Source organism: Corynebacterium sp. HMSC071F07 (assembly GCF_001810285.1).
Lineage (GTDB): Bacteria > Actinomycetota > Actinomycetes > Mycobacteriales > Mycobacteriaceae > Corynebacterium > Corynebacterium simulans.
Window position 1 is genome coordinate 138,686 of record NZ_KV800675.1, and the last position, 43,962, is coordinate 182,647.

At 58.0% G+C, this 43,962-nt stretch carries 42 protein-coding genes and 1 pseudogene; 18 read left to right on the top strand and 25 right to left on the bottom strand.

The window, feature by feature from the left end:
- The first annotated feature begins 122 nt into the window (after nucleotides 1-122).
- From HMPREF2724_RS00845 to HMPREF2724_RS00855, 3 genes are read left to right on the top strand one after another with little or no spacing between them, the layout of a single operon-like run.
- Nucleotides 123-1,334: an NAD-dependent epimerase/dehydratase family protein gene (locus HMPREF2724_RS00845; protein WP_061921377.1), complete on the top strand. Its 1,212-nt coding sequence runs from the start codon at nucleotides 123-125 to the stop codon at nucleotides 1,332-1,334.
- 15 nt (nucleotides 1,335-1,349) lie between these two features.
- The gene (locus HMPREF2724_RS00850) at nucleotides 1,350-2,489 is read left to right on the top strand and encodes a glycosyltransferase family 4 protein (RefSeq protein ID WP_070455988.1); all 1,140 of its coding nucleotides are present in this window, start codon (nucleotides 1,350-1,352) and stop codon (nucleotides 2,487-2,489) included.
- 16 nt (nucleotides 2,490-2,505) lie between these two features.
- A complete protein-coding gene (locus tag HMPREF2724_RS00855; RefSeq protein WP_070455987.1) occupies nucleotides 2,506-3,732 on the top strand; it encodes a DUF6882 domain-containing protein in 1,227 nt (408 codons plus the stop codon).
- Between the two features lie 17 nt (nucleotides 3,733-3,749).
- Here HMPREF2724_RS00855 and HMPREF2724_RS00860 read toward each other — a convergent pair whose 3' ends face one another.
- Nucleotides 3,750-4,802: a 3-hydroxyisobutyryl-CoA hydrolase gene (locus tag HMPREF2724_RS00860; protein ID WP_061921370.1), complete on the bottom strand. Its 1,053-nt coding sequence runs from the start codon at nucleotides 4,800-4,802 to the stop codon at nucleotides 3,750-3,752.
- 56 nt (nucleotides 4,803-4,858) lie between these two features.
- Between HMPREF2724_RS00860 and HMPREF2724_RS00865 the strand changes: the two genes are divergently transcribed.
- The 3 genes from HMPREF2724_RS00865 to HMPREF2724_RS00875 all read left to right on the top strand — a co-directional run bounded on the left by HMPREF2724_RS00865 (nucleotide 4,859) and on the right by HMPREF2724_RS00875 (nucleotide 10,316).
- The gene (locus HMPREF2724_RS00865; protein ID WP_239240829.1) at nucleotides 4,859-5,683 is read left to right on the top strand and encodes an HAD family hydrolase; all 825 of its coding nucleotides are present in this window, start codon (nucleotides 4,859-4,861) and stop codon (nucleotides 5,681-5,683) included.
- Between the two features lie 185 nt (nucleotides 5,684-5,868).
- Entirely contained in the window at nucleotides 5,869-9,462 is a 3,594-nt protein-coding gene (locus tag HMPREF2724_RS13030) for an acyltransferase family protein (protein ID WP_246818176.1), read from the top strand.
- A 152-nt stretch (nucleotides 9,463-9,614) separates the two neighbouring features.
- On the top strand, nucleotides 9,615-10,316 hold the full coding sequence (locus HMPREF2724_RS00875) for a DUF1648 domain-containing protein (protein ID WP_168164862.1): 702 nt from the start codon (nucleotides 9,615-9,617) through the stop codon (nucleotides 10,314-10,316).
- A gap of 84 nt (nucleotides 10,317-10,400) precedes the next feature.
- Here the strand turns inward: HMPREF2724_RS00875 and HMPREF2724_RS00880 are convergent, their stop codons facing one another.
- Nucleotides 10,401-10,727, bottom strand: coding sequence for a putative quinol monooxygenase (locus tag HMPREF2724_RS00880; protein ID WP_062041496.1), 327 nt, complete (start codon nucleotides 10,725-10,727; stop codon nucleotides 10,401-10,403).
- Nucleotides 10,728-10,894: 167 nt separating this feature from the next.
- On the opposite strand from HMPREF2724_RS00880, the gene HMPREF2724_RS00885 reads away from it, so the two are divergent.
- Entirely contained in the window at nucleotides 10,895-11,329 is a 435-nt protein-coding gene (locus tag HMPREF2724_RS00885) for a hypothetical protein (protein WP_070496900.1), read from the top strand.
- A 158-nt stretch (nucleotides 11,330-11,487) separates the two neighbouring features.
- On the opposite strand, the gene HMPREF2724_RS00890 is transcribed toward HMPREF2724_RS00885, so the two are convergent.
- Together HMPREF2724_RS00890 and HMPREF2724_RS00895 are read right to left on the bottom strand one after the other, a co-directional pair.
- The gene (locus HMPREF2724_RS00890; protein WP_201054694.1) at nucleotides 11,488-12,069 is read right to left on the bottom strand and encodes a hypothetical protein; all 582 of its coding nucleotides are present in this window, start codon (nucleotides 12,067-12,069) and stop codon (nucleotides 11,488-11,490) included.
- A gap of 90 nt (nucleotides 12,070-12,159) precedes the next feature.
- Nucleotides 12,160-14,010 (bottom strand): ABC-F family ATP-binding cassette domain-containing protein, encoded by a 1,851-nt coding sequence (locus HMPREF2724_RS00895; protein ID WP_062041508.1) that lies wholly within the window; start codon nucleotides 14,008-14,010, stop codon nucleotides 12,160-12,162.
- A gap of 94 nt (nucleotides 14,011-14,104) precedes the next feature.
- Between HMPREF2724_RS00895 and HMPREF2724_RS00900 the strand changes: the two genes are divergently transcribed.
- Nucleotides 14,105-15,433, top strand: a complete 1,329-nt coding sequence (locus HMPREF2724_RS00900; RefSeq protein WP_061921349.1) for an NHL repeat-containing protein — start codon at nucleotides 14,105-14,107, stop codon at nucleotides 15,431-15,433.
- 62 nt (nucleotides 15,434-15,495) lie between these two features.
- Here the strand turns inward: HMPREF2724_RS00900 and HMPREF2724_RS00905 are convergent, their stop codons facing one another.
- The 4 genes from HMPREF2724_RS00905 to HMPREF2724_RS00920 all read right to left on the bottom strand — a co-directional run bounded on the left by HMPREF2724_RS00905 (nucleotide 15,496) and on the right by HMPREF2724_RS00920 (nucleotide 19,570).
- The gene (locus tag HMPREF2724_RS00905; protein WP_082778571.1) at nucleotides 15,496-16,449 is read right to left on the bottom strand and encodes a 4-(cytidine 5'-diphospho)-2-C-methyl-D-erythritol kinase; all 954 of its coding nucleotides are present in this window, start codon (nucleotides 16,447-16,449) and stop codon (nucleotides 15,496-15,498) included.
- Nucleotides 16,443-17,300 (bottom strand): 16S rRNA (adenine(1518)-N(6)/adenine(1519)-N(6))-dimethyltransferase RsmA, encoded by an 858-nt coding sequence (rsmA, locus tag HMPREF2724_RS00910; protein ID WP_061921344.1) that lies wholly within the window; start codon nucleotides 17,298-17,300, stop codon nucleotides 16,443-16,445. Before rsmA ends, HMPREF2724_RS00905 begins: the two co-directional genes overlap by 7 nt.
- A 95-nt stretch (nucleotides 17,301-17,395) precedes the next feature.
- Nucleotides 17,396-18,547, bottom strand: a complete 1,152-nt coding sequence (locus tag HMPREF2724_RS00915; RefSeq protein ID WP_061921341.1) for a resuscitation-promoting factor — start codon at nucleotides 18,545-18,547, stop codon at nucleotides 17,396-17,398.
- Nucleotides 18,548-18,751: 204 nt separating this feature from the next.
- A complete protein-coding gene (locus tag HMPREF2724_RS00920; protein WP_070455980.1) occupies nucleotides 18,752-19,570 on the bottom strand; it encodes a TatD family hydrolase in 819 nt (272 codons plus the stop codon).
- A 235-nt stretch (nucleotides 19,571-19,805) separates the two neighbouring features.
- Here HMPREF2724_RS00920 and HMPREF2724_RS00925 point away from each other — a divergent pair, with 235 nt between their 5' ends.
- Entirely contained in the window at nucleotides 19,806-20,321 is a 516-nt protein-coding gene (locus HMPREF2724_RS00925) for a GNAT family N-acetyltransferase (protein ID WP_070586737.1), read from the top strand.
- On the opposite strand, the gene HMPREF2724_RS00930 is transcribed toward HMPREF2724_RS00925, so the two are convergent.
- The 4 genes from HMPREF2724_RS00930 to rsmI all read right to left on the bottom strand — a co-directional run bounded on the left by HMPREF2724_RS00930 (nucleotide 20,291) and on the right by rsmI (nucleotide 26,366).
- Nucleotides 20,291-21,469, bottom strand: coding sequence for an MFS transporter (locus HMPREF2724_RS00930; protein ID WP_061921332.1), 1,179 nt, complete (start codon nucleotides 21,467-21,469; stop codon nucleotides 20,291-20,293). The genes HMPREF2724_RS00925 and HMPREF2724_RS00930 overlap by 31 nt on opposite strands.
- Before the next feature lies 1 nt (nucleotide 21,470).
- Complete coding sequence (metG, locus tag HMPREF2724_RS00935) at nucleotides 21,471-23,303, bottom strand: methionine--tRNA ligase (RefSeq protein WP_061921501.1); 1,833 nt, start codon at nucleotides 23,301-23,303, stop codon at nucleotides 21,471-21,473.
- Nucleotides 23,304-23,491: 188 nt separating this feature from the next.
- Nucleotides 23,492-25,306 (bottom strand): BCCT family transporter, encoded by a 1,815-nt coding sequence (locus HMPREF2724_RS00940; RefSeq protein WP_061921329.1) that lies wholly within the window; start codon nucleotides 25,304-25,306, stop codon nucleotides 23,492-23,494.
- A gap of 196 nt (nucleotides 25,307-25,502) precedes the next feature.
- Nucleotides 25,503-26,366 (bottom strand): 16S rRNA (cytidine(1402)-2'-O)-methyltransferase, encoded by an 864-nt coding sequence (gene rsmI, locus HMPREF2724_RS00945; protein WP_061921326.1) that lies wholly within the window; start codon nucleotides 26,364-26,366, stop codon nucleotides 25,503-25,505.
- Nucleotides 26,367-26,444: 78 nt separating this feature from the next.
- On the opposite strand from rsmI, the pseudogene HMPREF2724_RS00950 reads away from it, so the two are divergent.
- A pseudogene (locus tag HMPREF2724_RS00950) lies at nucleotides 26,445-28,056 on the top strand (dolichyl-phosphate-mannose--protein mannosyltransferase).
- A 32-nt stretch (nucleotides 28,057-28,088) separates the two neighbouring features.
- On the opposite strand, the gene HMPREF2724_RS00955 reads toward HMPREF2724_RS00950, so the two are convergent.
- Together HMPREF2724_RS00955 and HMPREF2724_RS00960 are read right to left on the bottom strand one after the other, a co-directional pair.
- Nucleotides 28,089-28,784, bottom strand: a complete 696-nt coding sequence (locus HMPREF2724_RS00955) for a zf-HC2 domain-containing protein (RefSeq protein ID WP_061921319.1) — start codon at nucleotides 28,782-28,784, stop codon at nucleotides 28,089-28,091.
- Nucleotides 28,771-29,184: a DoxX family protein gene (locus HMPREF2724_RS00960; RefSeq protein ID WP_061921314.1), complete on the bottom strand. Its 414-nt coding sequence runs from the start codon at nucleotides 29,182-29,184 to the stop codon at nucleotides 28,771-28,773. The genes HMPREF2724_RS00955 and HMPREF2724_RS00960 overlap by 14 nt, the downstream gene beginning before the upstream one ends.
- Nucleotides 29,185-29,343: 159 nt before the next feature.
- Between HMPREF2724_RS00960 and HMPREF2724_RS00965 the strand changes: the two genes are divergently transcribed.
- Nucleotides 29,344-30,096 carry a DNA-3-methyladenine glycosylase I gene (locus HMPREF2724_RS00965; protein WP_371440774.1) on the top strand — a complete coding sequence of 251 codons (753 nt, stop codon included), beginning with the start codon at nucleotides 29,344-29,346 and terminating at the stop codon, nucleotides 30,094-30,096.
- 13 nt (nucleotides 30,097-30,109) lie between these two features.
- Here HMPREF2724_RS00965 and glpR read toward each other — a convergent pair whose 3' ends face one another.
- The 4 genes from glpR to HMPREF2724_RS00985 form a co-directional block, all read right to left on the bottom strand.
- On the bottom strand, nucleotides 30,110-31,420 hold the full coding sequence (gene glpR / locus HMPREF2724_RS00970; RefSeq protein WP_061921311.1) for a divisome protein SepX/GlpR: 1,311 nt from the start codon (nucleotides 31,418-31,420) through the stop codon (nucleotides 30,110-30,112).
- A gap of 147 nt (nucleotides 31,421-31,567) precedes the next feature.
- The gene (locus HMPREF2724_RS00975; RefSeq protein WP_070432756.1) at nucleotides 31,568-32,278 is read right to left on the bottom strand and encodes a GNAT family N-acetyltransferase; all 711 of its coding nucleotides are present in this window, start codon (nucleotides 32,276-32,278) and stop codon (nucleotides 31,568-31,570) included.
- 2 nt (nucleotides 32,279-32,280) lie between these two features.
- A complete protein-coding gene (gene glp, locus HMPREF2724_RS00980) occupies nucleotides 32,281-33,570 on the bottom strand; it encodes a molybdotransferase-like divisome protein Glp (RefSeq protein WP_070586739.1) in 1,290 nt (429 codons plus the stop codon).
- A gap of 36 nt (nucleotides 33,571-33,606) precedes the next feature.
- Nucleotides 33,607-34,533, bottom strand: coding sequence for a UTP--glucose-1-phosphate uridylyltransferase (locus HMPREF2724_RS00985; protein ID WP_061921302.1), 927 nt, complete (start codon nucleotides 34,531-34,533; stop codon nucleotides 33,607-33,609).
- Between the two features lie 67 nt (nucleotides 34,534-34,600).
- On the opposite strand from HMPREF2724_RS00985, the gene HMPREF2724_RS00990 reads away from it, so the two are divergent.
- The 3 genes from HMPREF2724_RS00990 (at nucleotide 34,601) to mscL (ending at nucleotide 36,586) form a co-directional block, all read left to right on the top strand.
- Nucleotides 34,601-35,185, top strand: coding sequence for a 5-formyltetrahydrofolate cyclo-ligase (locus HMPREF2724_RS00990; protein ID WP_070586742.1), 585 nt, complete (start codon nucleotides 34,601-34,603; stop codon nucleotides 35,183-35,185).
- A gap of 68 nt (nucleotides 35,186-35,253) precedes the next feature.
- On the top strand, nucleotides 35,254-35,940 hold the full coding sequence (locus tag HMPREF2724_RS00995) for an SAF domain-containing protein (protein ID WP_070432757.1): 687 nt from the start codon (nucleotides 35,254-35,256) through the stop codon (nucleotides 35,938-35,940).
- A 184-nt stretch (nucleotides 35,941-36,124) separates the two neighbouring features.
- Entirely contained in the window at nucleotides 36,125-36,586 is a 462-nt protein-coding gene (gene mscL / locus HMPREF2724_RS01000; protein ID WP_062035580.1) for a large-conductance mechanosensitive channel protein MscL, read from the top strand.
- Nucleotides 36,587-36,694: 108 nt separating this feature from the next.
- Here the strand turns inward: mscL and HMPREF2724_RS12200 are convergent, their stop codons facing one another.
- From HMPREF2724_RS12200 to HMPREF2724_RS01030, 7 genes are all read right to left on the bottom strand, one after another.
- Complete coding sequence (locus HMPREF2724_RS12200; protein ID WP_082787616.1) at nucleotides 36,695-36,916, bottom strand: hypothetical protein; 222 nt, start codon at nucleotides 36,914-36,916, stop codon at nucleotides 36,695-36,697.
- Nucleotides 36,917-36,946: 30 nt separating this feature from the next.
- Nucleotides 36,947-37,519 carry a MogA/MoaB family molybdenum cofactor biosynthesis protein gene (locus tag HMPREF2724_RS01005; RefSeq protein WP_061921496.1) on the bottom strand — a complete coding sequence of 191 codons (573 nt, stop codon included), beginning with the start codon at nucleotides 37,517-37,519 and terminating at the stop codon, nucleotides 36,947-36,949.
- Between the two features lie 102 nt (nucleotides 37,520-37,621).
- The gene (locus HMPREF2724_RS01010; protein ID WP_246818177.1) at nucleotides 37,622-39,022 is read right to left on the bottom strand and encodes a S1C family serine protease; all 1,401 of its coding nucleotides are present in this window, start codon (nucleotides 39,020-39,022) and stop codon (nucleotides 37,622-37,624) included.
- A 156-nt stretch (nucleotides 39,023-39,178) separates the two neighbouring features.
- On the bottom strand, nucleotides 39,179-40,732 hold the full coding sequence (locus HMPREF2724_RS01015; protein WP_070586746.1) for a HAMP domain-containing sensor histidine kinase: 1,554 nt from the start codon (nucleotides 40,730-40,732) through the stop codon (nucleotides 39,179-39,181).
- The gene (locus HMPREF2724_RS01020) at nucleotides 40,729-41,427 is read right to left on the bottom strand and encodes a response regulator transcription factor (RefSeq protein WP_070432767.1); all 699 of its coding nucleotides are present in this window, start codon (nucleotides 41,425-41,427) and stop codon (nucleotides 40,729-40,731) included. Before HMPREF2724_RS01020 ends, HMPREF2724_RS01015 begins: the two co-directional genes overlap by 4 nt.
- A gap of 212 nt (nucleotides 41,428-41,639) precedes the next feature.
- Nucleotides 41,640-41,813, bottom strand: coding sequence for a 50S ribosomal protein L32 (gene rpmF, locus HMPREF2724_RS01025; RefSeq protein WP_005530148.1), 174 nt, complete (start codon nucleotides 41,811-41,813; stop codon nucleotides 41,640-41,642).
- A 15-nt stretch (nucleotides 41,814-41,828) separates the two neighbouring features.
- The gene (locus HMPREF2724_RS01030) at nucleotides 41,829-42,098 is read right to left on the bottom strand and encodes a type B 50S ribosomal protein L31 (RefSeq protein WP_061921281.1); all 270 of its coding nucleotides are present in this window, start codon (nucleotides 42,096-42,098) and stop codon (nucleotides 41,829-41,831) included.
- Nucleotides 42,099-42,676: 578 nt separating this feature from the next.
- Between HMPREF2724_RS01030 and rpmB the strand changes: the two genes are divergently transcribed.
- From rpmB to rpsR, 4 genes are read left to right on the top strand one after another with little or no spacing between them, the layout of a single operon-like run.
- Nucleotides 42,677-42,913 (top strand): 50S ribosomal protein L28, encoded by a 237-nt coding sequence (gene rpmB, locus HMPREF2724_RS01035; RefSeq protein ID WP_005279911.1) that lies wholly within the window; start codon nucleotides 42,677-42,679, stop codon nucleotides 42,911-42,913.
- Nucleotides 42,914-42,915: 2 nt separating this feature from the next.
- Nucleotides 42,916-43,080 (top strand): 50S ribosomal protein L33, encoded by a 165-nt coding sequence (gene rpmG / locus HMPREF2724_RS01040; RefSeq protein WP_010187624.1) that lies wholly within the window; start codon nucleotides 42,916-42,918, stop codon nucleotides 43,078-43,080.
- A 3-nt stretch (nucleotides 43,081-43,083) separates the two neighbouring features.
- On the top strand, nucleotides 43,084-43,389 hold the full coding sequence (rpsN, locus tag HMPREF2724_RS01045; RefSeq protein WP_061921278.1) for a 30S ribosomal protein S14: 306 nt from the start codon (nucleotides 43,084-43,086) through the stop codon (nucleotides 43,387-43,389).
- Between the two features lie 21 nt (nucleotides 43,390-43,410).
- A complete protein-coding gene (gene rpsR / locus HMPREF2724_RS01050) occupies nucleotides 43,411-43,659 on the top strand; it encodes a 30S ribosomal protein S18 (protein ID WP_034657238.1) in 249 nt (82 codons plus the stop codon).
- Nucleotides 43,660-43,962 lie beyond the last annotated feature (303 nt).

Genomic DNA, 43,962 nt, shown 5'->3' on the forward strand with positions numbered 1-43,962 from the left:
ACCGGGGTACTGTCGTATAAGTCGTATTTTCCGCCCACAGGCCTCGCTCCTCCGGGCAAAGATAGACCTTCCTGTCAGCGCATGTTCGCATGCATCCCTCGAGTAAGTTTGGAGTGTCCACAGTGAAGATTGCGATTCTGGGCGGCGACGGTTTCTGTGGATGGCCAGCATCCCTTTATTTGTCCGACCAGAGCCATGACGTCATTATCGTGGATAATCTTTCCCGCCGCGCTATCGACGAGGAACTCGGCGCAAGTTCGTTAACCCCCATCGTCTCGATTGAGGAACGCATCGCGGCATGGCATGAGGTCTCCGGCAAGACCATCGCTTTCCACAACTTGGACGTTGCTCAGGACTACGACGCTTTGCTCGACTTCCTGGTAACTGAACAACCGGATGCAGTAGTGCACTTTGCTGAGCAGCGCGCTGCTCCTTATTCCATGAAGAATTCGCGTACCAAGCGTTACACGGTGGATAACAACATCAACGCCACCCATAACCTGCTGGCCGCCATCGTGGAATCCGGCCTCGACATCCACGTGGCTCACCTCGGCACCATGGGCGTCTACGGCTACGGCACCGCGGGCATGGAAATCCCGGAAGGCTACCTCGACGTACAGGTCAAGGTGGAGGGCCAGGAGCCAATCGAGCAGTCCATCCTCTACCCTTCCAACCCAGGCTCGGTCTACCACATGACCAAGGTGCTGGATCAGCACCTTTTTGCCTACTACGTCAAGAACGATGAGCTGCGCGTCACCGACCTACACCAGGGCATCATCTGGGGTACTCACACCGAGCAAACACTTAAAGACGAGCGCCTCATCAACCGCTTCGACTACGACGGCGACTATGGCACGGTGCTCAACCGCTTCCTCATCCAGGCAGGTATCGGTTACCCGCTGACTGTCCACGGCACCGGTGGCCAGACCCGCGCTTTCATCCACATCCGCGACATGGTCCGCTGCATCGAATTGGCTCTGGAGAATCCGCCGGCCAAGGGCGAACGCGTAAAGATCATCAACCAGATGACAGAAACCCATCGCGTGCGCGACCTTGCAGAACTCGTCGCCGAGCTTTCCGGTGCGAAGCTTGCCATGGTGCCGAACCCGCGCAAGGAATCGGCAGAAAACGAGCTGCACGTTTCCAACAACACCTTCTTGGAACTTGGCCTTGAGCCAACTACCTTGAGCGAGGGGCTCCTCCACGAGATCGAGGAGGTAGCAAGGCGCTACGCGGACCGCGTGGATCGCTCCAAGATTCCAGCGCAGTCGCTGTGGACGAAGCAGCAACAGGTTGGAATTCCGGAGGAATTCCTCGACAAGGCCGCTCACTAACCCCACTTTTAAACCGTGCGCATCGCAATCGTTACCGAGGTCTTTCTCCCGAAGATCGACGGAGTAGTCACCCGCCTGACCAAGACCCTAGAGCAGCTTGCTGTTCTAGGGCACGAAGTCAAAATTTTCGCCCCGGGCAATCCTCCGAAAAGTTTTGCAGGCTTTGAGGTTTCCCCGCTCCCCAGCCTTTCCTTACCGGTCTACCCGGAGATCAAATTCGGTCTTCCAACTTGGGGATTCTTCAGGGAAATCCGCGAATGGGACCCAGACGTAATTCATGCCGTCAACCCCATTTGGACTGCCGCACTAGGCGTCTTCGCTGCCCGGCGCGATGCGGTCCCGCTGGTGGCAAGCTTTCACACCAACGTCCCGGAATATGTTGACGCTCTCGGCATCGGGTGGACACGCCCGCTGACAGAGCATGCGATCACCTACCTACACAACCAGGCCGCGGTGAACCTGTGCACGTCTGCCCCCATGGTGGATAAGGCCCGCACGATTGGGATGCACAACGTGAAGTTGTGGCCCAAGGCCGTAGACACTCAGACCTATCACCCGAAAAAATCCACACCAGTCATGCGTGAGCGCCTCAGCGCAGGCAACCCCGACGCCCCGCTTCTTACCTATATCGGCCGCATTTCCAAAGAAAAGGACCTGGAGCGGCTCGCCAACGTAACAAAACTCGTGCGCCAGGAAGTACCCGCGGCACGCTTGGCCATCGTGGGCGCTGGCCCCTATCTGGAGCAGCTCAAGAAGTCCTTCGACCCTGAAGTCACTGTCTTTACCGGTTATTTGTCCGGCGAAAAGCTGGCGCAGGCATTCGCTTCCGGTGACGTTTTCCTCTTCCCCTCAGCGACGGAAACTTTAGGCTTGGTTGCCCTTGAATCCTTTGCTGCCGGAGTGCCTGTCATCGGTACAAACGCCGGCGGCATCCCTTTCGTCATCGACGAGGGCGAAACCGGTCACCTCATCGATCGCGATGCTTCTGACGATGAATGGGCCGCAGCTGCGATTGGTCTATTGACAGATCCCGCGCGACGCGCCCGCATGGGTCAGGCCGCGCGTACCGAAGCAGAGCGCTATTCATGGTTAGAATCCACAAAGGCACTCGTTGCCGCTTATGAAGAAGCGATAGATAATCCCTACCGACGCTGAGGAAGTTTCACGCCCCATGCCATTGCCGCCGTTGCCACTGCCTAAAAATCTGGAAGAAATTTACTCCGCCGGTGCCTTCGTGCAAGCAGGTATCGATGCGGAATTTACAAAGCAGCTGGGCGAGGTTGAAGCGATGGAGTTCAACTTCCAGCCTTCCCCGAGCGCTGATGGGACTACCGAATTGGACCAAAAGGTCCAGGTTCGCTTCAACACTGCGCAGGGAATACGCGATTTTCCAGGCATGCGCCTTGCCACCATCAAGGATGGCATTCTCACCTGGTGCGCGGAAGGTGCGCGTCAAGCGCCCATCGCGGAGTTCCACGAACCGCAACCTTTCGAGTACTCACTGCTTAATATCGCGCGCTTCCTCGTGGGCAACGCCCCGGTCGCCCGGGTACCGCAGGGCGATCACGAGGCAGTGGTGGCCATTGCGTTCAACAGTCTTCCGCACGATACGGCCAGCACTATCTCCTTAGGACTTGAGCGTTTCAGCGGCGGCATCGACGAGCGCTTGGCCTTGCTGAACCTCGCGCAAGCGCGCCGGCTCGAAGCTGATTCCGCGCCGGGTAACGCCAAGGGCGGCGCCACAGCGGAGACAATCACGCTCAGCGATGGCACCAGCGTGCATTTGAGCGCCAAGGATGCACCGGGTGGCCAGCGCATCGTTGGCATCCGCAAGGCCCATTCGGGTGTACTGCCAGAGCACGTGCTTGCCGACGCCCATTTCACCGCCGTTGAGCACCAGTTCTACCTGGAGTCGCGCTTTCCTGATGCCGCCGTGCAGTTTGATGCCGCAACGGCCACCGCGATGCTTTCTACCTCGACCGGTTCGACGCCCGTCGATGCTCATCTCATCGCAACGGTCGACTCCGATGAGTTCACGTGGGCGTGGGCTGATCCGGACTATGCGGGCACGCATTCTGCACGCGCTTCCTTCAACTTGCAACGCTTCGGGCGCGATAACTGCGTCCCAGATCTTGTCCGGCCTTGCCTACCAATGGAGTGGGCGAAGGACGCCTTTCTTCCGCAGATTGCGATGCCCATCCTCGGCGCATGGACTTTGCTGACCGTACCGCTGGGTGAAAAGACCGGTATCCTCCTAGCGAGCTCGCCTACGCTGACGTTACCTGCCCCTACTCTGGAGGTTGCCGAGGCAGTGCTGGCTGTCGACCTTCCTGCAGGCTGCGACGCCGAACGCGCCCGTGCCGCTTACGCCGCTAACCGCGGCGTCGCCAGTTGGTAAAGCATTCGTGCCAGCATTTAGGCGTTGGCGATAACCTCGCGGAATTCGGCGGCCTCTCCCGCTGCGGGGAACGCAGCATCATGAGTTTTATCTACTAGGACCGCACGCACACCTTCGACAAAATCTGGCCGGCGCAACATGTGCTTGCCCAAAGCCAGCTCCATGCGCAGGGCCTCACGGACATCTTTCGCTTTGGCTTCCGCAGCGAAAAGTTCAGTAGCCGCAACCAAAGATGAAGGGCTAGCCTTTTCAGTAAGTTTTGCAAAGTCCTCTGCCAGCTGCGTATGGGCCGGAAGCGCTTGCTTGATTTCGGCCCATGTATCCAAGGCAAAGACTTCATCGATGTCATCAATGAGCTCTGCTAGCTCAGGTTTACCTTCCGGTTTAATCGCGTGCTTTTCTGCAGCGGCATCGACGCCTTCGGCAATAACATCATCGATGAATGCTTGGGGGCTTTCGATGACGTGCGTCGCCAAGCCAGCCCAGAGCATATCTGCGGCATACATGCGGTAGCCGCTAAGCCCCCAAAACTTTGCCAGTGCGGGATCGGATTTTCCACGCGTGCCAATCATGCGTTGGGCCATGTAGGCGACACCGACGTCAGTGATATAGCCAATTGCCATCTCTGGCATCGAAGCAAATGCTTTGTCGGTGACGATTCGGTGCGAACCGTGGGCGGAAATTCCTAGTCCGCCTCCCATGACGACGCCGTCGATAACGGAGATATAGGGCTTGGGATACTCGGCGATATCACCGTTCAGTTTGTACTCTTTTTCAAAGAATTCATCCACTTGTCCCCAACGTTCCTCCAAGACTCCGTCGCGGGCGGCACGTACGTCACCACCAGCACAAAAGGCCTTGGGGTTTCGCGAGTGAACCAGCACTTGTTGGACATTTTCGTCTTCGCGCCACTGGGAAAGAGCTTGGCGAATAATGTCAAGCATCTCAGGATTTAAACTATTGAGCGCGCGCGGCCGATCCAGCTCGATAACTCCGGTATGGTTGCGAACTGATACTTTCACTGGCTCGGCGTGAGAACTTGTTTCTACAGCATTGTTATTCTCAGACATGCCCTCCAGTGTGGCATATCACATTAGATACGGCTACCCCGATAAATCACAGATTGGTGGACGATTTGGCCCCGCAGCTCATTGCACTAGACATGGACGGCACTCTCTTAAACCCGGAGGGTCAACTTCCACATGACTTTGCGGAACTTAAGGCACTCGCTGCCGAAAATGAGTCCGTTCTAATCCCGGCGTCGGGCCGCCAGCTTGCCACCTTGCAGAAGATGTTCCCCGACTTTGACGCCTTCATTGCCGAAAACGGTGCGGTGGTCATGCGCGACAATGAGATCATTGCGTCCTTTCCCCTACCCCCTGAAGCTGTACGTCGCGTTCTAGCGGCATCGTCTGAGTTCCCTGCTGAGCACACGTTGGTTCTGTGCACCCCGGAGTGCGCTTTTATCAAGCGCGATATCCCAGAGCATGCGATTCAGGAAATCGCCAAGTATTACAGTGCGGTTAAGTGGGTGGAGTCCCTCGATGAGGTGCCGCTCGATAACGTCATTAAAATTGCGGCCTACTGTAAGGACGGCTCAGAGGCCAACCTCGCCCCTACGGTCCGCAAGGTCGTGCCGGAACACACCGTGGCCATCTCCGGCAAGGTCTGGCTCGATGTCATGGCAGACGGCGTCGACAAGGGCAAGGCTTTGACTGCTATGGCCAAGCTTAGCGACGTCGCGCTTTCCGAGACCGCCGCCTTCGGTGACTTCTTAAACGACTACGAGCTTTTGCGTGCCGCGGGCCTAGCGGTAGCAATGGAAAACGCGCATCCACAGTTGAAGGAGATCGCAGATATAATCGCCCCGTCCAATGCAGACAACGGTGTGTCCACGGTTCTGCGTAAACTGTTCGCGGAGTCTGCTACCAGCAATTTAGGCACAAGTTAGGTTGCCCAAATAAGGGTGAGTACTCCTCCCCATTTTTTAGGATTCATTTACCGACGCGGGCTAGAATAACCCAGTTGCTAGCCACTATTTCCCTGGAGAATGTTTTGAAACAGTTTTTGAGGTCCCTCCTCGGCCGACCAACGCAACAGCCTCAGGAGGCCCCGCAGAAACCGGTATATCAACCAGTGGCGGATAACAAGGATCACAACAACGATCCAAAGAAGGCAGATCCACAAATCAAGGGTTCGCAGGACAAGTCTGTGAACATGCCTTCCCAGGCTAAGTCTGCCAAGGCAAACTCCTCTAAGCCAGCACAGCAGAAGCAGTCCGAACAGAAGCAGCCTGAGCAAAAGAAGTCGACTTCTGCCCCTAAGAAGCCGGAGAACTCTAAGCCTGCCGCTGCCCCTAACAAGCCGGCCGCACAAAACAAGCCTTCCGCAGCATCGGGCAAGCCTGACACTTCCAACGCCAAGCCAGGCAATACGGTACCGAAGCCAAGTGCGCCAGCCCCTACACAAGGTTCTGCTGAATCTAAGCCGCAGCCAGATCCTCAGAAGAAGCAGACTGATTCCAAGGCTCCAGCAAAGCCAGCTCCGAAGAACACCAAGAATGCTCGTCTGGTCTACCCACCTCAGGAAAAGGGCGCTGCAAACAAGCCAGCATCAGCTTCCCAACAGAAGACCGAGGCAAAGCAATCTCCTGCCGCTCCCAAGGGCGTAGCGCCGAAGAACTCTACACCTAAGAATTCTGCAGATTCCGCAGCCTCCTCATCCAAGGATGCGAAGGCCAACAAGCCTGCTGCAGAAAAACCAAAGCAGTCTGCACAAAAGGCACAGCCGACGCAGCCCCCAAAGCAAGCTCCTCAGAAGTCTCAGCCTGCCCAGCAACTTAAGCCAAAGACTTCTCAAGCTCCTCAGCAGAAAACTGCCGCTGCGAAGCCTCAGCCCGCTCAACAGCAGAAGCCACAAACTGCGCAGCAACAGAAGCTGGCGCAAAAGCAGGCCAGCCAACCCCAAAAGACTCCTGCTCAAAAGCCGATAAGCCCGAAGTCTCTGCCTGCCAAGAATGTGCAGCCAGGCGCCAAGGCCCAGCCAAGCAATAAGCCTCAGCAGCCTGCACAGAAGTCTGCACAGCAAAAGCCCCAGCCACAGCCGCAGAACCAGAACCAGTCTGGTTCTGCTCAAAAGCAACAGCTAAAGTCAGCTCCGCTACCAAAGAATGCTGCACAAAAGCCACAGCAGCAGGCTCAGCCAGCTCCGAAGGCTTCTGTTCAGAAGCCAGTTCAGTCGAAGCCGTCAGCACCGCAGGCTAAGTCTGCTGAGAAGCCAGCCGAAAAGCCTAAGCCTGCTGCTAAGTCTGCACCACAGACCGAGCAGAAGTCGGGCAAGAAGCCGCAGCCGTCTCAGCCGAAGAAGAACGCTGACCGCGCTGGCGGTGCTGGTCGCGCTGCTGGCGCTGCTGCAGCGGCAGGCGCAGCTGGTGCTGCAGGCACGGCAGGTGCTTCCGCAGCAAAGTCTCCGTCGGCGAAGACACCAGCGGCCGATCAGGAAATCAAGCGTGCACTCGCACGCCGTTCCCAGCCGGTTGGTACGCCTACCCCAAAGCAGATGAAGCCACCGAAGCCTTCCCGCGAGGCACGTAAGAATCCTGAGCAGCACGATGGTACCGGCAAGGCAGCCTCTGCTGGTGCTGTGGCTGGTGCGGCAGCAGGCGCGGCTAGTGCTTCCACGGCGTCGGCAAGCGAGGCTCCAAAGAAGACCTCCTACGTGCAGCCGCCGCAGAAAGCATCGCAGCCAAAGCAAGACTCCAAACCGGCAAAGCCGGTGATGGTGGACCGCTTCCCGCACGAACCGGAAGCGTTGAAGACCCCGCACGATAGCAAGGAAGTAAAGCGCACTAAGCGCGCACGCCTGCGCCAGGTTAAGGGCCTTGACGGCCTGCGCGGCTTAGCCGTTCTTGCTGTGGTTATCTACCACTTCTTCGGCGACGTGCTGCCTGGTGGTTACCTTGGCGTGGACATGTTCTTCGTGCTCTCCGGCTTCCTCATCACCTCCCTGCTGGTGCGTGAGTTCCGTGTGAGCGGTCGAATCAGCCTGAAGGACTTCTGGGTACGTCGATTCCGCCGCATCCTGCCCGCAGCGCTGACCGTTTTGATTATCTGTACTGCCATCGTGGCCCTCATCGGCGGCGATATCGCAGTCGGTATCCGTGAGCAGTTCCTGGGCACGTTCTTCTTCGTCAACAACTGGACGCAGATTGCCACCTCCCAGTCCTACTTCGCGGACAATGAGATCCAGGTCTTTGCCCACTACTGGTCCTTGGCCGTAGAAGAGCAGTTCTACGTCATCTGGCCGCTGCTTATCTTTGGTGTCTTTGCCATCTCCCGCCGTCAGCCGCGCCGTCTGCCAATCGCAGTCTCGCTGCTGCTGGCTATCGCCTCCGGCGTAGCAATGTGGCTGATTTACACCCCGGGCCAAGACCCAACCCGCGTGTACTACGGCACCGATACCCACGCCTTCGGCCTGCTCATCGGTGCTATTCTGTCCCTGATTGTTACCAGCACCAAGTCCCACCCGAAGGCAGATTCTTGGCCAAGCCCTGGTAAGTCTGAACAGGTAATGGCCGGCGTCATCGGCACCTTCGCCTTGGCCGGCTACATCGCGCAGCTGTTCCTCATGCCGGACGATGCTGAGTTCACCTACCGCGGCGGCCTCATCCTCACCAGCGTTCTCGGCGCACTGATGATCTGGGGCGTTATCCGTGAGTTCGGTCCGCTCAAGTGGATCTTCAGCACCGCCGTCATGCGTTGGCTCGGCCAACGCTCCTTCTCGCTGTACCTGTGGCACTGGCCGGTCGTGATGATTTTGCGCGCGATTTTCGACGGAAACCACTCCTCCGACAAGCCGTGGATTCTGGGCCTTGTCGCGGTACCGATCTCTTTCTTGCTGGCAGAGCTTTCCTACCAGTTCGTGGAGAATCCTTTCCGCCGCGGCGGTTACAAGAAGACGTGGACTGGCTACTGGGCGGCCCGCCCATCCATGTCCGAGATGAAGGACGGATTTGCCAAGGCCTTTTGGCCGCTCGTGCCGTTGATCGTCGTCGCTTCCCTAGTGGGCGTGGGCTATGCGCTGGCGACCTCCAGCGATAAGTCTGAGCTGGAGCAGCAGCTCGAGCAACTGCAGAAGCAGAATAAGTCCACGCAAAACGGCGGCCCAGCGCCTGCTGCCGCACCAAGCACGCAGACGGAAAAGACGCGTCGCCCGATGCCAACCGGCAATGAAATTACCGCCATCGGTGACTCGGTGATGTTGGCTGCCTCCGAGGCACTGCAGCAGCGCTACCCAGGCATCTACATCGACGCTGAGGTCTCCCGCCACTACAGCGCTGCCCCACCAATCATCGAGCAGCTGAAGGCAGCCGGCGACCTGCGCTCCACGGTCTTCCTTGGCTTCGGCACCAATGGCCCGGCATTCCCCGACCAGATTCAGGAAGTCGTTGACCTCATCGGCCCAGACCACACCATCGTGATGGCCGTTCCTTACGGCGACCGCGAATGGATGGCACAGTCTCAAAGCGACGTCATCGACGCTGCGAAAAAGTACGACAACGTCTACCTCGCTGACTGGTGCACCCACGCACAGAACAACCCGAACTTGCTCTATTCCGACGGCATTCACCCGCTTCCGGAAGGCGCCTCGGAATACGCCCTGGCGTTCCACTACGCCTTGTTGCAGTACTCCAACTACGACAAGAACTTGGATTCCAAGTGCCAGATCTAGTAGTTCTTTAGCCAAAGCTCCTAGAACGCAAAAGGCGGACGGTCCCTTACAACGGACTGTCCGCCTTTTCGTTTGTCTAACGCTTGAGCCGATATCTTCGTTATCATGTTTTTGGATTTATGTAGGAAACTGAACACACGAGGAACTTCCTGTTGACAGCTCTACGCAAGGAATGGATTTGGTTGGCCGCCACGGCAGCGCTTGCGCTAGTCGCCGCAATAGTTGTAATTCTCGGCTGGGACAGCCTCCCAGACTTTCTACTCAAGCATTTCAATGGTCGAGGCGAACCTGATGCATGGATGCCAAAGACCTATCGCAATGCAATTGGTTTTGCTGTGCTTGTTCCTATTATTCTGACGATTGTTTCAGCCATGACTATCGGCACAACGCAGCAAGGCACTAAGACGGCTGCAACGAGCTACTCACAATCCACAGAAGTTGATGTCGAGCGTAGCCGTGCTCACTCCGCTGCTATCCTTCCCACGTTAAGCTTTTGGTTCTTCGCCCTAACGGCGATCTGCACGGCGTTCGCGCTCACTGGAATCTTTCTCAGCGGCCCTAGACCACTAATTTTCCCCTGCTTAGTCGTTGCCATCCTTGTGGCTTGCGTCTGGCTCGTGTTCAGGTTGAATAGCATAAATAAAAAGCTGGATGAACAATTTCCTGACTCCTCTACAGCGGGCAAGCTTCGTTACGGATTGTTCTACTACGACCCCACAGATACCCGCGCGATGGTGCCCCTTCCCAGCGGTTCTTCCCAATTCAACTTTGGGCAGAAAAATGCCTGGTTTATCCTCGCTGGGCTCTTAGTACCTCCGGCCCTATTGATTATCCTTCTTAACGTCGCGGCCTAAATTGCCCAAATAAAAAAATCCGCCTTCCTGCGCTGCGTGGTTGTATACACGGTGCAGGGAGGCGGAATGCTTTAAGCAAGTGCCTTAGGACTCGACCTTGTACTCGGCCATGCGGTCCCACTCTGTCTTACCGTCGATGTGGACGTTGATGATTTCTGGGGTCTCAAGCAGGTACTTCGGGAACTCCTCGCAGGAGCGCTTGAAGTGCTCGCCCTCGACGTGCTCGACGTCCTTGCCATCAGCATAAGCCTCAACGAGGAGGAAGCGCTGACGGTCCTCCGGATCACGGTACCAATCAAAGTTCAGGCAACCCGGCTCCGCATTACAAGCCTGGGTGTACCAGTCGATCTCGTCGAGGAAGGTTTCTGCGTATTCAGGCTTTACGTGGAATTTTACGTTAATCAAAATCATGAGCCCCATCGTACGTATGTGTATTTTCGTCCGCCACGATGCAGCACAAAAGCATGGTTCGGGCAGATTTTGACAGCGAAAGCCGGCACCACCCGGAACGCTTTCAGCCAGATGAGCCGATTAATATATTGTGTAGGAAGCCTCTTTAGAAAGGCTCCTATCCTCCTGTGACTACGCAAATCTCTTTGGACGAAGGCCGCGCGCTGTGGCGTCGGAGGCTTCGCCGATGGATTGCACTCGCGGTTTTTATCGTTGTCTGTGGGGTCGTTTTGGGTATCAGTACGATTCTGCTCAAAGAAGCAGCCCGCAACTGGGCCGATTACCACGCCGCCCGCCCATTGTGCGAGCGCGAGGTGCTAAAGCAGGCAAAGATTCCGGAGCGCGCCACGTTCCTTACTGAGACCATCCCTGAGACCGATTCAAAGATCAGCGCACCCATGCGCGTTTACACCGCCCACGGTGATGTCATCTTCATCAACGATGAGGGCGTTGAGGATGAAGGCACCTATGATTGCTTGGTGAGTTTCCGTACCCATAGCTTTGTCACGAGCCGCGCCGAAGTCTCTGGCATTGCCCCTGCTGCCCTAGTGGAGGCTCCATGAGTTCGCTGGCGAATGAACTAAGCGCTAGGCGACGCCGTCAAAAACTCGGCGTCGCTCTTCTTGTGGTGGGAGCGATCGTAGTGACTGCATTGTCGCTAACCCGCTCAATTTCGTTGATTCGAGCGCCACGCTAGCAGGCGTAGAGCCGGCCGCATTAGCTAGTTGAAAAAGTACTCGGCGAGGTAAACAAAGTTGCCATCGAAGCTGGTGGCTACGCCGAAGTGCTTGCCTGGTGCCGGGGTAACTGGAACGTCACGGTTGAGCCAGTTGAGGCGGTCGTGAGCTTCCTGAATGGTCAGGCGGTAGACGTTGCCGCTGCCTTCGTTCAAGTGAGTACGGCCGTCACCGACGTTACTGCGGTAGCTAAGAGCACCAGCCGCGCCCTGGTCAGCCCATTCCTGAGCGATGTTGCGAGCGTTCGGATCCTCAACGTGGCCCTGCTTGCGCAGGTGCTCAGTGGTGGCGCCAACGAGGTGGTGAGCTACCTCCGGAGCTGGCTGCTTGACAAACGGCGGAAGCTGAATGTTGTACTGCTTTGCAAGGTCATAAGCCTGCGGTGGCAGTTCGACCTGTGGTACGCCAGCTGGAATGAACTGGGAGCTGCCAGCGGTGACATCTGCCGGGATGCCCGCAGGTAGCTGGGAGGAGAAATCCGGAAGCTGAGCTTGAGCAGGAGCCAAGCTGCCGGCTGCGAGAGTAAGGGCGATGGAAACGGGGAGAATACGGCGCGTCAGTTTCATATCCTCCACCGTGCCACACACTGGGGCGAGCTAAATAGCATTAGGCAGTGCTGAAAGCGAGATCGCAATAGCATTGTTATCTACGCTTTCTTAGCCTTCGAGCTTCTCGCCAAGCTCTAGCCACTCCATCTCGAGCTCCTCGCGCTGAGAGGTTACTTCCTTCAGCTTGCTGTCTAACTCGGTTAGCTTCGCGGTGTCGATGTCGCCCGCGCCTGCCACCTCGGCCATCTCGGCGTTGAGCTTGGTGGCTTGCTCGTCGAGCTTGCCCATTTTGCGCTCCAAGGCATTCATCTTCTTGGTCAGCTCGCGTTCCTCTTGGGAGGACAGGCGCTTGGTAGATTCCTTCTTGGCGTTTCCTGCGCCATTGCCGCTGCCGTCGGGAGCAGAATCCTGTTTCGCGCTTTCGCCGAGGTTGACCACGCCTGCGGGCTGAGCCGCGTCGAGGGCGGCGCGGCGGCGCAGGTATTCGTCAATGCCGCCTGGCAAGTTGGTGAGTTTTCCGTCGCCAAAAAGCGCATACGTATTATCCGCAATGCGCTCAATGAGGTAGCGGTCGTGTGAGATGACCACCATCGTGCCCGGCCAAGAATCGAGCAAGGACTCCAGTTCCTGGAGAGTGTCGATGTCGAGGTCGTTAGTTGGCTCGTCGAGCAGCAGCACGTTTGGTTCTGCCATCAACACGCGCGTTAGCTGGAGGCGGCGACGCTCACCACCGGACAAGTCCCCCACCGGGGTGCGCTGGCGCTTAGCGGAAAAGCCCAGGCGTTCTGCAAGCTGCGAGGCAGACAATTCTTTCTTGCCCAGTTGGACGTAGGTGGCCACGTCCTCCACGGCGTCGATTAGCCGGCGCTGCGGATCAAGATCATCGAGTTCCTGGCGCAGCCAGCCCAGACGTACCGTCTGCCCCTCAATGCGCTTGCCCGCGGCGAGTGGATGTTCGCCAGCCAGGGCGCGCAGCAGCGTGGTCTTGCCTGAACCGTTCACGCCGACCAGACCGATGCGCTCACCCGGGGCCAAGCGCCACGTGAGGTGGTCAACGAGTTCGCGGCCATCCGGCGTCGCAATCGTGGCATCCTCAAGTTCAATGACCACGCGACCTTGGCGCTGCTTGGAAAAGGCCATGAGCTCAACCTTGTTGCGCGGTGCTGGGACATCAGCGATAAGTGCCTCTGCCGCTTCCACGCGGTAGCGCGGCTTCGAGGTACGCGCCGGCGCACCGCGGCGCAGCCATGCTAGCTCCTTACGTGCCAGGTTCTGGCGGCGCTGCTCTATCGCATCGGCCTGACGGGCACGCTCGGCGCGGGCATAAATCCAGTCGTTGTATCCGCCCTCATAAGGATCGACCACGCCGTCGTGCACCTCCCACGTGGTGGTTGCCACGGTATCGAGGAACCAGCGGTCGTGGGTGACTACGACCGCTGCGAGCTTGCGCGCCAGGAGATGCTGTGCCAGCCACTGCACTCCTTCCACGTCCAGGTGGTTGGTCGGTTCGTCGAGCACGATCAAGTCAAGCTCCTGGACCAATGCAGCGGCCAGGTTAACGCGGCGGCGCTCGCCACCAGACAGAGAACCCACTGGCGTATCTAGGCCCAGTTCCACGATTCCGAGGCCGCCCAAAACGTCGCGCACCTTGGCATTCGAGGCCCATTCGAAGGTCTCGAGGCCGAGCGGTTCGATGATGACCTGGGCGATAGTCAGGGCGTAATCAAGCTCAAAGCGCTGGGTCACCACGGCCATGCGCAGGTCAGAATTGTGGGACACACGCCCCTCGTCCGGCGGCTCGATACCGGTGAGCACCTCCAGCAGCGTGGTCTTGCCGCCGCCATTCACGCCAACGATTCCGATGCGGTCCCTGCTTTGAACACCCAACGACACCCCGTTGAGCAGCGTCTGCAGACCGAAAGATTTGGAAACTTTTTCCAGGTTAATAAGGTTCGCCATAACGTTTAACCATCTTAGTGCCTAGCGCGCAGTTACCCCCCTCACCACCTCAGACTATTGCAAATGAAAATTACTCTAAATAGTCTAAACGGGTATGAAGAAATCTGCGCTATCTATCCTTGCCGCTGTCTCCGCAACAACACTCCTTGTCACTTCCTGCTCCAAGCCCGCTGATGAGCAGGCCCCGGCCAACGATGCCGCGACTGAGTCGCACGAACACGAGGGCCACGATCACGAGGGCCACGATCACGAGCACGATCATGAAGGCCACCATCATGAACACGATGGAATGGAGGCCGGCGAGGGCGAGACCGAAGTTGCTCAGTTACCCAATCGCGTGGTCATCTCCCACGAAGGCGGCTTGAAGACCTACGACGCCAAAACCGGCAAGGTCATCGAGGAAGAGGAAATTCCTGCATTCCTGCGCCTGTCCAACGCTGGCGATAACCGCCACGTCATGGTCACCAAAGGCGATAAGTTCCTTAGCTTCGACTCCGGCCTCATCACCAAGCCGCACGGCGATCACAACCACTACTACACCGCCGAGCCTAAGCTTTCCGACGCCGAGATCGAGGCGCCGCACGCCGGCCATGTGGTCCACCACGACGGCTTCACCGCTCTCTTCTCTGACGGCGAAGGCACCGCACAGGTCTTCCCAACCGACCAGGCTGGCGACCCGAAAGACGTCAAGACCTTCGAATCCGGCGCAGCACATCACGGTGTTGCCGTTCCGCTCAAGGACGGCTCCGTCGTCATGACCAAGGGCACCGAGGACGAGCGCCACACCATCCAGCATCTATCCAAAGACGGCAAGGTCCTGACCGAGACCACCAAGTGCCCAGGCGTTCACGGTGAGGCTACCGCCGGAAACGGCAAGCTCTTCTTCGGCTGCGAGGACGGCCCAGTTGTCTTCGACGGCAAGGAGTTCCACAAGATCGACGTTTCCGCCTACGCGGGCAAAGACGGCTACCAGCGCTCCGGCAACTCCGCCGGCTCTGAGGAATCCGACGTCATCTTGGCTGACAACAAGACCGAAAAGGACGCCGAGTTCGAGCGCCCAACCTCTGTCTCCCTCATCAACACCAAGGACTACTCCGCCAAAAAGGTTGACCTCGGTTCCTCCTACTGGTTCCGTTCCCTGGCCCGCGGCCCGCTAGGAGAGGCCCTCGTGCTGACTTACGACGGCAAGCTCAACGTCATCGACCCAGAGACCGGCGAGATTACCAAGAAGATCGACGCCATCTCCGAGTGGCGCGAGAACGAAGAATGGCAGCTGCCTGGACCGATCCTCAAGGCGGAAGACGGCTACGCATTCGTCACCGATGCCAACAAGAAGGAACTCGTTGTCATCGACCTCTTCGAGGGCAAGGAAGTAAACCGCTTCAAGCTGGACATCAAGCCAACCGAGATGGCTGTGCTCTAGATAAACAAAAGCTGCAGTGAGGGGACTTTGCCCTACTGCAGCTTTTACTTTTTAATAACACCCTAAATTACTTCGATTCCTGGTGCCGGCGAGGTGGTCACAATGCCACGGGTGCCCTTGTTATCGAACATCACTTGGGCCACGACTTCACCAGCGGTCTCCTCGTCCTCGCACAGGAAGGCACAGGTAGGACCAGAGCCAGAGACGATTCCAGTCAGTGCACCGGCGGCCATTCCAGTGTCCAGAATCTTGCGTAGGTCTGGGCGCAAAGAAAGAGTTGCCGCTTGCAGGTCATTGCGCAGCACCTTTGCGAGAGCCTCGGGACGCCCGCTCATCAGCGCCTGCGCCACCGCAGAAGTGTCCATGGTGGGGTGGCTGCCCTTCCCCGCTGCGCGAAGCTCATCAATCTTGGCAAAGACGGCCGGAGTGGACAGCCCTTCCGCATTGGTAATGATGGCCCACGTATACGTTCCGCGGCTAAGCATCGGCGCCAACTTCTCGCCGCGACCCGTGCCCAACGCCGTGCCGCCGATTAGCGTGAAGGGCACATCAGAGCCTAGGCGCGCTGCCAGTGTTAGAAGTTCTTCTTCACTTACAGCGCCGAAGTCAGCAAATGCGTGAGCGGCCAGGCGCAATGCCGCGGCCGCATCCGCAGAACCGCCCGCCATGCCGCCGGCGGCGGGAATCCCCTTTTCTAGCTGCAACCTGACCTTGGGCAAGGCAAGCTCGCGCTCGCCGCGTACTGCATCCGCTACCGCTTCGACGGCTCGCCATGCTAAATTCTTGTCATTTTCCGGCACGCCTGCGGCATAGGTACCGCTCGCGCGCAGTTCCTGCACGACTGGGCCCGTGGTCATCGCTGCAGGAGTGCTATCCTCAAGCGTTTCGAGGCTAACCACATCAGAAATATTCAGCGATTGAAAGACGGTGGCGAGTTCATGGAAGCCGTCGGGACGCGCTGCCTCGACTCCTAAGTGCAGGTTGACCTTCGCATGGGCGCGAGCACGAATTAACAATTCACACCTGCCAATCGGACAAAGTCTTCGGTGGCCAGCTTCTCACCACGCTGGCGCGGGTCGATGCCGGCTGCCACTAGAGCCTCTTCCGCGGCAGGGCCGCCGCCGAAGTGACCAGAGAGTGCCGCGCGCAGGGTCTTGCGGCGCTGTGCAAAGGCGGCGTCGACAAGTGGGAAAACCGCCTTGCGCGTCTCATCGTTGATAGGCCACGGCGCATTCTCGAAGCAGTCGATGCGCACTAGGCCAGACTCGATGTTCGGCGCCGGCCAAAAGACGTTCTTGCCGATGGTTCCGGCCTGCCGGACGTTGCCGTAGAAGGAAGCCTTCACCGAAGGAACGCCATAGACCTTGCTGCCAGGCTTGGCGGCGAGACGCTCTGCCACCTCAAGCTGAACCATGACGAGTACGCGGCGGATGGAGGGATAAAGTTCCAGAATGTGCAAAAGAACCGGCACCGCGACGTTGTACGGCAGATTTGCCACCAGCGCAGTCGGCTCGCCCAACTCGCCTGCCGTAATACGCAGCGCATCTTTTTCCACGAGCCGCAGGTTGCCTGCTTGCTCCGGTGCGCGCTGCGCGATGGTATCCGGCAACTGCGCTGCAAGGCGTGGATCAATTTCTATCGCCGTAAGGTCATCGACTGCCTCAAGCAGGCCCAAAGTCAGAGATCCTAGGCCGGGACCTACCTCAACGACGCGGTCTTCCCGCTGCAACTGCGCCGCACTAACGATGCGGCGGATGGTGTTGGGATCGTGCAGGAAGTTCTGTCCCAGCTTCTTCGTCGGGGTCACGTCCAGCTTCTCGGCCAATTGGCGGATTTCCACGGGCCCGAGCAGTTTGGGTTCAGTCATGCAATTTAGAGTAGTCGAGGTTTTCCGGATACAAAGAAAGCCCGCTTCCGCGGGCTTTGAACGGGGCGCGAATTAGCACCTAAAGGGCTACATGCTTAGCGCAGCCCCAGCTTCGCGGTACAAGCAGGCCATGCGCCCCAGCCCTGTGCGGCCTGAACCTTCTCGGCCACAGCGATCTGCTGCTCACGGGTTGCCTGCCATGCTTCCGGCGCATATGCGGTGCCGCCGAAGCCAGCCCAGGTGGACGGGGTGAACTGCAGGCCGCCGGAGAAGCCGTTACCAGTGTTGATGGACCAGTTACCAGTTGCCTCACACTGTGCGATGGAGTCCCAGACGGAGCCATCGGCTACGGCAGGTGCAGCCGCACCGCCAGCCTCAGGTTTCTTGGTGCCGCGGGCGATGGTGGCAGCGACCGGCTCGGTAACGACCTTTTCCTTGACTACGTCCTCGGATTCCTTAGCACCATCCTTCATCACCAGCTTGCGGGTGACCTTACGCTCACCCTTGACGGCTTCCTCGCGGATTTCCTCGGTGCCCTCTTCGAGCTCTGGGTCATCGACGTAGTTTGGCTCTGCCTCGAACTCTTCGGTGGCGTCGTAGAAGGTGGTAGAAACTTGATCAACCTTGATGGACATGCCGTTGGTCACCGGGGTGTCCATGGCTGGGAAGACGCGGTCATCTTCATCCACGCCAATGCCGCGCTCCTCGATGACGTCCTTGACGGTCTTAGCAGCAATGTTGGTGTAGGTAATCTTGCCGCCGTCGTTGATCTTGACGATCTTCGGCGACGTAACCTCCAACTCCATACCATCTTCCAGAGCGTCATCCTTTTCCACCTTCTTGTCACCGGAGGTAACAGAAGCACCGGGCTTTACGCCGTCTAAATCACCCAAAAGATCAGAAACGGTGAGATCGGTGGAAGAAAGCTGCTTTTCGACGCCGTCGATAGTAACGGCAACAGGCTTAGAGGTGCGCACGGTGATGTTGTCACCGTCGGCAACCTCTTCAGAAGGAGCCGGGTACACGAGATCCTCGCCGCCGACGTTAACGCCCGCAGCCTGCAGCGCCTCATCGACGTTGCCCGCGAAGGTGGCCAGCTCGACCTTGTCACCGTTGACGTCAACGGTGATGTCCTTCTGCGCAGAAACAGCGACGACTCCGCCCACTGCCAAAGTACCGAGCACACCACCGGTGGCAAGGCGCAGAGGCAGGGAACGGGAAGAATTGATGCGCTTAATCTGGTTCATGAAACTCTCTCATCGAAAACGGGGGGAAGCAGAGCAAATCTTTGAATAACGATACGATAACAGCAAGATGCAGTCGAAAACGATTTTTCGGCCTACACCACTTCCAGCACTGCTTTCACATTCGGCACGCCCATCACCACTGAGCAGGAAAAACTCCGAATATGAAGATCGTCACAGATTTAAGCATGAATGCTTAAATCTAGCCTAGGAGAGGCCAAATATCGAAGTGAATGTCTGGTTAACCTCTTCGATCAGTTCTTCGACGCGCATGCCTCGCGCCTCAGCAATGCAGTTATACGTATGCCCGATGAAGGTCGGCTCGTTGCGTGCGCCGCGGAATGGCTCCGGGGTCATATACGGAGCGTCGGTTTCCACCAGCAGCTGGCCTGCCGGCGCGGCGGCTGCCGCCGCGCGCATCTCTTCGTTGCGTTTAAAGGTCACGTTGCCGGCAAAAGACAACACCCAGCCGCGCTCGAGTGCTTCCTTCGCCACATCAAACGGCGAGGAGAAACAGTGCAACATGACATTCTCGGCGTCGCCAAGCACCCGCAACAGGTCCGCGTCCGCCTCGCGGTTGTGAATCATCAGGACCTTACCGGTTTCCTTGGCCAGATCCATGTGCCAGCGCAGCGCCTCTTCTTGTACCTCAAGTGGTGCGGTGGATTCCGGCTCATGCTTAATCCAATAGGTATCGAGGCCGGTCTCCCCGATTGCCACGCAGCGTGGGTCCGCAGCCATCTGCGCCAGGCGCGTACGTGCCTGCTCGTCCAATTCCTGCGCCTTGGTGGGATGGATGGCGCACGCTGCCCACACATTGGAAAATTCGTGCGCGGCCTGCAACGCCTGCTCGGCTTCTTCCAAGCCATCGCCTACCGTTACCATGCGCGACACCCCTGCAGCACCAGCGCGGGACACGATGTCGGCGGCTGGGTCCTTGCAGGAGGCTAGGTGTGTATGGGCGTCGACAAGCTGTGACAAGCCTTCTGCTGGAACAGGGACTGGGCGTGGCTTCTTTTTAGACATGGACGCAATTGTAATCTGGAACGCATGCGAAACCACCTTTTTTAGATCCGGCAGCCCAAGGCCAAGGTGTGGACACCAACGTCGCATCCATCAAGTTGCATGAGAAGTTCGGTTTTGCCAATGTAGGAACGTTCAAAGAGGTGTCCTACAAGAGGGGACACTGGCTAAATCTCGCCCATTTGCAGCTGCTCGTTTAGCCCCGCAGCTTCTTATTGTTTAAGGATCCCTGACACCTATGCACGTACGTCCCGCCTCGCCTGCCGACGCCGCCGCAATCGCCTCCATCTACAACGCCGCCTCCGCCGCTACCCCGGCGGCCAACTTGGTCACCTGGCAAGAATCCGTCGAGGATCGTGCCGAGTGGCTCGAACAAATGGAAAAGGACGGCTACCCCGTCTTCGTTGCCGTAGAAGACGATGAGATCATCGGTTGGGCTGCCTATTTCCAATTCGTAACGCCAGCCATCTACTACGGCACCGTAGAAAACTCCGTCTACGTCGCTCCTTCGGCGCGCGGCAAGGGCGTGGGCAACGAGCTCATGTGCGCCGTGGTCGACGATGCCAAGGACAACGACTACGTGCAGACGATGATCACCTACATCGTCGATACCAACGAAGCCTCCATCGGCCTGCACAAGAAGTTCCACTTCGAAGAGACCGGCCGCATGCCCAATATCCACACCAAGGACGGAGTGCGTCTGGGCCTAGTGCACCTGCAACGTCACTTCGACAGGAGCTCGTCGTCGATGTAGACCGAGCGGGCGGCGGCAACGCCTGCCACCGACATCGCTAGGGTAAGTGTGATGAGCACACCCAACGGAACCTCCCAGCCGCCGGTTGCTTGCGCGAGAACGCCGAAGAGGAACGGGAATACGCCAGCCAGAATATAGCCACCCGGCTGCACGAAGCCGGAAAGGCGTGCTGTTACCTCCGGCTGCCGGGTGCGCGCGGCAATCAGGGCGAGGGCCAGCGGGAAGCACATTCCGCCGATGCCCATCAGAGTGGCCCAGGTAAGCGGCGCTGCGCTCGCGTTGACGAGCACCCCCAGCCAGCCGGCCAAGGTAGCAGCCGACAAAACCAGTGGAACGGGACGGAGATCTCGCAGCCGCTCAATGAGAATCGGCATGATGAGCCCGCCGACGACGTTGATGGCGCCGATGAGCGCGAGCGCCAGGCTGGCCCGGGAGGCGGAGACCCCACGGCTTTCAAGCATCGTGGGCAGCCACCCCATCTGTGCATAAGCCATGGTGGATTGCAGGCCAAAGAAGAAAAGAAGTGCAACAGCGGTACGCGAACGGCGCATCGGAATCGCCGCGGTATCCGGGCTTTGCACTGGATCGACGCCGGTGTGCTTACAGGCAATCAGCCACCCCACTACCTGCAGGGCGACGGGGATTGCCCACGCAAACAACGACATCCGCCAGCCACCCAGGTGGGTAGACATTGGACCAAGGGCACTCGATACGCCAAGCACGGTGGTGTAAGTCGTCATCAACGCCACCACGGTGCGCGCAGTTCCGTAGGTCTTGATCCATGCAGGCAACAAGATGTTGGTGACAGCGATGCCGCCGACTACGAGCAGCGTGAGCGCAACGAAGGGTGCGAAACTACTTACCCATGGGCGCACGGCAAGCCCCACCACGAGTGCCGCTGCGCCGCCGAGAAGAGTCGTGGTCAGGCCACAACGCCGCGCGATAGGAACGGCGGCCCAGCCCATCAGTGCGAAACACAGACCAGGAAGGGCTGTCAGGGTCCCGGCGATGGCAGGGCCAACGCCAAAAGCTGCGCTGATATCGCCCAGCACCGGCGCCACGGAGGCGATTCCGGCGCGCAGGTTCAGCGCAGTTAAGGTAACGACCGCAAAAGCGAGAGCGGCCGCGATGCTTCGACGAGCCACCATCCTATTTCTGGACGGGTGCCCACTCAGGGCCGGTCTCACCGAGCTCTGGGTCAAGCTTTGCCACGAGCGGCTTCGGCTTGGAAAGCTCAGTGCCAGGCTCGACGTCTACGCGCTTCCATGCCGCCAGCTGGGCGGTGTAATCACCGGTGATGATTGGGTACGGGTGATTCTCCGGCGGCAGGCCAACGCCTACGAGCTCAACCGGGATATCATCCACGACGTCGCGTACCTCAGGCTGTGCCGCCCAAATGCCATCGCGGCCCAAGGTCTCGTGGACCTTCTGCGCGGTAAACGGCAGGAACGGGGTGAGCATGACGTTGCAGTCAGAGACCACCTGGAGTGCGGTCCACAGGACGGTGGCCAGACGCTCGCGTTGGGTCTCATCCTTGGCCAGCTTCCATGGCTCCATCGCTGCAATATAAGCATTCGCCTCACCAACGACGTGCATGACGGCGGTAATAGCCTGCTTGAATTTCGACTGCTCGAGGTAGCCTGCGGCAGTCTCGAAGGTCTCCTCCGCCAGCTGCAGGATGGCCTTGTCAGCTTCTTCCAGTGCGGCGGGAGCTGGGACTTCGCCGAAGTTCTTGTAGGCCATCGAGACGGTGCGGTTGACCAGGTTGCCCCAGCCATTGGCCAGTTCGTTGTTGATACGGCGCACGAACTCGTCCCACGTAAAGTCCGTGTCATTGTTTTCTGGACCGGCCACGGAGATGAAGTAACGCAGCGCATCCGGGCCGAACTCCGCCAAGAAGTCCTTGACGTAGATGACAACGCCCTTCGAAGAAGAGAACTTCGAGCCGGACATCGTCAGGTACTCGGAGGAAACAATCTCGGTAGGTAGATTCAGCTCACCAAACTTGTGCACCTCGCCGCCCTTCGCGCCCTTACCGGCGTAACCCAGGAGCTGCGCAGGCCAAATCTGCGAGTGGAAGGTGATGTTGTCCTTGCCCTGGAAGTAGTAATGGCGAGCCTTGTCGTTCTGCCAGAAATCCTTCCATGCATCCGGGTTTCCGGTGCGATGCGCCCACTCGATGGAAGAGGACAAGTAACCGATGACAGCGTCAAACCAGACGTAGAGCTTCTTTGCGGAGTTTTCCTCCCAGCCCTCTACCGGAATTGGGATGCCCCAGTCGATGTCGCGGGTCATGGTGCGCGGACGCATGTCTTCGAGCAAATTCAGGGAGAACTTCAGGACGTTTGGACGCCAGTCCTCGCGAGTCTTCAACCACTCCTCCAGTGCGTCCTTCACGGAAGGCAGGTCGAGGAGGAAGTGCTCGGTCTCGATGAACTCCGGGGTCTCACCGTTGATCTTGGAAACTGGGTCGATCAGATCTACTGGGTCAAGCTGGTTACCGCAGTTATCGCACTGATCGCCGCGCGCACCCTCAGCCCCACAAATTGGGCAAGTTCCCTCGATGTAGCGGTCAGGCAAGGTACGGCCAGTCGACGGCGAGATGGCGCCCTTGGTGGTTTCCTTGAGCATGTAGCCGTTTTCATAAAGGCCCTTGAACAGCTCCTGCACTACCGCGTAGTGGTTGCGTGTGGTGGTACGGGTAAACAGGTCATAGGACAGGCCCAAGCCGGCGAGGTCGGTGACAATTTGACGGTTATAACGGTCCGCGAGCTCGCGAACGGTCACGCCTTCTTTGTCGGCCTGCACCAGCAACGGAGTGCCGTGCTCATCGGTGCCAGAAACCATGAGAACGTTGCGGCCACGCATTCGCTGGAAACGTGCGAATACGTCAGAAGGAACACCAAAGCCTGCCACGTGTCCGATGTGGCGGGGGCCGTTGGCATACGGCCAGGCAACATTTACTACTACCGACTCAGTCATGCCCACCACTTTATCGAAGCCTTGGTCAACAGCGCGCGTTGAGGGGGGCACATCGACAATGGCGAAAGATCGACGCACAAGGATATTTGCGCGCATAAAGACGCATAAAGAAACGCACCCTCTTGCACCATTGTGCAGGAGGGTGCGTAAAGAAGCTTTAGGAAGCGACTAAATCGCTTGCTTTAGCTTTACTTGTGCTGAGCGCGCTTGCGCTGACGACGCTTCTTGAGCTCCTCAGCGCGCTGGTACTCGCGGTGCAGACGGCGCTCGCGGGCAAGCTTGCGCTGGAATGCCTGGGACTCGCGGTATTCCAAGTAGATGACGTCGTTGCTGAGTGCCTTGTAGATGGCGCACATCAGGCCCACAACGATGAACAGGAATGGCAGCGCAGCCACAATGGTGACGTTCTGCAGGTTGGACAGGGAATCCTCATCAGCCAGCAGCAGGGTCAGACCAACAGCCGCGGTGGCAACGCCCCATGCTGCGGACAGCCATGGCTTAGCGTTGGATGCACCGTTCTGAGACATCGAGCCCATAACGGTAGAAGCCGAGTCAGCGGAGGTGATGAAGAAGGTTGCCAGCAAGATAACTGCGATGATGCCGGCGATGAAACCACCAGGCAGGTTGTGCAGCAGGTTGAACAGCTCAACCTCAGAGGACTCGCCGGTGATGGAGTTACCCTTCTGCTCCATGTGGATTGCGGTGCCACCGAAGATGGCGAACCACACGGTGGAAAGACCAGCCGGGATCAGCATGACGCCGATGCAGAATTCGCGGACGGAACGGCCACGGGAAATGCGTGCCAGGAACATACCGACGAATGGGGACCAAGAGACCCACCATGCCCAGTAGAAGATGGTCCAGGTGGACAGCCACTCGCCTGCTTCGCCGTTGTTGGACTCAGCAGTACGGGAGATCATCTCGGTGAACGCATCCAGGTAGCTACCGATGGAGCCCGGAATCTGGTTCAGGATGGAAACGGTTGGGCCAAGGATGAATACGAAGATGGCAAGCAGTGCGGCCATAACCATGTTCGCGTTGGAGACATACTGAATGCCCTTGCCCACGCCGGACATTGCGGAAAGCAGGAAGGCCAGGGTCAGCACGAGGACGATGCCAACGACGACCTTCTGGGATGGGTTGTCGATGAGGCCAGAAGCCTGGATACCAGCCTGGATCTGGGTTGCACCGATACCCAGGGAACATGCGGTACCGAAGACGGTTGCAAAAATGGACAGGATGTCAATGATTTTGCCAACCCAACCATCGGCAGCGCGCTGGCCGATGAGCGGCACGAATGCTTGACTCAGCAGCTGCTTGCGGCCAATACGGAAGGTCGAGTACGCAATTGCGAGACCAACGATGGCATAAACAGCCCATGGGTGCAGGGTCCAGTGGAACATCGCCGTAGCCATCGACGTGCCCACTTCCTTAGCATCATGGCCAGGAACTCCGTTGAGGTAGTAGTTCAGCGGCTCAGATGCGCCGTAGAACATCAGGCCGATGCCCATGCCGGCCGCGAACATCATCGCAATCCAAGAGGGCGTAGAAAATTCAGGCTCTTCATCGATGTGGCCCAAGCGGATGGTGCCGAACTTGGAGGCGGCGATGAAGATAACAAATACAACGAAAATCGTGCCGAAGAGGACGTAGGCCCAACCAAAGTCGTTAACAACGAAGCTCAGTGCATCGCTAGCGAAGTTCGCAAAGTTGGTCGGAGCAGCCAAGCCCCATGCAACGATGGCGGCAATGAGCACGCCAGCGATGCCGACGATGGTCCAGTCGATTGGAGCGTTGTCATCGGCTGCCATTTCAATTTCAGGCTCGGTCATCTCATGGGGAGCGAAGTCCTCATTGCCGAGCATGTCTTGTAGCTGACTCGTCGCAGATGCTGATTCCAGCTTCTCATCAACGGTCTGGTACTCCTCAGACGAAACCGGCGCCGCACTGGACGCCGGATCCGTACCCTTTGCCGTATTCGAATCTGTTTCTGGATTAGTCATGCACTCCAGAATGAGGGCGGCTAATGCCAGGCGTCAAACTTATATGTGCAGTACAGCCGCCTAAATCCAGCATTTTTGCAGGATAATCTTACTTTACAATCAGCCACGCAAATGAAAATTAACCAGCATATGCAGGTCTTTTATCCTCCCGTGAGCTTTTGGCTATAACAATCCTGCAACAATTGGGCATTTAACACTATTTTTCGCTGTCACGGGCACTCAAGAAGGCGTCATAAAGTTCGCGATTAGACACCTGAGTACCGGCAGCGACTTCCTTGCAAGCATCCTTCGCGCGCACTCCATCTGCCACACGGCGCTGGACCTTATCCACCAGTTCCTCAAGCGATGAGGGGACCTCTTCCCCACCCTCGATAACAACCGTGATTTCACCGCGAGCATTGTCCTCAGCCCACTTTGCCAACTCACCCAAGCTTCCGCGCTTTACTTCTTCATAGGTCTTTGTCAGTTCGCGACACACGGCAGCGGGGCGGTCTTCACCCAGAACCGCCGCGGCGTCGGCAAGCGTCTGCGCCAAACGGTGGGGCGATTCAAAGAAGACAATGGCGCGCTTTTCACCGCGCAGCGATTCCAGCCACGCTTTGCGCGGTCCGGCCTTGCGTGGAGCAAAGGCGTCGAAGAGGAAGTGACCGACGCCGAGACCGGACAGAGCCAAAGCGGTGGGCACCGCAGATGGCCCGGGGAAGCACGTCACCGGCACCCCAGCTTCGACTGCTGCAGCAACGATGGAGTGCCCTGGATCAGAAACCAGAGGCATACCCGCGTCGGAGACAACCAAAACGGTGCCGGAACGAGCGGCCTCGACAAGTTGGGCTGCGCGTCCTTCTTCGTTGTGATCAAAGTTGGAGACCACCTTGCCGCGGATTTCGATCCCCAGAGCCTGCGCCAGGTTACGGACGCGGCGCGTATCTTCCGCCGCCACGATGTCGGCATGCTGCAGCGCCTGCATGAGTCGTGCCGAAGCATCTGCGATATTACCCAGAGGGGTGGCTGCCACAATTACTCCGCGTGGAAGGGGATCTAGACGAAACGAAGTATTCATGTCCCCTAGCTTTCCACACCTTTGCACAAGCAGAATCCCCAGGGGTCCGCCGCGTAGCCTAAACTCATCTAAGTGACTATTGCTACTGACTCTTCGCAGCCCGCAGGCACCCCACAGGCCAAGCTAGCAGGAAAGCCGCGTGGCAAGCATGCCTTCGCCGCCCCTGCTGCTCCTACCTCCTATGCTTGGGGCAAAGCAGATTGGGTCAGCACCGGCGTCATTGCAGTTTTAGCTTTCATCACCCGTTTCATCGGACTTTCCGCGCCCGTCTCGCAGGGCACGCCAGTCTTCGACGAGAAGCATTACGTTCCGCAGGCCTTCGACATGGTGCGTAGCTGGGACAACCTCTTTATCGGCGGCATCGAGTCCAATCCAGGCTATGGCCTGGTGGTTCACCCGCCGCTGGCTAAGCAAATCATTGCTGTTTCCGAGTCTGTTTTTGGCTATAGCCCGCTTGGCTGGCGCCTGATGGCAGCGCTTTTTGGTGTAGGTACCGTGCTGCTGACAATGGCGCTCGCCCGCCGCGTCGCTGGTTCCTGGCAGGTTGCCACGATGGCCGGCTTGATTGCGGTATGCGATGGCGTGCTTTTGGTTTCTTCAAAGTTCGGAATGCTGGATATCTTCCAGGTCTTTTTCATCGTCGCGGCCGCATGGGCACTGGCCCGCGACCATAACCAGATGCGTTTACGCCTGCACACGGCTTTTATCACGGGCAATATGGGCTCGTCCGATTTTGGCCCGCGTTTTGGCTTCCGCTGGTGGCGTTTCACCGCAGGCGTCTTCCTCGGCCTAGCCCTTGGCGTGAAGTGGTCTGGCCTGTACTACATCATGTTCTTTGGCCTGCTTTCGGTCTTTAGCGATCTTGCTTTGCGACGCCGCTATCACGTACGCCGCTACGTACTGGGCACGCTCATCCGCGATACCCCGGCAGCTCTGGCTTCCCTAGTGCTGGTTCCGCTAGCTATTTACGTATGGACTTGGCGCGCATGGTTTGCCTCCGAAACCTCCGTGTTCCGCCATGCCAAGGTGGATGGAACTATTGCTGAAGAATCCCCGCTGCAGGCCCTGCCCGATGCACTCGCTGGTTGGTTCTACTACCACTCTTCGGTCTTGGAATTTCATGCTTCCCTGACTACCTCCAGCGGGCACTCGCACCCATGGGATTCAAAGCCTTGGGCTTGGCTCGTGGCGGCCCGCCCCAATCCTCTACTACTCCTCTACTGATCTGCAGTGCAGCGGCGCCGGCACCTGCCGCGAGATGCTCTATCTCTTTGGCACGCCTGCCATTTGGTGGCTGGTCATTCCAGCCGTGTTGTGGGGTCTATGGTCACTGCTGGTGCGCCGCAACCGCGCATTCCTTATCCCGTTGGTTGGATTCGCAGCAGGTTTCCTGCCTTGGTTGGCTGCGTTCGACCGCCAAATGTATTTCTTCTACGCCACGGCTTTCATCCCGTTTGTCATCGTGCTCATCTCCCTCGCGCTGGGCCAGATGATTGGACACGGCAAGAGGATTTCTTGGGACTGGCTGACTTCGCTTGCTGGCGGGGAAATCCGGACTGGCACATTCGTAGCAATTTGCTACTTGTGCTTGGTAGTAACGATGTTCATCTACTTCTCGCCAATTCTTTATGGCTTCATGATTCCGGACAAGTGGTACGAGTCGATGATGTGGCTGAACTCTTGGACCTAGATTCCTGTAATCCGGTTTCTCAGCGCGATCTCTTAATGCGGATTCGCGCTCAAAGAACGCCAGAAATCGGCGGCTGAATAACCTTTATGGGCTACCCAAGCCCAAGCCAGGACAATCGCGCTGATACCGGTGGCCAGGAGAATGTATATCTGGCTCATCATGATTGTGCCCAGCGCAATATCGCGCATGGTAAAGCCAAAAAGGAAGGCAAACATGGTTGCTGCAACCGGCAGCATGCCGGGAACGGATGCTGGCCGCCAGGCAGCAAAGAACAAACCGATGGCCAGGCCGAAGCGCAAGGCCGCGCCCTCGATGAGAAGGCGTGCACGTTCAGGATCAGCGGTAGGGTCGAGTGTTCCCTCGGCGCCGGTGACGGCGAGCCCGGAAGCACTAACCACCACGAAGATAGCCCAGATAGAAAAGAGCAATCCGAGTACCACGAGTGCAACGCGCGCTACCGTCAGCGTGGTCTGACGTGCGCTGGAGGCACGGCGCCACTCTGGCTCAACGCCGGCGATGATGACCTCAGAAAGATCTTGTGGGGGTGCCATTCCTTCGGCCGATTCGACGAAGCTCAATGAGCGGGAAAGCGCCGCGGCCTTGTCGCGGTAAGCACGGCACTGCTCGCAGCTTTCCACGTGAGTTTCAATGACATCGCTAGAAACGTCGGTGGGTTCACCGTCGAGCTGCGCGGAGATTGCCGCTTGGATTTCCTCATGCGTCAACACGGCTCAACACTCCATCCAAGCTGACGCGGCCGGAGCCGAAGACAACAATCATCACCAGCGAGGCAATCAGCACCGCTGGGTATTCAAAGCCGCCGTCCGCAGCGAAAAGCCCATGGCCTAGGTGCACAAAATACAATGCACACGCCATAAACAGCGCCAGGGCGCCAGCGACAAAGGTGGTCAAAAGCCCGACGACGAGTAGGGAGCCACCGATCATCTCACCCAATGCTGCGATATACGCGGAAACATGAGGCTGCGGAATTCCCATTGCAGAGAACTGCCCTGTGGTCTCATCGATTCCGGCGAAGAACATTTTGTCAACACCGTGCGCGACGAAAACGAGGCCTAGGACTGCTCGCAAAAGCAGCAGCGCGGTATCGCGAACGGCGGGTCTATTCATGAGAAATACACTACCCTGGAACCCCTAGGTGCTGGCGAATCAACTGTATATACCCCTAACGCACAGCTCATCGACAGCCGCTTGGAACCGATGCGAGCAAAAGGCAGTCAAATAGTGCAAGAGCCAAATGCGCTTACACATTCAACCGAAAGAAAAGACATGACCATGACGAATCCTTTTGCCGAGCCACAGGAAGCGGAAAGCGATAAGGCCACCACAGGCATCGCAGACACCATAGGCACCCCAAACACCTCAGCCCCCGAGTACACGCCTAGCTCGGAGCGAACCGGGCTGGTCTACGACACCGAGGGGGTCGGCCGTCCGCCTTGGGCGATGGGCTCTCCTCTGTTGCGCGAGTACTACGACACCGAGTGGGGAATGCCGGTCCGCGATGAAGCGGGGCTTTTTGAGCGCTTAACTTTGGAAGGCTTCCAGTCAGGGCTGTCTTGGGCCACGGTCCTGCGCAAGCGCGAAGCCTTCCGCGCTGCGTTCGCTGGCTTCGCCCCGGAGATCGTTTCGGCTTTTGGCGCAGCCGAGGTAGAGCGTCTGCTCAATAACCCACAGATTATTCGGAATCGCCGCAAGATTGAGGCTGCCATTAACAATGCAGATGCCACGGTGAAATTGCGTGAAAAGGGCGGCTTGAGCGAATTCATCTGGTCCTTCAGGCCGGAGGAAAATCTCTACCCGCGTTATATGGAAGACATCCCTAAAACGACCGACAAGGCCAAGGAATTATCCAAGGCCTTGAAGAAGGAGGGCTTTACTTTCGTAGGCCCCGTTACCTGTTTCGCGCTAATGGAAGCCATCGGCATGGTAGATGCCCATCTCATTGGCTCTCATCGCCGCGGAACGTCCGGGGTCTGGGAAAGTGAACTGGATGCTTTCAAGCATCCAGTTCAGAATATCTAGTTCACGAAGGCATCTAGCTCACGCGGCGTGATGCGAGGTCGTCGCGGCGCTGGCGATTGCTCACGTGCGGTCCGTCGAAGCCGTCGAATTCATCGTCATCATAATGGACCGGCAGATGGTCGAAGTCCGGGCTGTCATCGTCAACTTCCAGTACTACAGCGCCTGGGCGGCGCAGGCTACGCGGGATGGCCAGTTCATCATCTTCTGCACTGCGGACGCCGAGACGGGCGCGGCGCAGGTGGTACACGCGGCGACGCAGCAATGCCTGCTCCTGACGGACCTGGGTACGCAGAGCAATCAAATAGATCATGGTGACGATGCCGGCGATTCCCGCAAACCACCAGGTCCAGCTACCTACTACGATGCCCAAGCACACGGTGAGAACAACCGCCAAGGAAAGACCCAACAGCGTACGCTGACGGCGCTGGTAGCGGGTTGCGGAAGCAGCCTTTTCTGCTACCGGATCCCAGCCGCCGCGCCCAAGGCGACGCTGCGCAAAAGCAACCTCATCCTCAGATAGATCAGTATCCTCATCCATCTCAGTTTCGGATTCCTCGACAGACTCGATGGCCTGTGGAATCTGGCTCACCTGTTCCTCGGTGTCGACCGCGCCGGGATACATCAAGTCCACAGGCGAGGTATATGCCGAATCAAGGTCGTAAGCATCGTCTGCGACCTCGGCCACTGCTGGCGCGCTGAAGACCTCTGCCGCCTCCGCGTCATCCGCCAGCTTGGATTTCAGATCCGCAGGCTTATCCTTTTCGGTTTCATCCTCAATGAGGAGCTCATCTTCTTCGGATTCGCTCGCTGTGTCCTCCGACTCTTCGTTTTTATCCTGCTGCGCCGAAACTGGGACAGCGGAGCCGGCTGGGGTTGTTTCCTTCGCCGGAGTCTCGGCCTTGGCCTTACCGGACTCTTCGACAATTTCACCCTCAACGGTCTCCGGTGCGTCCGCCTTTACTGCGTCATCGCCATCAGGCTCATCAGACAGCTGCGCGCCCGGCTGGCGCGGATTCGCCTTAGCCTTTGCTGCGGCACCGGCGATGGTCACGGCAGGGGTTTCTTCCTCGTCAACCACGGAGATATCGCTAGCGTCGACGACTTCGTAATCTTCGGTATCGTCTTCAAAACGGCGCACGTCACGCTTGTTAACTCGCGGGCGGCGACGCGCGGCGACGTTTCCGGAGTCGCCTTCGAACAACACGCGAGTGTCATCAAAGGCTTCGCCTGTGTGGCTCATCGGACGCTGCGAACGCAGCAGCCAAGGTGCCAAGATAAAAGCCCAGACCACGATGATGGCGATAATGGGCACAGCAGTGGACACGGTATGGGTGGCCTTCCGTAGGGTGCAGAGTTTGACTCAACGTTAGCGCCTTATCCGCCCCTATAAAGACTCAAAATCGGGGAAATTACAATGTTGTGACTTGTGTGAAAACAGTGGCGAAATCTACCCGCCAACTGGGGCACCCGGCTAAAGAAGTCGCCCCTCTGCCCGCAACCGCGCGACAGCGGTGTTCGGATAGTCCTCGCGGTTGAGCGCCACAAAGTAGTGATCGCGCCAGGCGCCATTGATATGCAGGTTGCGACGCAGATATCCCTCTTCACGGAAACCACAGGACTTCAGGACCTTGCCTGAGGCAGGATTTTCTGGCAAATAGGTCGCTGTCACGCGGTGCATACCTACGCGGCGGAAGGCGTGGTCAACGCCCAGTGCGCACGCTGCCGTAGCAACGCCGGCACGGTGAACTGCGGAATGGACCCAGTAGCCAATCCAGCATTCCCCGATGCTGCCGTGCTGAATATTTCCCAGCGTCACCTGGCCCATAAACTGACCATCCAGCTCGATCACCAGAGGGATGATGCTGCCCATGCGCGCGTTGTCGCGCAGGAACATCAGATGGTTCCACCAATCATTTCCCGAATGCGCGGTTTCCCACGTCGTTGGAATGGTGGGTTCGACCGGGCGTAAGTATTGCTCATCGATGACGCGCTGACGGCGCCAGTCATGGCCATCGCCGCGCATCAGCGGACGCAAGCGGAGAACTCCGCCCTCCGGCAGGACGTCGGAAGGCGCAAGGCGCACGCTCGGCGTGGACTCCGGCCACCCAGGGTGTTCCTCACGCGGCGGCCCACTCGCAGGTACACGCAGGCGCCCCGCCGCAGTCCCGAAAGGATCCAGCATGCCTAGCTGCGCTGCGTCAAAAAGAGCACGTCCACCACGTCACCTGGGCGGATCTCAGTGGCGCTTTCCGGAATCCTAATCATCGCGTTAGCCTCCGAAAGACCCGCCAACAGGTGGGCCGGCGCACCGCTCGCGCCGCCCAAACCCTCGACCAGGTAGTCGGCAGTCTCAGCGTCACGCATCAAACGCGCACGGATAAAACCGCGGCGACCTGGACGCGAATCCATGTGGTTGAGCGCGCGAGCACGCACGACGCGGCGATTTGCATTGCGCTTGCCCAGAGAAAGGCGAATTAGCGGGCGCACGAATACTTCAAAAATGACCAATGCCGAGACCGGGTTCGAAGGCAACAGGAACGTTGGAACGCGCTCCTCTCCCAGCAAGCCAAAGCCTTGCACCGACCCCGGGTGGATGGCCACGCGGGAGGTATCGATATCGCCGAGCTCGCGCAGCACCTCACGCACTGCCTCAGAACCGGCGCCGCCGACCGCACCGGAGATCACCAGGACCTCGCTGCGGGCGATGTGTGTTTCCAGCGCCTCGCGGATTCGTCGCGGCTCGCCTTCCGCGATGCCGACGCGTTGTACGTCAGCGCCTGCTTCCCGCGCCGCAGCGGCCAAGGAATAGGAGTTAACGTCAAATACTTGCCCCAGGCCCGGTTCGCGATCGATGTCCACGAGTTCCTTACCAAAGGACAAGATGGTCACGCGCGGGCGCGGATAGACCAAAACCTTTGAGCGACCGACAGCGGCCAAAAGGCCAATCTGCGCAGGTCCCAGGATAGTTCCCGAAGAAACTGCGACATCGCCCGGCTGGATATCGTCGCCAACTCGGCGCACAAAGTCACCCGAGCGCACAGGGCGATGCGCCGTCACGCGCTTGCGGCCGTGGTCTGTCCATTCGAGGGGAAGGACGGCGTCGGCAAGCGTGGGCAAAGGCGCACCGGTGTAAACGCGCACCGCCTGTTTCGGCTGCAAGCGCAGTGGCTGGCGCGAACCCGCCGGAACCTCACCCACCACGGGGATGGAACGCTCAACCTCAGGGCCCTTTTGCTCCCCTTCTGCGTCCTCTTCAGTAGCGCGCCGCGCCTTCAAAGCACGCTCGCCTCCCACGTCAACGGCGCGCACTGCGTAGCCATCGATTGCCGCCTGCGGAAATCCGGGCAGCGGCTGATTGGCTTGCACTTCCTCAGCGCACATCAGTCCCAGCGAGTTCGCAATCGCGATACGCACTGGTTCCGGTGTCACCGCCGCATCAGTAATCATCGCAAGCTGATCATCTACTGAACGCATAGATTGCCGCCTTCCCTGTTTGTCTTCTGACCTAGATTAGTTGATGCCCTTTTCAGCCTCATACTCGGCAATGATCTGCTTGATTGCCTTGTACAAAGCCGGGCCATACTTCTCATGGTGCAGGCCGAAGTCCACATTTGCCGGAATATATCCGCCGGGATTGCCCAGGTCATGACGCTTTCCGCGGTGAACCACCACGTGGACCGGGTGGCCTTCCTGGATGAGCAGCTCGATGGCGTCGGTTAGCTGCAGCTCACCGCCCTTACCTGGGGAAATGCGGCGCAGCGCGTCGAAGATCTTGCGGTCTAGCAGGTAGCGACCGGTGGCTACTAGGTTCGAAGGCGCATCTTCAGGCTCTGGCTTTTCTACCATGCCAACGACCTTCTTCACGCCAGGTGCGTTGGTATCTTCCACGTCGAAGACACCGTAGTTGAAGGTCTCTTCGCGCTCGACCTCGAATGCACACAGCACCGAGCCGCCGACGGCAGCGCGCACGCGTGCCATCTCCTCCATGACAGTCGCCGGCAAGACAATGTCATCCGGGAGCATGACGGCGAAGCAGTCCTCGTCATCGTCCAATACGGATTCTGCAAGACCGACCGCATGACCTAGGCCAAGCGGCTTTTCCTGCTCCACCGAGATCGGGTGGATGAGCTCGCCTGCGCGGCGCACCTTCGCAACCTGCTCATCTTTACCACGCGCGTCCAAGGTCTCAACAAGCTCCGGGAAGGCATCGAAGTGACGCATCACTTCTTGCTTGTTGGGGGCAGTAATAACTGCTAGACGCTGCGCACCAACCGAGGCGGCTTCCTCCGCGATGAGTTCGATACCCGGGGTATCAACCACAGGGAGCAGTTCTTTCGGAACAGTTTTGGTGGCCGGCAAAAAGCGGGTACCCAGGCCCGCTGCCGGCACGACAACTGTCTTAATCCCGTGCAGGGATCCCTCGTTGTTATTAGCCATAAGTTTGAGCTTACAGGCCGAACTTTTGCTTTCGTGCAGCGATACACCAGCAATTACTATTTGTTCTATGACTGAGATAGCCAAGCAAAAGCAAAAATTGCGCGCGGAGCTTCTCGATGCCCGCCGCACCCGCAGCCCCGAGGAGAAGGCCACTGCTGACGCCGCCTGGTGCAACGCGGCCGCCCAACTTCTAAGCCCCGATATGCAGGTCGCAGCCTATAACCCTCTGAGTTCAGAACCCGGCGGCAGCGAGTTTGTCCACACCCTGACACAGGCATGTAAGGCGGTATATCTGCCTATCTCTGGCGACGATGGACAACTTTACTGGGCGCTTTACGAAGGCCCCGAGAGCCTCCAACCCGGTGCGCTCGGCATCGCAGAACCAACCGGCGAGCGCTTCCCCAGCTCCATCTTGGCTGAGCTCGACTTCATCTTTGCTCCAGCGATGGCAGTGGACAAGAGCGGCTACCGCCTCGGAAAGGGCGCTGGCTACTACGACCGCGCGCTTACTCCACTTATTCCCGGCAAGCCCAAGGTCATTGCCATGGTCCACTCCAGCGAGGTCCGGGATGTGCCAAAAGAAGAACACGACCGCCCAGTTGATGTCATTCTGACTGAGCGTGGGCTCGTCGACATTGAGCCAGACGTTTAGCTAGACGGTTTAGCCATAAGAAACAGCAAAAGCGGAACCATAGTCCTGCAACCGCAGTCTAAAAGAGCATGACTGCGGATAAATTGCTGAAAATGCTGCGCACCCCAGGACATCGGCGAGCGTTGATGTTAAGACGCTTTGTTGCATTGGTGCTGGTTGCTGCAGCAGGTTTCAGCATGCTTTCCGCTCGCAAAGAACACCCTCTGGCGGTGGTCTTTGCCCGCGATGTTCCTGCGGGCCATGCTCTTTCACTTGACGACGTCACCCTAGCACCCATCCCGGCCAGCGCACTGCCGGAGACGAAAGTCGATACCAACCTCGAGGAGCTTGAAGGCCGCGTGGTCGTATCGGCGGGTTCGGCTGGAGAAATTCTTACCGAGACGAGACTGCTTGGCCCGCAGCTCGTGGACGATTTAGTGAATAACTCCACAGGAAAAAACTCGGGCGAGGAATCCCACATGATTCCACTCAAGCCAGCAGAACCTGACATCCTTCCCCACCTCCACCATGGGGATACGGTCAATGTCATCGCTGGCGCTAGCGAAGAAGAGATAGAAGAAGGCCAAACAACTGATGGCTCAGTCATCGCCGCAGGTGGGCGCGTAATTACGACGACCAGCGGCGAAGAAGAAAGCCGCGCCACCACCGTGCTTTTAGCTCTGCCTGCTTCTCAAGCTGATGCCGTGGCAGCCGCTTCGCTGAGTCAACCGCTCACCGTTGTCATTGTGGGACAACGAGCCACCGGCATGAACTAGCGTAGAGCCGCTGCCAGAAGCCTTCCGATTGAGCCAGAAACGTTGTCACATCCCCTAAAACTCGCTAGGGTGAGTCTTCACTAGCCCCTGCTTTTAATTTTAATAACATTTGACTCATGACTAACTTGGAAAAGTCACTCGGGGGCGAGGGTCACAATGTGTTTTAGGAAAGGAAACCCTCCCAATGCTGAAGGGCTTTAAGGACTTCATCCTCCGCGGCAATGTCATCGAGTTGGCAGTCGCAGTCATCATTGGTAGCGCATTCACCGCTATCGTCACCGCCGTCACCAACAATCTCATCCAGCCTCTGATCAACTCCTTCGGCTCCGCAGAAGTCAAGGGCCTGGGCTTCCAGATCACCGACAATGAGTCCACCTTCATGGACTTCGGTGCTGTTATTACCGCTGCCCTCAACTTCCTCATCATCGCTGCGGTTGTTTACTTCCTCATCGTGATGCCGATCAACAAGCTCTCCGAAGCTGCTAAGCGCCGCCACGGCGTTGACCCAGAAGAGCCAGCTCCGACCACCGAGCAGCTCCTGACCGAGATCCGCGACCTAATGGAAGCACAGAACGCTTCCGGTGCAGGCCACAACATTGCGGGGACCTCCTACAACCAGGAGAGCACCGGCCGCCACCAGGCATAAGGTTTTACATCCTGCATAAAGACCGAACTCCGGTTGTCTTTTAGATAAAAGACAACCGGAGTTCGTCGTTATTAATGGGCAATAATTAGAGGTGGGAAACGCTCGCGCCTATTGGCCATAATGCGGCGGCATTTGCTCCCTGTAGAACGCTTCATCGTGCTGGCGTTCAGCCGGGGCATCCTCATCGAGCTGGACTACGCGATGAGCGTCCCCACCGCTTTCCCGACCTGAGTTATCAAAAGCAGATACAAAGTCCGGTTGGTCGGCAGTGCGGTCATAGTCCACGGCGGAGCGACGAACGGTCCGGCGGCGTTTACGAGGTTCAGACATGAATACTAGAAGGGAACTTACCTGCTACTACTAGACGCTGTACTTCTGCAGCTGGTCGATGAGGTAATGAACTAACGGGGCCAGCGTGGCCATGCCGTCGCGCACTGCGGCGCGGGAGGAAGCCAAGTTAACGATGACGGTCGAGCCCGAAACACCGGAGATACCCCGCGAGGTGCAGGCATCGACTGCGCCACAGGCTTGGCCGGAAGAGCGCAGTGCTTGCGCGATGCCGGGAACCATCTGATCCAGGACCGCGCGTGTGGCTTCAGGCGCCTTGTCGCGCGGGCCAACACCAGTACCGCCGACGGTAAGGACCAAGTCAACGCCACCGACAACTGCGGTTTCAATGGCCTGACGAATCTTCGACTTCTTGGAACGAACAGTCACGGAGCCATCGACCTGGAATTCAGCCTCAGAAAGGAGCTCGCCGACCAAACGGGACGTATCATCCGAGTTCTCGTCTGGGTGGTCAGTGATGACAACCACCAGTGCGCGGCGCGGCGCGTTGAAGTTTTGTTCCTGCTCGCTGGCGATCAGGAAGGCGTCATCAGGCTCAGCGACGTCCAACAAAGACCCTGTGGATTCCTCAGAGACCTCGAAAATGCCGTTGTTGGTCTCGTTGTCAGCATGGTCTGCCAATGTAGCTCCTTTATAGGACCAAAAATTCTTCTTCAAAGATTCGGGCGATTTTTGTTAATGGATAATTTACTCGTCCGAAAGAGTTACCTCTACCTGGCGAGGTTCTTTTCCTTCCCCATTGCTGACTTCGAGCGTGACCTTGGCTCCGAAGTCTTGCGAGCGAGCTGCGGCAATCAAGGAATCGGAGTTCTCGATGCGGCGGTCATTGACGCGGGTGACGAGGTCGCCTGCCTTCAGCCCTGCTTCTTCTGCTGGGCTGCCTGGCTCAACCTCGACGATGCGTGCGCCGTCGCCACTGTCGCGCGCGTCTACCTTGACGCCCAAGGTTGGGTGCTTAACCTCGCCCTTGTTGATGAGCTGGTCAGCCATGCGCTTGGCAAAGTTGGACTGGATTGCAAACCCCAAGCCGATGGAGCCTGCCTCGCTCGAGCCGGAGCTCGACAAGGAAGCGATCATGGAGTTCATACCGATCAGGTTGCCGTTGATATCGACCAATGGGCCACCGGAGTTGCCGGGGTTGACCGCGGCATCGGTCTGGATGGCGTCGATAAGCGAGCTCTCGCCGCCCTCCTGGGAAGCCCGAACCGGGCGATTCTTCGCGGAGACAATACCCGAGGTAACCGTGGCATTTAGCCCCAGCGGGGAGCCCACAGCAACGACCTCTTGGCCAACGGCCACGGCGTCAGAATCACCGAATTGCAGGAACGGCAGGTCATTGACGTCCTTGATCTTGATGATCGCGACGTCGGTGTTTGCGTCGGAAGAAATAAATTCAGCTTCGTGCTTGCTGCCGTCGTTCATGCTGACGCGCAACTGGCCGCCACGCTCAGCGCCGGCAACCACGTGGTGATTAGTCAGCACATAGCCATCCGGCGAGATGATGGAACCAGAGCCCTCAGCAGCGCTGGTAAGGCCCAAAGCCTCAATGGAAACAACAGCGGGCAGCACCTTAGCCGCGGTCGCCTCAACCGAGCCCTCAGCTGGTTCCTCACCGGTGCTATTAGCCACCGGCTCATTCTGCAGAACCTGGTTTACGGTGCTCGTATCGTTCTTATCCTTCGCTCCTAGAGCTAGGCCAGTAATGCTGCCCACAGCGACAGCGCCGGCGAGCATCATGGCCAAAGCCGTGCCCAGGCCCACCTTCTTCTTTTCTGGCGGGTTCGGTTGCGCCCCTACGTAAGTTATGGCCTGATTAGGCTGGCCCGGTTGGCCAAACTGCCCTGCCTGGCCGGGCTGGCCCGCGCCGAAGCTTTGGGTATGCGGATTTGCTTGGCCGCCGACGAATTGGGGATTGCCCGCGCCTTGGTTGAAATTTGCGCCCTGCATCCCAAAGGAACCAGCCTGGCCACTGGAGCTAGGCTGCGCCCCGGAGTTCTGGCGCGGTTCATTCCAACCGGCAGAATTGCTAAGATTGGGTTGATTCTCGGACGCTGGCCTCTCGCCGCGTGGATCCGCAGGCTCGTTCATGTTTGAGTTCCTCGTATTCATGTAGGCAATTGTGCCGCAGTGGGCTGGGGTGCATCTGTAACGATTCTGCTAGCCATATAAGAATAACTGTTAGAATTCTGTATGTCTTGACCTGCAGCGCAACTCCTTTTTATGCCGCAATAAGGTCGGCGCAGATTAACCCTGATTAAACCAGCGCTCGGCGAAAATGGTGCCGCGATCAACTGCCGCCTCATCTTCTTCGTTTGCGGAAGGATCGAAAAGGCCATCAACGAAGGTCTCGCCTTCCCCACGGTACCCCGGCAAGATAGCCTCCATGCGCGTGCCGCCGTCGTTCGAATCCTTAATTTCAATAGAGCCCTCGTGGCGCTCAATCACGGATTTGACGATGGCCAGACCCAAACCAGAGCCCGGCATCGAGCGGGCTTCTGCGGAACGATAGAAACGTTCGAATACCTTCTCCCGCTCATCCGGCGGAATGCCCGGGCCAGAGTCGTCGACCCGGAGACGGACCTCGTGCTCGCTGATCTGCTGCATGAACACACGCACGGTGCCGGTCGCAGGCGACCATTTCGCCGCATTGTCCATCAGATTAAGCGTTGCACGGCCCAGGGCGAATGGATCGCCTTCTAGGACCCACGGAATAAAGCGCACACGGAACTCGACGTCGGGGCGGCGTCGCCTAGCGCGCGCTAGCGAAGACTCGAGCACCTCCATAAGGTCAACCGGCTCCGGAGCCTTCTCCGTGGCGTCCTCACGAGCCAAGTCGACCAAGTCACCGATGAGCGTAGAAAGCTCCGTCATCTGTGACATGACGTCATCTTCCAAGTCGCGGCGATCTTCTTCGCTGATACCAAACCCACCGCCGGACTTGTTCATCATCATCAGCAACTCAATGTTGGTACGCATCGAGGTCAACGGAGTCTTCAACTCGTGGCCCGCGTCCGCCACAAACTGGGCCTGCTGCACACGCGATTGCTGCAGCGCTTCCAACATCTGATTAAAGGAAACCGTAAGCTGCGCCATCTCGTCATTGTTGACAACCTCGATAGGTCGCAGATCGTTGGTCTGCGTGACGTAATCGGCCGCACGCTTCAGGCGCGAAATCGGCTGCATACCAGTCTTGGAAACGAGCATGCCGGCAAAGATCGCCAGCAGAACGCCCAGCGCAACGATAACGACCAGCATTGCACCAATGGCCGCGATGAGCTCATTCGTCTCGCTCAAGTCCCGGGCCAAGACCACAGTGGTGCCTAAGTCATGGCGTTTTGCGAGGATGCGCTCGCCACCGACGGTGCGCACCGAGATCTCGGTGTAATCATCATCCTTCTGAAACTTATCCCCCACCGGGATGGCATCACCAAAGGTAAAGCTCCAGGAAGGCGGGGAAATCGCGATACGAGTCGATGGATTATAGAGCTTAAACTTCGCGATTTCGGAATCGATAGATTCAACAAAACGCGGGTCCAGGCTTTCCTGAATCAACACGTCGGCTTTTTGCTCAAGCTGCTTGTCGACGGCCGCGGTCAAAGACTCAGACACGATCCAATAGGTTGCCAGGGTCATAAGCGCCACGGCGATGGCCACGACCAGACCCGTAACAAGCGAAAGACGCCCCCGCAGTGGCGCCCGAGAAGCCCAACTCCCCCTTCCGCCGGCAATCTCGTTAACAGGGGTGGGGTGTACCTGTTCGGAAGCCTCGGCGTTGGGCGCTGGCTTCCTCAAAATCACGGTGTCGACTTCCGCAGAACATAACCGACGCCGCGCACGGTGTGGATGAGACGCGATTCGCCCTCACCTTCCGTCTTCTTCCGCAGGTAGCCGATGTAGACCTCTAGTGCGTTGCCGGAAGTTGGGAAATCGTAGCCCCATACCTCTTCCAGAATCACGTTGCGCGGCATGACCTTGAGCGGGTTTTCCATCAGCAGCTGCAGCAAAGCAAACTCAGTACGAGTCAAAGAGATCTGCCGGTCGCCGCGCTTTACCTCACGGGTTTCCGCATTGAGCTGCAAATCCTCAAAGGAAAGCTCGGTCTCCGCGCTGTGCGGTGCTCCAATGGAGTCTGCAGCGGCGCGGCGCAGCAAAGAACGCACGCGTGCCAAAAGCTCCTCCAGCGCAAATGGCTTCGGTAGATAGTCATCTGCTCCGGCATCGAGACCAGCCACGCGGTCGGAGACACTATCGCGGGCAGTTAGAACCAGGATCGGGTGTTCCCAGCCCTCACTGCGGAGAGTACGGCAGACCTCAAGGCCGTCCATGTTGGGCATCATGACGTCGAGGATCAACAGCTCCGGATTTTCATTGCGGACAGCCTCCACCGCCTCAAGGCCGTCACTGGCAATCATGACTTCATAACCATTGAACCGGAGAGAGCGACGCAGCGATTCGCGTACCGCTTGCTCGTCGTCGACGACAAGAATCTTCATAAACATAATTATGAACTATTCACGGTGGATTTTCGAAGCCACCATGCAATCCAGCCCCTTTCCATCCCCCCAAAGCCACAAGCTAACGTTTCTCGCGGCGCCTTTAGGCCATGTATCTGTTTAAAAAATCTGTTCAAAAGAAAAAGCCTGCGAAGAAGACGCCTTGTTTTAGGCGCTTCTCGCAGGCTTTTTAAAAAGTAGTGCGTTCTAGATTAGAACTGCTCCACGTCTACCAGGCCGAGCTTTGCAGCCTTGACCAGACGGCGCGGGATGCGCACGGTCTGACCGTCGATGGTGACTTCCTGAAGGGCGACGTTGTCTGCCTTCCACTGGGAGCGACGTGCGCGGGTGTTCGCGCGGGACATCTTGAACTTAGGAGTTGCCATTTTCTTCTATCCTCCTTACGCGTTCTTCTTCTTGCGGCGAGCCATTGCACCGAAGCGCTGGTTGAAGCGCTCGACACGGCCTGCGGTATCCATAACGCGCTGTGCACCGGTCCAGAACGGGTGGGACTCAGCGGTCACGTCAACGACGATCAGTGGGTACTCGTTGCCATCTTCCCACTCAACGGTGCGATCGGAAGTAGCAGTGGACTTGGTCAAGAACGAGTGGCCAGTGCCGGCGTCCTTGAAGACCACCGGGTGGTAATCCGGGTGGATATCCTTCTTCATAATTATTCCCTCAGGGTTGAAACTACGGGTCGGTTCTTCACTCTTCTACCTGGCTTAAGCCTTAAAGAAGGGCGAACTTTTTACAAAGCAGCCTTCTATCGGTGTCGAAGATCGTGCCCGAGTTGGGACGTACAGATTAAAAATGGCGTTAACCTCATCGCTCCGGGATATTGCTTGCGCTTCCCGTGGGCGGAGATGTCAACAACTTAAAGCATGTTACACCTTTGCCATCAGTTCCCCAAACCCACATACACGCTATTACGCTCCGTATATATAGGAATCGGCCCGCATAATTAACAACAGCCACAGGCGTTAACAAGACCAAATGGCGCAGGTAGTTCACACGAGCCCACTGCATCAGCTTGCAGCACTGGGACAAGGAAGGCGATTAGGTAATTTGGGCCACGGGCTGTAAGATTTCCCCTTGCTGTTGTCAAAGTATACGTTTTACGCCCCGTCTACTGGTGTTTGACGGTCTTGCCACCCATGCTCAACCTCACTTTTCGAGCACTGCGCCTCACCGCAGAAGGCATAGCCGTCAGTAGCCATGATGTGGGCGGCTAGGAGAAAGAAGACCCATGTCGGCTATTTGCCAGGTAACGGGCCGCAAGCCGGAATTCGGCAAGCAGGTCTCGCACTCGCACCGCCGCACTTCGCGCCGTTGGAACCCCAACGTGCAGCGTCGTCGCTACTACCTGCCCTCCGAGGGCCGTACCATCACCCTGAATGTCTCTACCAAGGGCATGAAGATTATTGACCGCGACGGCATCGAGTCCGTCGTCGCCAAGATTCGCGCACGTGGGGAGAAGATCTAAAGATGGCACGTAATGACATCCGTCCAATCATCAAGCTGAAGTCCACTGCGGGCACCGGTTACACCTACGTGACCCGTAAGAACAAGCGCAACAACCCGGATCGCATCACCCTGAAGAAGTTCGATCCGATCGTCCGCAAGCACGTCGAATTCCGCGAGGAGCGATAATCTATGGCTAAGAAGTCCAAGATCGCCAAGAACGAGCAGCGCAAGGAAATCGTCGCCCGCTACGCGGAGCGTCGCGCTGAACTCAAGGCCATCATCAAGAACCCGAACACCTCGGACGAGGATCGTCTGGACGCACAGTTCGAGCTGAACCGTCAGCCACGTGATGCATCCCGTTCCCGCATCCGTAACCGCGACGCAGCCGACGGCCGTCCGCGCGGTTACCTCCGTAAGTTCGGCCTGTCCCGTGTCCGTATGCGCGGCATGGCTCACCGTGGTGAGCTGCCGGGCGTTCGCAAGTCCAGCTGGTAAAGGGGTAATTGCACAATGGCTATCAAGCGCAATAACCAAAAGAAGTTCCGCATGGAACAAACCCGTCGCCCGAAGAAGAACCCGCTGAAGGCTGAGGGTATCGAGACGGTTGACTACAAGGATGTAAAGACCCTGCGTCTGTTCATCTCCGACCGTGGCAAGATCCGTTCCCGTCGCGTGACCGGTCTTACCCCACAGCAGCAGCGCCAGGTCGCTACCGCTGTGAAGAACGCACGCGAAATGGCTCTCCTGCCGTTCACCGCCCGCTAAATCAGTAGCTGGGTTTCTCAACAGCGCACTTTTGCCGCTGGCAAGTGTGACACGGTAAAAGAACCTTCGAAAGCCGCTTTCTTTCAATCACTTCGATTGGATGGAAAGCGGCTTTTGTGCGTTTTGTTCTTGGCCACGAGATAACTATCTGCTACTTAACCCACAACTTCCCTATGCGGGATTCGAGCTGGTGATAGATTAGTGATATTCACTTCCCCTCTCCTCGAAAGGGCTTTTAAGGCGCATGCCATTGCATCAATCCCTGGCGGATCTCAGTGAGCTCGCAGCGCACTGCCAGTCCCC

What these genes read in the sequence shown, in the direction of transcription:
- HMPREF2724_RS00855 (WP_070455987.1), top strand. Translation starts at nt 2,506, where the DNA reads ATGCCATTGCCGCCGTTGCCACTGCCTAAAAATCTGGAAGAAATTTAC.
- HMPREF2724_RS00860 (WP_061921370.1), bottom strand. Translation starts at nt 4,802, where the DNA reads ATGTCTGAGAATAACAATGCTGTAGAAACAAGTTCTCACGCCGAGCCA.
- HMPREF2724_RS00880 (WP_062041496.1), bottom strand. Translation starts at nt 10,727, where the DNA reads ATGATTTTGATTAACGTAAAATTCCACGTAAAGCCTGAATACGCAGAA.
- HMPREF2724_RS00890 (WP_201054694.1), bottom strand. Translation starts at nt 12,069, where the DNA reads ATGAAACTGACGCGCCGTATTCTCCCCGTTTCCATCGCCCTTACTCTC.
- HMPREF2724_RS00895 (WP_062041508.1), bottom strand. Translation starts at nt 14,010, where the DNA reads ATGGCGAACCTTATTAACCTGGAAAAAGTTTCCAAATCTTTCGGTCTG.
- HMPREF2724_RS00900 (WP_061921349.1), top strand. Translation starts at nt 14,105, where the DNA reads ATGAAGAAATCTGCGCTATCTATCCTTGCCGCTGTCTCCGCAACAACA.
- rsmA (WP_061921344.1), bottom strand. Translation starts at nt 17,300, where the DNA reads ATGACTGAACCCAAACTGCTCGGGCCCGTGGAAATCCGCCAATTGGCC.
- HMPREF2724_RS00915 (WP_061921341.1), bottom strand. Translation starts at nt 18,547, where the DNA reads ATGAACCAGATTAAGCGCATCAATTCTTCCCGTTCCCTGCCTCTGCGC.
- HMPREF2724_RS00920 (WP_070455980.1), bottom strand. Translation starts at nt 19,570, where the DNA reads ATGTCTAAAAAGAAGCCACGCCCAGTCCCTGTTCCAGCAGAAGGCTTG.
- HMPREF2724_RS00925 (WP_070586737.1), top strand. Translation starts at nt 19,806, where the DNA reads ATGCACGTACGTCCCGCCTCGCCTGCCGACGCCGCCGCAATCGCCTCC.
- HMPREF2724_RS00930 (WP_061921332.1), bottom strand. Translation starts at nt 21,469, where the DNA reads ATGGTGGCTCGTCGAAGCATCGCGGCCGCTCTCGCTTTTGCGGTCGTT.
- metG (WP_061921501.1), bottom strand. Translation starts at nt 23,303, where the DNA reads ATGACTGAGTCGGTAGTAGTAAATGTTGCCTGGCCGTATGCCAACGGC.
- HMPREF2724_RS00940 (WP_061921329.1), bottom strand. Translation starts at nt 25,306, where the DNA reads ATGACTAATCCAGAAACAGATTCGAATACGGCAAAGGGTACGGATCCG.
- rsmI (WP_061921326.1), bottom strand. Translation starts at nt 26,366, where the DNA reads ATGAATACTTCGTTTCGTCTAGATCCCCTTCCACGCGGAGTAATTGTG.
- HMPREF2724_RS00960 (WP_061921314.1), bottom strand. Translation starts at nt 29,184, where the DNA reads ATGAATAGACCCGCCGTTCGCGATACCGCGCTGCTGCTTTTGCGAGCA.
- HMPREF2724_RS00965 (WP_371440774.1), top strand. Translation starts at nt 29,344, where the DNA reads ATGACCATGACGAATCCTTTTGCCGAGCCACAGGAAGCGGAAAGCGAT.
- HMPREF2724_RS00975 (WP_070432756.1), bottom strand. Translation starts at nt 32,278, where the DNA reads ATGCTGGATCCTTTCGGGACTGCGGCGGGGCGCCTGCGTGTACCTGCG.
- glp (WP_070586739.1), bottom strand. Translation starts at nt 33,570, where the DNA reads ATGCGTTCAGTAGATGATCAGCTTGCGATGATTACTGATGCGGCGGTG.
- HMPREF2724_RS00985 (WP_061921302.1), bottom strand. Translation starts at nt 34,533, where the DNA reads ATGGCTAATAACAACGAGGGATCCCTGCACGGGATTAAGACAGTTGTC.
- HMPREF2724_RS00990 (WP_070586742.1), top strand. Translation starts at nt 34,601, where the DNA reads ATGACTGAGATAGCCAAGCAAAAGCAAAAATTGCGCGCGGAGCTTCTC.
- HMPREF2724_RS00995 (WP_070432757.1), top strand. Translation starts at nt 35,254, where the DNA reads ATGACTGCGGATAAATTGCTGAAAATGCTGCGCACCCCAGGACATCGG.
- mscL (WP_062035580.1), top strand. Translation starts at nt 36,125, where the DNA reads ATGCTGAAGGGCTTTAAGGACTTCATCCTCCGCGGCAATGTCATCGAG.
- HMPREF2724_RS12200 (WP_082787616.1), bottom strand. Translation starts at nt 36,916, where the DNA reads ATGTCTGAACCTCGTAAACGCCGCCGGACCGTTCGTCGCTCCGCCGTG.
- HMPREF2724_RS01010 (WP_246818177.1), bottom strand. Translation starts at nt 39,022, where the DNA reads ATGAACGAGCCTGCGGATCCACGCGGCGAGAGGCCAGCGTCCGAGAAT.
- HMPREF2724_RS01020 (WP_070432767.1), bottom strand. Translation starts at nt 41,427, where the DNA reads ATGAAGATTCTTGTCGTCGACGACGAGCAAGCGGTACGCGAATCGCTG.
- rpmF (WP_005530148.1), bottom strand. Translation starts at nt 41,813, where the DNA reads ATGGCAACTCCTAAGTTCAAGATGTCCCGCGCGAACACCCGCGCACGT.
- HMPREF2724_RS01030 (WP_061921281.1), bottom strand. Translation starts at nt 42,098, where the DNA reads ATGAAGAAGGATATCCACCCGGATTACCACCCGGTGGTCTTCAAGGAC.
- rpmB (WP_005279911.1), top strand. Translation starts at nt 42,677, where the DNA reads ATGTCGGCTATTTGCCAGGTAACGGGCCGCAAGCCGGAATTCGGCAAG.
- rpmG (WP_010187624.1), top strand. Translation starts at nt 42,916, where the DNA reads ATGGCACGTAATGACATCCGTCCAATCATCAAGCTGAAGTCCACTGCG.
- rpsN (WP_061921278.1), top strand. Translation starts at nt 43,084, where the DNA reads ATGGCTAAGAAGTCCAAGATCGCCAAGAACGAGCAGCGCAAGGAAATC.